The sequence below is a fragment of the Microbulbifer mixtoriginis (SeqCode) genome, from assembly GCF_052467235.1.
This window is the reverse complement of sequence record NZ_CP174305.1, coordinates 4,293,076-4,350,746: the sequence shown is the minus strand read 5'-3', so window position 1 is coordinate 4,350,746 and position 57,671 is coordinate 4,293,076. Positions and strand designations below refer to the sequence as shown.

The window sequence follows — 57,671 nt, the reverse complement described above, 5'->3', positions numbered from 1 at the left end:
AGAGGATGATCTTTAGGCACCAAAATACAACGATTCCAGCGATAAACCGGCATCATCACCAAATCACTGAAAAGCTCTAGTGCCTCGGTAGCAATGGCGAAATCCGCAGTACCATCGGCTGCCATTTCCGAGATTTGCATGGGGGTTCCCTGGTGCATATGCAGCGATACATCAGGGTAACGGGAAATAAACAGCTTGATAACCGGGGGCAGCGCATACCGCGCCTGGGTATGGGTAGTGGCAACCGCCAAGCTGCCCTTCTTGTCATTGCTGAACTCCTGGGCAACCTGCTTGATATTTTCCACTTTGCGCATAATTTCGCCAGCGGTCTTGAGGATCGCCTCCCCCGCTGGCGTCACCCTGGTGAGGTGCTTGCCGCTCCGGGCAAAGATTTCCACCCCCAGCTCATCTTCCAGTAGGCGAATCTGCTTGCTGATGCCCGGCTGGGAAGTATAGAGGCTCTGCGCAGTAGCAGAAACGTTGAGATCGTGATGCGCCACTTCCCAGATATATCGCAACTGCTGCAGCTTCATAAGTCCTCCCTTTAATATCAATCACCCCGCCCCAGGACGAGTGCAACTCTGACATATAAATTGTTAGTTATAAAAAACATCTTGAGTTATGCGAGAAAAGAATAGCAGCCAATCGAAGCCGGGGCCAACGGACAGATGAATATCCGGTGAAGAGCGGCGGGTGTCAATCGACTTTCCAACATTTACAGGCCCGAAAGAGCTCAAATACTCAGGCATCACTATTTGCGATATTGGCAATACCGTGCGGCACATGACCTGTAGCCACATGCTCAGCTGCGGAGGCACAGTGCGCCGGCTGGTCATCAAAGAACACATCAGCACCGAATGCCCGCAGAAACTCCCCCTTTGGAAGCCCCCCCAAAAATACCGATTCATCTACACGGATATCCCAGGCACGCAACGTACGGATTACCCGCTCATGGGCTGGCGCAGACCTTGCCGTCACCAGGGCGGTGCGTATTGGACAACTCTCTAAACCAAATTCCGCTTGTAATGTTTGCAGAGCCTCAAGAAATCCCTTGAAAGGCCCTCCACCCAGCGGCATCTGTGCAGAGGCACGCTCTGCACGGGTAAAGGCATCCAGCCCATCCCGCTTGAAAATCTGCTCAGCCTCGTCAGAAAAGATTACCGCATCACCATCAAAGGCAAAGCGCAAGACATCGTCGCGCTGCTTGCGGTTACCCCCAGCCACCAGAGTTGCCGCAGCAACCCCTTGATCCAAGGCGCGACGAACATCCAAGCCATCAGTCGAGAGAAACAAATTACAGCCAAATGGACCGATATAGCGATAGGGGCTTTCACCATTGCAAAAGGCAGCCCGGGTAATATCCAGACCATAGTGCTCAATTGAGTTAAACACCCGAAGTCCTGTATCAGCACTATTGCGGGAAAGCAGGATGACCTCGACCCTGGGCTCCCCCTCCAGCTGTTCGTTGATTTTTAGAAATTTCTCTACCAGGTGGAAGGCATCTCCTTTCTGCAATACATCGTTCTCTCGCTCTACTTGATAGCGCGAGAAAGCTTGCAGGCCCAGCTCCTCGAAAACCTTATGGCTATCATTCAAGTCGAACAGTGCCCGAGAAGAAATCGCGATTACCAGTTTGTCCGGACGCATGGCCATCAGGGCGCCTCCACATCACTGAGCCCCTCGGGACTATTATCGCTTCCCCTGAGGTTCAACAGAGTGAAAAGCATTTGCTGTAAATCTTCACGGGTACGGTAAGCACGCACCTCTGCTTGGTTAACCATCACCAGCAATAGCGCATGGCAGCTTTCCAGTGTGAGCCGACCCAAGCGATTCATTTCATTGGGCGGGCAGGTAAAGCCCAAGCGATGGAACATATCCACCAGGTGCCCGATCACCAGCTCGTCATGGCTCTTATCCAGCTCGTGCAACTCGGGAATTCCCCACATAGCCTGGGCCAATGGCAGCAGTCCTCGCTGCTCACGGTACACAGCTAGAAGGCACCCAACAAACTCATCAATAAAACTCCCAAGTGTCATATGCTCGAGATCGAGCTCTGCCAGCTCAGCCATGGCCTCACTGATACTAGCGAGCCACTGCTCGCCCATAGCATAGAGAATCGCATGTTTATTGGGGAAATAATGGTAGAGGGAGCCCACTGAAATATCGAGCTTCCGCGCAATTAGGATAGTAGTGAGATCATCGAGCCCGACCTCTTCCAGGAGCCTCCCGGTGACATCGAGTATCTGCCGGGCTCGAGCCCGTGCACGGGCTTGGACCGGCTCGCGGCGAGGGGTTAATTGGCTTTTGCGCTTATGCTGTTCGGTACTGGACAAGATCGGTTTCCTAATGGCAACTCACAGCATCTTAACACCAAAGGAGTCGACAATTTCACCAGCAACAGTCCAGCCACCTCACCTCTTTCAATGCCCAAACCTATCAAGCAAACTGTGGTAAAGCATTCCCAACACCAGGCCCGGCCAACGCAAAAGGGTTCCACCAGGAAAAGTCTCTGTTGGGATCTTCGTCATGATGTCAAAGCGCTCCTCAGTGCCAGCAATTGCTTCAGCGAGGAGTTTTCCCGCAAAGGTTGCAGTAGGCACCCCGTGGCCCGAGTAACCTTGACTGTAATAGATATTGGGCTCCAGGCGCCCCATATGCGGCATGCGATTCATAGTGATCGCCAGAGTGCCACCCCAGCCATAATCAATTCGGGTCTGCTTTAGCTGCGGATACACCTGCAGCATTTTTTTCCGTACAAACTTGCGTATATCTGCAGGAAAGCTGGCCGTATAATTCTCACCGCCACCAAAAATCAGGCGGTTATCTCCCGATAACTTCCAGTAGTTGATAACAAACAGTGTGTCCTGCACTGCATAATCATTGGCGATCAATTTTTGAGCAGCAGGCTCAGACAGAGGTTCAGTGGCCAGAACAAAATTATTGATTGGCATAATTTTGCCAGCCAGCCGCGGCTCCAAGTTTCCGAGATAGCCATTGCAGGCCAATATAACCTTAGCCGCCTTTACCTGCCCTTTGGCTGTTTCGACGGTACAGGAATTCCCTCCCCGATAGCTAGTCACTCTGCTGTGCTCATAGAGCTCGACCCCAGCTCTGACACAAGCCGCCGCTAACCCAAGTCCATAGTTCAATGGGTGAAGGTGCATGGAACCACTGTCAATTTGCGCGCCTAAATAACGCCTTGTTCCCACAAGGCCACCCACCTCCTGCTCATCGGCATAGCGCACACCCGAGTAACCATAACGCTCCTGAAGAAGCTCGGCTTCCTTGCGCAGGTAGTTGTCATGGCTGGGTTTAGCTGCGAGATGCATAATCCCTCGCTTCAGGTCGCAATTAATTTGATGCTTATCAATCAACTGCTCTACCAGCCGCACCGCCTCAAGGCTAAATTGCCAAAACCGCTTGGCAATCTCCACACCGAACATTTCTTCCAAGTCACTTTGGCAGCGCCGTTGCCCAACCCCCACATGTCCACCATTGCGACCAGATGCGCCCCATGCCACACGCTGCGCTTCCAAGACAGACACTTTGTAGCCCCGTTCCGCTAAATGCAACGCTGTGGAGAGCCCGGTATAGCCGGCCCCAATCACACAAACATCCACCTCCCGGACACCATCCAGCTGGGGATAGGAGGTAAGCGGATTGGCACTTGCTGAGTAGTAAGAATCTGTATAACCAGAGGTGGTTTTCATCAATGCAGCCCTTCAAGGCGTTGAGTATGCGGGAGGCTCTGAAATAGTTCGGCCCCGAGAATAGCAAAATGGTAATTCCCTTTTGCCTGCCGTGCCAGGCTTCCCATAACCCCCCACATATATCCGGCAAGTCATTATTTTTGCCTGCACTGGCGGCTACCGCCTATATAAGGGTCAGGCATATACTGGTCAGACATGTAGATGGAAACACACTGGGTCTCTAACAAATGGACAAGATTACAAGCTGGCTCGCCGAACACGATATTGCCGAGGTGGAGTGCCTGGTGCCGGATATGTCGGGTAATGCCAGAGGCAAATTTACGCCTACAGATAAGTTCCTGACCCAGGACAGCCGACTTCCTGAAAGCATCCTTGTGCAAACCGTTACCGGCGACTATGTCGATGAGCACAATGAACTCGTGGACCCAGCAGATACGGATATGTTGCTGGTGCCAGATCCCGATTCCGTTCGACTTAACCCCTGGGCCAATGATCCCACTGCTCAAATTATTCACGATTGTTATACCCGGGATGGTCAACCACATCCGATTAGTACGCGGAACATCCTCAAATTCGTTTTGGAAAAATATAAAGAGAAAGGCTGGAAACCAATCGTTGCTCCGGAAGTAGAGTTTTACCTCATAAAGCGCAATCTTGATCCAGATGAAAAACTCTCAGCACCCGTTGGCAGATCTGGCCGCACGGAAAAAACCAGACAGTCTTATAGCATCGACGCTGCCAACGAATACGAACCCATTATTGAGGATATGTATAATTTCTGTGAGGCGCAGGGGCTCGATGTAGATACCTTGATTCACGAATCAGGAACCGCGCAGATGGAAATCAATTTCCTTCATGGAGACCCACTTCAACTCGCCGACCAAGTTTTCACCTTTAAACGCACCGTCAGAGAAACTGCTCTGCGCCACGGAATTTATGCCACCTTTATGGCCAAACCCATGGAGGACGAACCCGGCAGTGCATTACATCTTCACCAAAGTGTTGTCGACTTAAAAACAGAGAAGAACATATTTGTAGACGACCATGGAAATGAAAACGATAGCTTCATGTATTTTATTGGCGGTATGCAGGAGTACACTCCAGGATTCATTAGTTTTCTAGCCCCAAATGTCAATTCTTATCGACGCTTCACTCCCGAAATGGCCGCCCCGACAAGCCTGCATTGGGGCTATGACAATCGCACTACCGGCCTTAGAGTTCCCGACAGTTCACCTCAAGGAAAAAGATTGGAAAATCGTTTTCCTGGTGCCGACTGCAACCCTTATCTCGCCATTGCGGCTTCTCTCGCTTGCGGTTATCTCGGTATGATCAATAAGGTAGCACCTAGCGCACCGTATCAGGGCGACTGCTCCAAAGAGACCATTACCTTACCCCGCACTCAAGAGCACGCCCTCAATCTTTTAACGGAATGTGAAGCCGCCGCTGAAATGTTTGGCAAAAAATTCGTAAAAGCATGGAGCGCAATAAAGCGCGATGAATACGAGGAATTTAACCGAGTTATCAGTTCTTGGGAGCGGGAATATCTACTTCTCAACGTATAGATAATCCCAAAAAATATTTTTGAGACTTTTCTGAAATTTTATTCTCGGCTGGCGCACCACCCTTTTATCGGGTTTATTTAGGCGCATCAATTTGGATTCCTCGGCAGGATATTATTTGCTGATTTGTGACTAAATAAGCAAAAATATCGAAAACAATTCAAATATATGAGTTTGTCATCACCTTTTTGTTGCCACTAAGCACATGCAAGGTAATCTCAGGTTGCCCGGAATATTTGGGCAACCGGTTTGAGAAAGCGGACGTCATTGCCAATTTTTGGCCCCACCCCAGATGCCCGGCCTTCTTCTGCTGTCTTACCAACCATAAAGACCGTTTGCATCAAGTTACTGAAGCAATCAGTAATTCCTTACTGGATTGTTTTCCAGCTGCTGATGCTCGGTCGCTAATAAAAAAGTTAAATAAGGGAAAGCTAGCAATGAAGCATTTGATAGGACTTACCTGCACTTTAGCTATGGCTATTAGTGCGCAGGCTGCCGACCGTGTTCCAGCCACTCCGGATATGCTCTCGCCACAGACATTAAATACCGTTGCCGGATCTGACATGGCATTGGTAAAAATTCGTGAGCGTACTCTGGGAAATGGCAAAACCGTCGCCCGCTACCAACAAACCCACAAAGGCATACCCGTGTGGGGACAGACCGTAACCAGTTCTGGACAGGGACTCATTACCGAGATGCACGGTAATATCCTTACCGGACTCGAACTTGAAGTACCCACCGTGCGTGCGGCAATTGACGCAGGCAATGCCCTTGATCGCGCCATGAACCATCAGGTTTCACTGCGCGCACAACAGGGAGTGATGTCGGGTGCTTTATCACTGCCAGTGCTTAAACTGGAGGCCAAAAACCAGAAAAAAGAACTCTATGTTTACATCAATGAACAAGATGAGGCTCGCCTGGCCTACCTGGTGAACTGGGTCGAGTATGGAGACGACCCCAAGCGCCCCTTCTACTTTATTGATGCCATGACCGGTGAAGTGATTAAGCATTGGGATGGCCTCACCTTCCAAGATGCACAAGGTCCTGGCGGCAATGTAAAAACGGGCCGCTATGAATATGGTACCGATTTCCCCTCCATGCAGGTTGATGCCAACTGCCGTATGGATACTACCAACGTTGAAACTGTGAACTTGAATCATGGAACTAGTGGCGGTAGCGTCCATCAATTCAACTGCCCCTATAATGATCACAAAGAAATCAATGGTGCTTATTCACCGCTAAATGACGCGCACTATTTTGGTGGCGTGGTCTTCGCAATGTTCAGTGACTGGTACAACACTTCACCGCTGACTCAAAAGCTGCGCCTTCGCGTGCATTACGGTAATAACTACGAAAATGCTTTCTGGGATGGCAGCCAGATGACCTTTGGCGATGGTCAAAACACCTTCCACCCCCTAGTCAGCCTGGATGTTACGGCTCATGAAGTCAGCCACGGCTTTACCGAGCAGAACTCTGGCCTAGTTTACAGTCAACAACCAGGGGGAATTAATGAAGCCTTCTCCGATATCTCTGGTGAAGCCGCTGAATACTTTATGACTGGCAGTAACGACTGGTTGGTTGGAGCCCAGATTTTCAAAGCCAATGGCGCCTTGCGTTATTTTGAAGACCCAACACAGGATGGACGCTCCATTGGCCATGCCGATGATTATTACAGCGGTATGGACGTACACTATAGCTCCGGTGTCTACAATCGAGCTTTCTATCTGATCGCCAATACCAACGGCTGGGATACTCGCAAGGCATTTGATATTTTTGTCCTCGCTAATCAGATGTACTGGGGCTCAAACTCTGACTACGATGAGGCTGCCTGCGGTGTTGAGCAAGCTGCTGTAGACCTAGGGTACAGTAAAGCGGATGTTACAACTGCCTTCAGTACCGTAGGAGTTACCTGTGATAACACTCCACCACCTCCTCCTGGAGAGCTTGAAAATGGAGTTTCCGTTGACAACCTTGGTGGTGGCTCTGGCGATGAACTCCATTACACATTAGATGTTCCTGCTGGCGCTACCGGCCTAAGCTTTAATATGTCTGGTGGCACCGGTGATGCGGACCTCTATGTACGCTTTGGCTCAGCACCAACCACCAGCACATACGACTGCCGTCCCTACACTACCGGCAACAATGAAACCTGTGAGATCTCCAACTTACAAGCAGGCACCTACTATGTGATGGTGCGTGGTTATAGTTCCTTCTCCGGTGTCAGTCTGGTAGGTAGCTTCACCGACGGTGGCGGTGGCAACCCCGGCGGCTGGGAAAAAACCAATCTGTCTGGCTCCGCTAATGCCTGGCAGCACTTTACCCTGGATGTGGACAGCGGTATGTCATCCCTGAAAGCGGTGATGTCTGGTGGCAGTGGGGACGGTGACCTCTATGTTCGCTTTGGCTCAGCACCAACTCGAAACACCTGGGATTGTCGTCCATATAAGTGGGGTAATGATGAAAACTGCAACATCAGCAACCCACAAGCAGGTACTTGGTACATTAGTATTCGCGGTTACCAGACATACTCCGGTGTAGCACTCAGCGCCCAAGCAGAATAAGCTTATCTGCTGAACAATCTGGCCCCGTTGCCATACCAACAGGGCCAGACACTAAAAAAGGCAGCCACTAGGCTGCCTTTTTTATTCTAGGAGTAACCCTTGCAAGCCAAGTTACTTATGGCTGGGGTCCTTCCAATAATCCTTCACCGTTGACTTCATCTCCTTCGCCAATATCGTAATACCAAACAGGTTCGGTAAGGTCATAATGACGATAGCTACCGCAGACAGGTTCCAAATAACGGTGGTGTCCTCAATCGCCGCCCAGAAGAAAGCTATCACATACACAATTCGGTAAGGCATTACCGCCTTGGGACCAAACAGGTAGATCATAGAGCGATCACCATAGTAGGACCAAGCGATAGCGGTCGAGAAAGCAAACATGAGAATACCCAGAGTTACAATCAAGCCACCGTATTCTCCGAAGAAACCGCGCTGGAAAGCTTTACTGGTCAATGCAACGGAATGAACCAGGGATTTACCCCAAATATCCACATCCTCATTAGCAAACTTACCATCAACAACATTAAGCACACCGCTAAACTGATCTTCACCAACACGGAAATCCAGATCTTCTGCAATTGAGCGTGCATGAATCAGGGTGAAATCCTGCAGGTTTAGAGGCTGCCCATCAGTGACAACCACTGATCCGTTATAGGGCTTCACATCACTGGGTTGACCACTTAAGTAATTAAACAGCTGTTTAACCTGCTGGGGGTCACTCTCTTCGTAGCGACCTTCGACAACATATGTGTCAGCCCCCTCAAACAGGTTTTCGTGTTTTTCAGTCCATACACCGGAAGATAAGATTACCAAGCCAGTCAGAGTACAGATAATGATGGTGTCGATAAACGGTTCCAGTAGTGAAACCATGCCTTCGGAAACAGGCTCATCGGCACGTGCGGCGGCGTGAGCAATCGGTGCAGAGCCCTGCCCCGCCTCGTTGGAGAAGAGGCCACGATTCACACCACGGTTAAAGGCATAGGCAAAACTGGCTCCGAGGAAACCACCTACAGCAGCACTTCCAGTGAAGGCATCACGGAAAACGGCCACAAATGAAGGGACGATATTTTCTATATTGTAGAAAATCACACCCAACGCACCAATTACATAGATCAGTGCCATTGCCGGAACGATAGTGGAGGTAACCTTGGCAATTCGGGTAATGCCACCGATGATCACCATCCCCAGCAGGATAGCAAGCACACCACCAGTGAGCGCTTTCTCAATACCGAAAGAATCGTGCATCGCCTGGGCAATATTATTCACCTGGGGCAAGCTTCCGGTACCGAAGGAACAAATTACTGTGGCGATGGCAAATAACACTGCCAGCCACTTCATATTGAGACGGCGCTCCATATAGAACATAGGACCACCTGCGTAGTAGCCATCTGCCGCTTTAATACGATATTTATGTGACAGTGTGACTTCGACAAACTTGGTTGTCATCCCCAGGAAGGCAGTCATCCACATCCAAAACAAAGCGGCCGGACCACCCAGGAAAATAGCCAGGCCAACACCACCGATATTACCGGTACCTACAGTTCCTGAAAGAGCGGTAGCCAGTGCTTGGAAGTGAGAGGTATCTCCTGGGTCACCGGGTTTATCATATTTCCCCTGGACAATCTTAATCGCATGTCCAAAGTAACGAAATTGCGGAAACCCAAGATAGATAGTAAAAAAGAAACCTACCCCGAGCAGCACCCACGGGAACCAAGGTGCCGATCCGAGCATACCGTCCAACGACAGTAGCAGCTGATTAAAGGAATCCAAACTAACCCCCCACTTCTCTGAACCAATTCTGATTGTTTTATATACAGCTACAGCTGTAATTTGTTGCGCAGGTTAGCAGCTTCCGAAGCACTAGAACAGTAAAGGGGCCTAAACCCTATTAAAAGAGAAGTTATGACGATAGGGGAACAAGGCAAACTGCCCCCCTGAATGCAGAAATACCAGGTTACTAGATCCTTTATAATGGCCTTTTCTCAATTCTTGCATCAGCCCATAAAAAGCTTTACCGGTATATATAGGGTCCAACAAGATTCCCTCTAGAGCAGCAATCTCTTCAATCATTTCGTAGATTGGAGGTTCAGCCTTGGCATACCCCGGCCCAATATAGTCGGCGTTCACATGCACTTGCAGAGATTGCAAATCCACAGGGTTTCCCGATAGCCTGCTCCAATGGCGGATATCCTCTCTCACTTTGGTTTGAAAATAAGTGGCATTATCGCAGACAGCATAACCTGTGACCTGAACACCAAGCCCCAGCAGATAGCACCCCATCGTTAAACCCGCCTGGGTACCTCCACTGCCAGTGGCACACACAATATGATCCGGCCGGAATCCTCTCATTCGACAATCTGTAATAAGTTCTTGCGAAGCCGAGAGATACCCCCACAATCCCAGACCATCGCTGGCACCAATAGGAATACGGAAGGGAATGTGCCCGCGCTTCGAATATTGATCGGACCAAAAATTGAACAACCTCTTGAGATCTTTGGCAAACTCTTCAGGCGAATGGATGCTCACTTCTGCCCCCGCCAACTGATCCAGCAGTAGGTTTCCATCTGCTTGGGCTAAGGGCTCACCACGCAATAACAGGTGCACTTTGAGTCCTAAGCGAGCACCGACAAGTGCAGTGGTGCGGCAATGATTGGACTGAATACCCCCAGCGGTGATCAAGGTATCGCTGCCCTGCTTTAAGGCCTCAGCAACAACAAACTCAAGTTTTCGCAATTTATTACCTGACATCCCAGATTCAGTCAGGTCATCCCTTTTTATCCAAATTCTAGGGCCACCAAAAGGAAAGGAATATTGTTTACTAATCCTATCCAGCGGCTGTATTGGCGTGGGAAGATGGGCTAAACGTATCCGCCTAGGTAAAGAAATCGGCAAACTGCCAGGCATAGCAAGCTCCATTGCAAATACCAAAAAGGCTTATCGGTAAAGGCATAAAGCCTTGCCTATGCTAAATCTATCGTGAAGGTATCAACTCTAGGGCTCGTTAAAAACCAATGTAATCTTGGCAGGAACAGCATTTACTACAGTCTGTAAACCCATGCAGGCAGCGCGGCAAACTCCCACCATTCTCTCAATCGCTTCCCTCGACTCTGCAGATTTAACAAAAACAACAGTTTCTACTCCTTCACAGACCCCCTTAGGTGGAGTATCGGTACATTCCTGCATTTTGTACACCTCAGCCTTAAAACGCATCTGTTGCTCAATCTTGACACTTTCAACATCCAGTTTGTTCTGATTAATGTAGATGCTGATATGACTGAGAAAACAAAAAGCAATACCTGCTGATAGGTAATCAAGTGGTGCCGGTGCGCTATCCGCACCTCCAATAATGGTGCCTTCGTCGCAGAGTAATTCAAAAGCACTACATCCCGGTACGTTCGCTTGTACAGTGGCAGTCTTCAGGTATCCCTCTTCCAAAGCTGCTTTAGCCGATAGGTTAACTTGAAAGTGAAAACTTCCCCGCTCTTTAACTGGTGTATCCACTTGAATTTTGGATAACTTAGGAAGTGCCGTAACTTTTCTAACAATGGCTGCTTTCAAAGCATTTTGGCTATCGCTTTGCATATGGGACCTCCTGAAAATTTCTAAATCAATTAACCAGAAGTATCGCCCGAGAAAATCTCACTTGCCGAAAAACGAGAAAGCCCGGCATATGCCGGGCTTTCCAATCTGAATCACTAAAAAATCTAGTAAAAAGCTATCAGATCTTCTTTATCGTGCCCTTGGGCAAAACAGCATGAACTGCTACTTTCTGGAACTTCAAAGACATATTGTCTGCAACTTCCAGCACGATGTAATCTTCGTCCACCTTGTCTACACGACCCAGCATACCGCTGCTCATCACGACTTCGTCACCCTTTTTCAGTGCACCAACCAACTCTTGATGCTCCTTCTGGCGCTTGCGCTGAGGACGGATGATAAAAAACCACATGAAAGCGAACAGGCCCGCAAACATCAACAGGGTGATCATGGGGTTACCCTGTGGCGCCGGTGCCGCTTGCTGTGCCATGGCGGAGGGGATAAAAAAGCTCATGCAAAACCTCAAAGAGTCAGCCTATAAAATTGCCGCCAACTCTAACGGGTTTCCCCTGTTGAGGCAACGGATTGGGCCGATCAACAGGAGACCGGCCTAACCAATTCGCACTCACTTAAAAGCGTTGACGCACCTGACGGCGATAACCAGTTGGCGACATACCGGTCCAGCGCTTGAAGGCACTGGTAAAGCTGGTCCGATCAGAAAAATCTAAAATCCTTGAAATTCCGTCAACACTCAGGGCGGTATCTTTGAGGAAGTGCACCGCGTGGCGGAAGCGCACGTGGTCACGCAGTGAGGCAAAGCTCAAGTTATGCTCCTGCAAACGACGCTGCAAAGTCCGGGTGGACATGCTTAAGTCGGAAGCAACGGGACGAATAGCGAGAGAAGCCTTACCAATGCGCTGTTCGAGCACATCGATGACTCTGGCAGCAATGCCAAAGCTGGTAGCTTCCGGTGGGGCCAGCAGCTGGTCGAGAATATTCGGGTCGCCGGATATTCTGGCCTGCTGCAGGGATTTATCTTCAGAGAGCGAAGTCTGGTCGGGCTGAGTATGGTTCATCGAGCTGCTCCTTTTGAGTTCCGTGAGCCGCAGTTATTTTTCTATGTCCGCATCCAGCGAATCCCGGTTGCTCCTGCCCACACCAACACACCTACAACTTCGGCGGACTACTACTCGATGCGGGATGCACCAAAAACAGACATCGAATCCTTCACAGAGATGTACAATTTTTAAACTAACCGCTCCGGCAATACCCAAAGAGAAACACTCTCTCGCCGGCGCACCTTTCCTTTACATCTGCCAGTATAGACCAAGAATTGAGAATGCAAGGGACGACAGTGGTTTTTTTCATCTTATTGTGCCGCAGAAGACAAAATTGAATGGTCCCGGTACGCAATTTCAATGAAAACTCAAGGAAATTCGGGGGCCAGAGGCTACCCTACCCCCTTAGAAAGAGTTTGCAGAAGCTGTGTAACAGATAATCAATCCAGATTTTCAGCCACCCAGCCAAGCACATCATCACTGTGGGTCTTGGTTTTCACTTTGTCGATAACATGGCGTAAGCGTCCACTTTTGTCGATGATAAAAGTTGTCCGGATTAGCCCCATATACTCTTTGCCCATAAACTTCTTCAGCCCCCAGCAACCGTACTTGTCCGCAATCTTGTGATCCTCATCGGACAGGAGGTCGAAGTTCAGCTCATGTTTATCAATAAATCGCTGCAACTTAGCTTCTGGGTCTGGGCTCACACCGAGAACAACAGTGTCTAGCTCCTTGAACGCATCGGCACTATCCCGGATACCACAAGCCTGTGTTGTACAACCTGGGGTCAGTGCCTTTGGGTAGAAATAAAGCACAACATTGCTTTTTTCGCGGAAATCTTTCAGTGAAACCTTCTCTCCGCTTTGGTTTGTCAGTGTGAATGCCGGTGCCAAATTGCCAATTTTGGGAAAAGACATAAGAAATCCCCTGAAGTGTTGGTTTAAGTTTTGAGGGGATTATATCGAAAAGTACTAACTGAAATGCCAAGAACTCCATCATTCAAAACTGGTGCAGGCGAAACTCCTTCTCCCTGCGCGCAAAAATGCCTATTTTCCTCAGCTTTTGCACTAACTCTGCCTTCTCTGCATCGGTCAAAAACTCACCTACCTCCAGGCATCCTTCTGGACCGCTAAAGGTCACCGAGGCAGGCTCAGCCGGACTGTTACCCATCCTCACCAGCAAGGCAAGATTTCCCCGTGAGAACTCCCGATGATAGACAGATTGCTGGCGGAACCCTTTACAACAATCGAACACAACCCGCTCATCGCTAATGCGGATTACTTCGCGACGGGTCCCTTCTAGGTAGACATAGGTGAATAAAACTGCAAGTAGTAAAATTTCCAACCCTGCAAATGGCAGGATCATCCAAGCCCCAGCAAAGGCAAAAGCCAAACTAATACCAAGGGAAACACCAACCAGGGAAAAGAACACCCAAAGATTTCCCGTTGCCGACAGGGATTGATTAGGCTGAAGAAGAATACAGGCGCATCGAGGGGCTTGGCGGCCGACTTCTGTGACCATGGCAAATACTTCCAGACAATACTTACCTAATCAGTGTAGTGCCGCCGCCATCAGCCCACACTCGTATAACGACCCGCCAGTATTCAGGCTACCCCATTCTATTTTAAATACCATTAGCAAAAGTCACTTTATTAAGCTGCGGCTAAAGGAACCCTAATCTAGCCTTTCTGAATAAGCACTGTTGGCGGGATTGAAAAAATAAGAGGAAATGCCCTCACTTGGTATCGCTTACTTCTTACTTGAAATACGCAAACTTTTTTATCTGGACTAGCTGGCGATTTTATAGCTACAGCGAAGTCAATAAATCAGCGCCGAAGAGCCAAATAAAAAAGCCCGCACACTGGTGCGGGCTTTTTAGACGAACCAGCCATCAAGGCCGATCAATCGACAGGGTTAGGGCAGCAGGTGAGCGACTGCATCACGCTCTTCCGCCAACTCCTGCTCGGTTGCAGTCATCTTCTCGCGGGAGAAGTCGTTGATGTCAACGCCTTGAACAATTTCCCAGTCGCCGTTTTTGCAAGTGCAAGGGAAAGAGTAAATCAGGCCTTCCTGAATACCGTAAGAACCATCGCTGAATACAGCCATGCTGGTCCAGTCACCTTCAGCGGTGCCCAGAGCCCAATCGCGCATATGGTCGATGGCAGCGTTGGCAGCGGAAGCCGCAGAGGAAGCGCCGCGCGCCTTGATAATAGCTGCACCACGCTGTTGAACCGTCGGGATGAAGTCGTTTTCGTACCACTCCTGCTCCACTTTATCCATCGCCGCAGCACCGGCAACCTTCACTTGGTGCAGGTCTGGGTACTGAGTGGAAGAGTGGTTGCCCCAAATAGTCATATGGGTGATGTCGTTAACGCTGGAATCAGTTTTATTCGCCAGCTGGGACAGAGCGCGATTGTGATCCAGACGGGTCATCGCGGTGAAGTTACGCGGGTCCAGGTCTGGCGCATTGCGCTGAGCAATCAGGGCATTGGTGTTAGCCGGGTTGCCAACAACCAGTACTTTTACGTTACGAGAAGCAACGTCGTTCAGGGCTTTACCCTGTGCAGAGAAGATAGCAGCGTTAGCTTCCAGCAGGTCTTTGCGCTCCATACCCGGTCCACGGGGACGCGCGCCGACCAGCAAAGCGTAATCTGCGTCTTTGAACGCAATAGTAGCGTCATCGGACTGAACGATACCCGCGAGCAGCGGGAAGGCGCAGTCTTCAAGCTCCATAGCAACGCCTTTCAGCGCTTCTAGTGCCGGGGTAATTTCCAGCAGCTGCAAAATAACTGGTTGATCTTTACCCAGCATCTCGCCGGAAGCGATGCGGAACAGCAGCGAATAGCTGATCTGACCGGCAGCGCCGGTAACAGCAACACGAACAGGTGCTTTCACGATAGTTCTCCTCGTTTGTAAGCGGCCGCATTATAGGGCCTCTTGAGCAAATTTCACCTCAAGCGGAGCAATTCTCAACTCAATTTGCCTAACAAAACTTTAATTTTTTATAAGAGACGCCAAAAAAAGGCTCAAGCCGAGGCAGCTTCCCGGTAACGTTGCTGCAAAATACGATAAACCTGCTCGCTGTAATCTACTGCCGAAGCATCAAGCTCAGCGGCGATTTCCGCTAAGTGCTCATTGTCTTCACGTCCGCCCCAGTTCTTCACATAAGTTCCTTCTTTGTACCCGTTATCCTGGCGGAATCGATTGAGTACGTTCTTTCCTACATAACGTTGATACAGTTCAGTAAAAGGCATCTCTGTGTCGGCAAGAAGCTGCGCAAACCCTGGCAGATCGAATTGTTTACTTGCCAAGGTGCTCAAAGTAAAGGCCTCCAGATCTTCACGAAATTCACCGGGCCCTCGCTGGCCAGCCGCTAATTCCTTAAGCATCTTTTCAGCAACTTGGGCCGGAGAGCCCTGTTGCAGCTCAAGACTCAGGCCAAAATGCCAGATATCCACCAGCTCCAACTTTACCTGATCGATATCCGGTTGCTGCTTTTTCCACCACTTCCAGCCGTAATGATCCAAGAGTTCCGCGCTTTCTACCCAGATCGCGCGATACCAGGCAAAATTTTGTGCACGCCAGTTTTTGTTAACAACGGTATTAATTTCGTCCTGCAGGGTCAGCATGACCTGCAATTGTTGCTTCATCATATAGGGAACTTCTAACTAGCCGGGCTTAGGCAGCCCGAGGAAATAATCGGAGAAAGTTTTCTGTAGTGATTTCAGCCAGCTGCTCGTATGAAATTCCGCGCAACTCAGCAATAAATTCGGCTACTTCTCGCACATAAGCCGGGATATTGGGCTTGCCACGATAAGGAATCGGTGCAAGGTAGGGAGAATCTGTTTCCACCAACAGGCGATCGAGCGGCAGTTTGCGCGCAACATCGCGCAGATCCTCAGCATTTTTAAATGTCACAATACCGGAGAGGGAAATGTAATAGTTGAGATCTAATGCGGCCTTGGCCATCTCCCAGCTCTCAGTGAAGCAATGCAATACACCGGCTGTTTGTGGGTTTCCGTACTCTTGAATCAACTGAATTGTATCTTCACGAGCATCGCGTGTGTGCACAATAACCGGCAATCCCACCTGACCTGCGGCCTGCAAGTGAGCAATAAAGCTCTGCTGTTGGGTCTCTTTGGTGTCCGTACTGTAATAATAATCAAGACCAGTCTCCCCAAGTGCCACTACCTTGGGACGCTCAGCCATCGCGATCAGTTCGTCCACCCCAGCGAGACCGGATTCAACATCCAGCGGATGTATTCCAACAGAGCAAACAACATCCTCATATTTTGAGGCGATTTCTACGACGGCATCTGCATTTTCCAGACTGATACCAACACATAGGAATTTCCCAACTCCTCGGCTGCGTGCGAACTCCAAGACTGCATCCAGATCGCCATCAAATTTATCGAGTTTCAGTCTATCCAGGTGACAATGAGAATCTACGAGCATGTGAAAATTACAACGTGTGAGTAGGTCGACTGGATTCAAGGGTGCCAGCCAGGTAAGTTTCTATCTTGTTTTGTGCAATGTTGTCCTTGTCACCAAACTGAACGCCAATACCCGGCGTACGGTTTCCCTGGGCTCCATTAGGGGTTATCCAGATAACCTTGCCTGCCACCGGAATTTTTTCCGGCTCATCCATCAAGCTTAACAACAGGAATACTTCATCGCCGAGGCTGTAGGATTTATCCGTGCTGATAAACAAGCCACCATTTTTTACAAAGGGCATATAAGCGGCATAGAGAACCGACTTATCCTGGATTTTCAGCGATAGGATGCCGTTTCGGGCACCGCCTCCCATGGCTTTCATGCTCAACCTCAATGTTTTAAATGTTGCGCTAACTTATCTGAGCGTACTGTTTCTGTCCAGAACACTACACGTTCCCGGTAGAAAGAAGCTTAATGCCCCCGCGTGTGGTTACGGCTTTACATTTCTCATTAAGCAAAAAGCCTAGACCACCGTATCATCAACTCCTCCAGCAACAAGCGACGATTGGGATTCGCTCCACTCGCAAGCCCCTTACGCGCCTGAACGAGGTGATCGTAAAAACCAAACAGTGGGCGCAAACTGCCTTGCCCTATTCCTGGGAACCTCTGAAGAAGGGTCATAACCTGAGTATCGCCAGTGGAATCACAACTGCGCACCCTAGCCATTTGGGCAACCCACTGCTGCCAAAATTGAATAAGCTGGGCCAGATCTGCAGGCTCGGGCGGAGTCTCCCAGCGACCTGCAGCTGCCACAGCCCTTGCACTACCCTGAGCGAGGGCAATTAGCTCCCCCAGAAAGCGCTCCCGAATTTCCTCGCATTTTGGCTCGGCCAATTGCGCAGCCAATAATGGCGCCCCACCGGCCAACGCCAGGGCCTTGGTTGCCGCACCTTCCTTCAAACCATATCCATGCAGCCACTGCAATGCCATTTCTGCAGAAGGGGATGGAAAAGCAACAGCTTGGCAACGACTGCGAATTGTTGGCAGTAAACCTGCGGGAGAGTCACTGACCAGAAGGAAAATCACTGATGCCGCAGGCTCCTCCAGGTTTTTTAATAGCGCATTGGCCGCATTGATGTTCATAGCTTCCGCTGGCGCCAGCCATACCAAGCGCGCCCCCCCGCGCCCACTGGTGCGGGAGACAAAATCCCCCAGCTGGCGAATCTGTTCAACCTTAAGCAGACCGCCTACCTTTTCAGGCTCTACCCGAAGAAAATCCGGGTGCGACCCCGCCTGCCAAAGGTGGCAATCCTTGCAACTTCCACAGGCCTGCCCTTCTCTGGGCTGCTCGCACAATACCAGCGCAGAAAAAGCCTCAGCAAAAGCGCGTTTGCCAAGACCAGGCTGGCCACTCAGTAATAGGGCATGAGGGCATCGGCCAGCGCGCCACTGGGTACCAAGCCGTTGCCACTGTTCCGTTTGCCAGGGTAGTAAAGAAGGAATAGGGGTATGTTCAGGTACTTCAGACACTGCCAATTGCCAAATTTGTAACTGGAAACTTCACCACACTAGTGGTGACCATATTTTAAAGCGTACATCAAAGAAGCCGCTGTAACTCCTGCCCCAGCTGTTGCTGGACCTGCACTAAAGGTTGACTAGCATCGACAACGGCATAGCGCGAAGGGGCTGCCTTAGCACGTTCACGATAAGCTTCACGCACCCGGTGGAAGAAAGCCAGCTGCTCACTTTCAAACCGGTCGGCAGCTCCAGTACTGGCAGCGCGCTGTAAACCTATTTGCGGGTCCAAATCTAAAAGAAGCACCTTATCAGGCCGCAAATCTCCCTGCACATCATTTTCTAAGCGCTCGATTAGAGCCCTGTCAAGCGCTCGCCCCCCACCTTGGTAGGCATAAGTGGCATCAGTAAAGCGGTCACAAATCACCCAGTCACCCCGCCCCAAGGCCGGGATAATCACTTTCGCCAGATGTTGTGCTCGAGCGGCAAAAACCATAAGCAGCTCCGCCGTGGGATCAACAGCCTCGTCACGCTTAGCTAGTAGCAACTCCCGCAGCTGCTCAGCCAGGGGAGTGCCACCCGGCTCGCGGGTTTGAATAAATGGAATATTACGATCAGCTAACCACTGGGTAATAAACTGCAGGTTGGTAGACTTGCCAACCCCCTCCCCGCCTTCCAGGGTTATAAATTTTCCGCGCGACACTATTTCTAATTTCCTTTTGCCGGACTGGAGCGGTAATCCGCTCGCCTTTTCAACTGATACTCCCGCACCGCACGGTTGTGCTCTGTCAGAGTGGCTGAGAAATGATGGGAACCATCCCCCTTACCTACAAAATACAGGCTTTTGCCGGGCTTTGGGTTCAGTGCGGCGCGGATAGCCGCGCGTCCCGGCAGTGCAATTGGTGTAGGGGGGAGCCCATTGATTACATAAGTATTATACGGGGTTGGCTGGCGAAGGTGTGCTCGGGTGAGGTTACCATCATAGTCTTCCCCCAGCCCATAAATTACGGTGGGATCGGTTTGCAAGCGCATGCCCATATTTAGGCGCCGCACAAAAACTCCGGCAATTTGACTTCGCTCGGAAGGCTGACCAGTTTCCTTTTCAATCAACGAAGCCATAATCAAGGCCTCATAGGGTGTTGCGTAAGGGAGGCCATCCTCTTTTGCCTGCCACTCTTCATCCAGCACGCGCTGCATACGTTCATACGCTTCGCGTAAAAGCTCAATATCTGTAGTCCCAGAGCGATATACATAGGTATCTGGGAAAATCCAACCTTCCTCAGCACCCTCTTTCAGGCCAAGAGCCCTGGCCGCGGCACTGACACTACTGCCAGCCTCAGATCTAACAATCCTCTGTCCCGAGCGAATCTTTTGCAGCGCCTGCCGGAAAGTCCATCCCTCAACTAAAGTGAGTCGATAAATGGTGACGTCACCCCGGTTTAACCGGGTAATTAAATCCACTGCCGTACTTCCGCTGGGTATCAGATACTCACCAGAGTGGATATCGGTTTTGCCCTCCCAATAGGCATAGGCAAGAATCAATCGCGGCCAGCTAATCACCCCGTCACTTTTCAGTTTCCGCAAGGTTCCAGATAAGCTGCTGCCTTTTTGCACTTGGAACTGCAGGCCCTTTTCTCCCACAGCCAGTGGAGACGCTAGGGCCATCTGTAACATCCACAGAGAGGCTCCGCCCAATAAGGCAACGAGGAGAAAACCACTAAACAGGATTTTCCAAAACTTGAAAGGAGAGCTTGTCCGCTTTTTCTTTACCACAATGTTTCCATGATCAAATGCTGCAACCCTCGAACACCAGCCCCGATCGACCAACGTTGATGACCGATAATCTCGACAACCGGCAATACCCCGCGCACGCTGTTACACAATGCTACTTCATCAGCCCCGCTCAGATCCCGAATTTCTAAATCTCGCTCCTGCCACTGAATCTCACTGGATAACCAGTCCCGCATGACGCCCCGGACACCACAGCGATGCAAATCAGGCGTTATCCAGGTATTACCAAAGCGAGCCAGTAAATTACAACGCAAGCTCTCGATAACCCTGCCCTCACTATCTAACATCAGGCCATCGATACGCTCCCCTTCAGGAAGCTCAGATTTCGCCTTATTATATCGATTGCGACATAGAAGTTTGCTGCCTAAGTTCCTACTTTTTGAAAGCGATAGATAGGTCTTACAGGGGTAAAGTCGAACTCCAAGTTCAGTCTCGGCAGTCAACTTTAGGGGCAACAAGGACAGATCCCAGCACCACTCACCACCAACCGAACCCAGCCGCAATCGGGCGATCGCCATTTTCTGGTTAAGCTGCTCAACCAACCGGGGTATGCACTGATCAATCTCTTTAAGGAGCATCTCATCCAAACCAGCATTCCGGGCCAGGCGCTCTCGGTGTAGCGGCCACAGCGGCAACCTTCCGTTGTGACAGCGCATGGTTTCGAGGATTCCATCTTCGTAACTCTCATCAGCAGGCAAGCTCTGTACAGGTCGGCTTCTGAGAAAAAATTGTGGCAATTTGCACATATCAGGATGGGAGTTGCCCGCCCAGAGGCGGGCAGACAGATCAGGTTCGCTTGAAGATTAATGAACCATTGGTGCCACCAAACCCAAAAGAGTTAGATAGTACCGAATTAATTACTCTAGGCTGGGCCTCCTGAGGCACTAGGTTGATATTTTCACAAGCCTCGTCTGGGTCATACAAATTGATTGTTGGCGGCGCCATTTGATCGCGCAGAGCGAGGACAGAGAAAACTGCTTCAAGAGCTCCTGCAGCACCGAGAAGGTGGCCAGTCATAGACTTTGTAGAACTTACCGCCAGCTCTTCTAAAGAATCTGCAAAAACCTCACGAACAGCCTGAATTTCAGCCGTATCTCCCAATGGCGTAGAGGTGCCATGTGCATTGATATACTGGATATCAGCAGCATTCATACCGGCGTCATTAAGCGCATTCTGCATGGAGAGCGCAGCTCCAGCACCATCTTCTGGAGGCGAAGTCATGTGATGGGCATCGCCACTCATACCAAAGCCTGCAAGCTCTGCGTAAATCTTTGCGCCGCGGGCTTTCGCGTGTTCGTACTCCTCCAGGACAAGTACCGCAGCTCCCTCTCCCAGCACAAAACCATCTCGACTTTTATCCCACGGGCGACTGGCCGTCTTGGGGTCATCATTGCGCGTAGAGAGCGCCCTGGCCGCACAGAAACCACCGAGCCCAACAGGCGTAGTGACCATTTCGGCCCCGCCACATACCATAACATCCGCATCGCCATACTGAATGGTCCGCATGCCCAATCCCAGAGCATGGGTGCCAGTAGTACAGGCTGTTGTGACGGCGAGATTTGGGCCCCGAAGACCAAATTTTATCGACAAATTGCCAGCGACCATATTGATAATGGCACCCGGCACAAAAAATGGTGACACTCGTCGGGGGCCCTTATCGGCAATTAACAGGGCATTATCTTCAATAGCCAAAATGCCTCCCATACCGGAACCGATACAGGTCCCCATACGTGACGCATTCTCTTCATTAATTTCCAGACCGCTATCTTCCATCGCCTGGTTACCCGCAACCAGGCCATATTGCAAGAAAGTGTCCATCTTGCGCGCATCTTTTGCGGCTACATAAGGAGTCGGATCAAAATCTTTCACCATAGCGGCGAAGCGGGTTGAGAACGCCGAAACATCGAATGACTCTATTGGAGCAGCTCCACTGACGCCCTTTAGGATGCCAGACCAAGTCTCCTCTACGGTGTTACCCAGCGGGCTCACTGCGCCCATTCCGGTTACAACAACTCTTCTGTGCGACACTGCGGTCCCCCCGAAACTCTTACTGCCACTGCTCTCCCTTCAATCTACATACGAAGGAATCAACACTAGAACAGCAGTCACAATTCCATAGTGCAAATATAAAGAGAGCCGCGCTATGTAACATAGAACGGCTCTCAGAAACGCTTGGCTACGCACAGTAATAAAACTGTTCGCGCCTAAACCACCCAGCAGGAATTAACCAAGGTTGTCCTTGATGTAATCAATTGCCAGCTGAACAGTTGTGATTTTCTCAGCTTCTTCGTCGGGGATTTCGGTTTCGAATTCCTCTTCCAAAGCCATTACCAACTCAACTGTGTCGAGTGAGTCCGCGCCCAGATCTTCAACAAAAGAGGCTTCAGGCTTAACGTCTTCTTCCTTCACGCCCAGTTGTTCAGCAACGATCTTTTTAACGCGCTCTTCAATGCTGCTCATGATTCAATTTAACTCCTAGTGGGTAAAAATCTGTTTTAGTCGCTATTGTTATTTCGCCAATCCAATTAACAGCGATAACGACCGGCTCACACAGCTTTTGGATAATTCAGAGGCCATTGTACCCCAAGTTTTTAGGGTTGTAATGCACGGCTCTGCGGCACCATCAGCAAATACAAAAAACTTTTAAAAATCAATAGGTTATTGAAATATTTTCAACGTACCTCAGGCCATATACATGCCGCCATTGACATGTATCGTCTCCCCCGTGACATAAGCTCCGGCATCACTCGCCAGGAAGGCCACAACAGAGGCAATCTCTTCAGGCTGCCCCAAACGACCCAGAGGGATCTTACCAAGAAGCGCCTCGCGCTGCGCCTCAGGCAGCACTTTGGTCATATCGGTATCAATAAAACCCGGGGCGACCGTATTCACAGTAATGCCGCGAGAGCCGATCTCTGCAGCCAGGGACCGAGCAAAACCCGCTACTCCAGCCTTGGTGGCCGCGTAATTGCTCTGACCCGCGTTGCCCATGCTACCCACCACGGAGCTGATATTGATGATACGCCCCCAGCGCGCCCGAGTCATATCTCTGAGGCAAGCTTTTGTCATACGGTAGACAGCGGATAAGTTTGTCTCGATCACCGAGTCCCACTCATCATCTTTCATGCGCATGAGCAAATTGTCTTTTGTGATTCCCGCGTTATTAACCAAAATGGTCGGCGCCGCAAAATCATTTTTTACTACTTCTAGCAGCCCAGCGATACTATCCGCACTGGTGACATCAAGTACCATACCTGCGCCATTGAAGCCCTGCTCGGCGAAACGCGCACTAATTTTTTCGGCACCACCAGTACTAGTGGCAGTACCGATGACCACTGCGCCTTGGCTGCCCAACATATCCGCAATTGCTGCACCTATGCCGCGACTGGCACCAGTGACCAGGGCAACTTTGCCCTCAAGGGAGGTCTTCAGACTCATACTTGCTTTATCCTTATTTGACCATTGCCATCGTGCCTGAGCAACTCAGGCGGCTGTAGATCTCAGCGCTTCATTAAAGCTGCTGGGAGTGTCTATACCGTGACAAACGGCACTGCGATCAATACGCTTGATGAGACCAGCCAGCACCTTACCCGGACCACACTCGACCAGCTGGGAAGCACCATCGTTTATCAGCTTTTGCGCACAGGCAGTCCAGCGAACCGGACTATATATCTGCTCAATCATCAAAGCCTTGATCTTCGCAGGATCAGATTCAGTTTCGGCATGCACGTTGTGTACAACAGGGATTTGCGGGGCACTGAATTCCGCCGCCTCGATCTGAGGGGCGAGCTTCTCCGCTGCCGGACGCATTAACTCAGTATGAAATGGCGCACTCACTGGCAAAGGCATGGCACGCTTTGCACCGGCCGCCTTACAGGCATCTATCGCCCTTTCCACAGCAGCACTATTGCCTGCAATTACGATCTGGCCCGGAGAGTTGTAGTTCACCGCAGCCACCACTTCACCTTGAGCGGCTTTAACACAGAGCTCTCCCACCACATCATCATCAAGCCCAATCACTGCGGCCATAGCCCCTGTACCCACGGGCACAGCTTCCTGCATCAGGCGGCCACGTTCACGAACCAGGTGGACAGCATCTTTAAAAGCCAGGACACCGGAACACACCAATGCCGACCACTCCCCAAGACTATGCCCTGCCATGCGAGCAGGCACCGCACCACCACGAGCGCGCCAATGGCGATAGAGAGCAACACTGGAGGCTAAAAGAAGAGGTTGTGTACGCTGGGTAAGATTGATTGCTTCCTGCTCACCATTTTGACAGAGATCCCAGAGGTCATATCCCAGAACTTCTGAGGCTTCAGCAAAGGTGGATTGGATTTCAGGGGCCTCCTGAGCAATTTCGGAGAGCATGCCGATCTTTTGAGATCCCTGCCCCGGAAAGACGAATGCAAGCGCGGCATTGGTCATAAGATATCCTTAAACCTGTTTGGCAAATTTCAGTAGGAGGGAGGTGTAGCATCTACCCCATTTCCTTTGAGTTTCGCTCGCCAGCTTGTACCAAGGCGGCGCCAACTCTGGCAGCCAAATCGGCATCGGCACATTCTTTTGCCGTCACCATAGCCCGGTAAAAAGCTTCGCTGCTGGCACCCCCGTGACTTTTGATCACGTTGCCCTTCACCCCTACAAAGCTGGCGCCATTATAGCGAGCGGGTTCCACCTGTGTGCGCCATTTTCGCAACAGCTTTATGGCTAATTGGCCAAAAAAACGTTTGAAACACCCCTTTTTCTCAATGGTGAACGCTTTTTGACCCATCAGTCTAATCACGCCTTCGGCGGATTTCATGGCAACATTTCCCATCAAACCGTCGCACACAACTACATCGACAGCCCCGGTAAAGATGTCGTGCCCCTCCACAAAACCCACATAGTTAACCTGCGGATCCCCCTCGAGGAGCTCGGCCGCCCTGCGTATTTCAGCAGTACCTTTGTGCGCCTCGGCACCAATATTCAGCAGTGCAACCTCAATGTCCTCACGCGGAACGCCAGTGTGGAGATGCTGAGCCTCAATACCCATACGCGCAAACTGCAGTAGATCTTCCGCGCTGCACCCCACATTTGCGCCGAGATCCAAAAGGTAGCAGGAACCGTGCCCTGAGGGTACAGACTTGCCCAGTGCCGGCTTGCGAACGCCCTCAATATTACCCAGAACACTGCGACTTAAGGCCAAAAGGGCGCCGGTATTTCCAGAGGTAACCATTGCCTGGGCACTACCTTCCGCCACAGCTTTTAGAGCTTGGGCCATGGTGGAGTTGCGCTTATGGCGAACCGCCTGCAAAGGGTTGCACTCTTGGGTAACAACCTGCTCACAAGGGATGATTTCAAGGCGATCGGGAATTTGGGCGTGGCGCTGCTCGAGGAGCAGAGCTTCTAATTGTGCGCGCGGGCCGAAAAGTTTCAACTGCGCATCAGGGAAATTTTGAAGAAATCTAATACAGGCCGGAACGACAGAGCGGGGACCTAAGTCCCCGCCCATTGCATCCACGGCCAATCGCAATTGGCTGGACAAAGCTTACTCTTCTTCGGAGCCGCCGCCGATGTCGATCACCTTGCGACCACGGTAGAAACCATCTTTGGTCACGTGGTGGCGACGGTGCTTTTCACCAGTAGTCGGGTCTACGGAGAGAGTTGCACCGGCGCCTAGCGCGTCGTGTGAACGGCGCATACCGCGACGGGAACGAGTCTTCTTGTTTTGTTGAACAGCCATTGCTAGCTCCTAAAATAAACAAATTTCGCTGGAACCGGGGCGCCTACCGGCGAGCCCAAACTCTAAGAGAAAATCTAGGATTTTCCCGAAGAACCCTTCAACTGCTCCAGCACTTTAAAGGGGTTTTCCCGTTGCTCACCCGCTTCAGATGCCTTCTCACCAATATGGAAAGTCTCCTTGGAGACACACTCCTCATCGTGATAAGCCACCATCGGCAGATTGAGCAAAATTTCATCTTCGAGGATCTGGTGCAAGTCCAGCTCATCACCATCCTGAATCACCGGATCCAAGTCTTTGGGAAGAGCCTTGCCCTGCTCTTCAGACCAAACGATGCCCCAGCAAAACTGCGCCTCGAGCTGCTCGCCCACAGGATGCAGGCAACGCTGGCATAACAAATCCACCGTGCAGTGCACCTTACCGCTAACAGTGAGGTGATTTTGCAGGTCGCGGCCAAATTGGATTTCAGCCTCGACCTCCCCTTTCACAGACTCAACGGCTTCACGTAGTCGCTGCAGTGACTCCAGAGGCAAAATACCTTCCAGATACTGCTCGCGCTGCACCAATTTCCGAGCATCAACGCTCTTAGGCAATACTGATTTAGAGGGGGCTATCGACATAAGCGCGCAATTCTATGGACTCACCCTACCCTTGTCAAAACAATTCAGTCACTGCAGTATCGCTCGGTCACAAACTTTGACCTAACAATCATGGAACCGCCCAAATAATGGCCTCCACACTGATACTAGCTTCCAGCTCCCCCTACCGCAGGGCGCTACTGAAGCAACTCCACCTCCCCTTTCAGACCGCATCTCCCCACATAAATGAAGATGCCAAGCCAGGGGAGGCCGCTGGCGCCCTTGCCTTAAGGCTCGCACAGGAAAAAACTCGCGCTTTAATGCGAGACAACCCCCAATCCCTGATCATCGGCTCCGACCAGGTTGCAGAATGCCGGGGACAAATTCTGGGCAAGCCCGGTAATCGCGACAAAGCCATTGCTCAACTACAGAACTGCTCCGGCAACAAAGTTACCTTCCATACAGGGCTGTCTTTGCTGGAAAGCGCAAGCAACCGCCAAGTGAGCACCGTGGAAACCTTTACAGTGTATTTCCGGCCACTCAGCCTTCCGCAAATTGAAAAATATATTGAGCTGGAAGAGCCCTACGATTGTGCAGGCTCATTTAAGGTGGAGGGCCTCGGTATAGCATTATTTGAAAAGCTCGACGGCACCGACATCAACACTCTTATAGGTTTACCCCTAATTCGCCTGGTAGATCTGCTCGGCGAATTTGGTATAGATCCACTGAAATCAACCGCTAAGAGCTAAGCGGCGGCCAACCCAGCAACCCGGAAAACTCATCGATAATCGCCTGGGGATTACACTCCCGCAGGCGACTTGGGCAATGAGCGCCATAGCTAACCCCCACGGCGGGCATACCAATCGCTGCCGCCATTGCCAAGTCATAAGTGGTGTCACCAACCATCACCGCATCATCAACACCGCAATCAACTTCAGCTAGCAGCTCACTCAGCATCAATGGGTCTGGCTTGGAAGCAGTTTCATCTGCACAGCGGCTCGCTATAAATAAGTACTCCATGCCATGCTCTTCAAACTCCCGACTGAGGCCTCGACGACTCTTCCCCGTGGCGACCGCCAACTGATGCCCCTGGCAAAGCAACGCATCCAAAGTATCTAAAACCCCATCAAATAAAGGTAGGGGTTCCACTCGCGCCGCCATCCACTCCTCTGAATAGAATTGCTTCAAGGCTTGCCGATCTTTATCAACAGCCTCAGGAAAAAGAGTGGCCACCGCCTCCGGCAAACCCAACCCAATAATATTGCTCACCGCTCCAGGAGAAAGTGCCGGCAAACCAACTCGCGCCGCCGCGCGCAACATGCAGTCAACAATCCGCGTCTCGGAATTACAAACAGTGCCATCCCAATCGAGAATAACCAGCATCGCCGCGCCCCTTTACTCGTCTCGCAACTTCTTTAATAGCGCTTGCATTTCAGTGGGTAGCGGCGCTTCAACATGCACATCGGTGCCGTCTGGAAGCGTGCAGCGCACAGAAGCCGAGTGGAGGAAAAGACGCTTAAGGCCTCGCTCACGAAACGCACGGTTATCCTCATCACCGGTGTACTTACTATCACCCGCCAGGGGACAACCAACAAACTGGGCGTGCACGCGAATCTGGTGGGTGCGCCCGGTTACCGGCTCTGCGCCCAACAGTGTTGCCGCTTTAAAACGCTCCAACACCTGGAAGCGCGTCTCGGAAGCCTTTCCATCCTGATGCACCGAGACCATCCGCTCACCACTCTTGAGGGTATTTTTACGCAACGGGGCTTCAACAACCCTCCTACCTCGAGGCCATTTACCTACCGACAGCGCCAGATAAGACTTCCCAATCCGTCCGCCCCTCAGTTCCGCCTGCACATGCTGTAAAACATTACGCTTGCGCGCCACCATGATCGCACCGCTAGTATCCCGGTCGAGGCGATGCACAAGCTCAATAAATGGGCTCTGCGGATACATCTGCCGGAGCACTTCAATCAAGCCAAGCCGGACGCCACTACCGCCATGAACGGCAAGGCCGGCAGGCTTATTGATCACAAGCAGGCCCTTGTCATCATAAAGTATGGAGTCGTGCACCAACTGGCGCAGCTGCTCTCCAGCATGGGGGGCAGGAGCCTGCCCTGCCGCACGAATTGGCGGCACACGCACCACATCGCCCGCCGCGAGCTTGTATTCTGCCTTTACCCGTCCTTTATTTACCCTTACCTCACCCTTGCGCAGGATTCGGTAAACGCGTGAACGGGGCACACCTTTTAGGCGTGCCTGAAGGAAATTGTCAATCCTCTGCCCAGCCAGCTCTTCAGGCACAGTCAAAAACTGCACGCCGCCAGAGGGGTTCCAGGTATCAGAGGGAGTGTCGGCCGCAGCCGTTTTCAGGGGAGGTGTACTTCGCATGACGCGCATCATAGCGCCGCTGCAAGGACAATTGAAGCACCTCCCTGCCCGTGCTATATTCGGCCGGCCTGAATTCGGCTGGTTTTCGGTCATCGGCGGCTTCCCACATGAAGAAATAGCCATGGCTTCGGAGAAAATACTGCTGTTCGGCCAGTGCGCGGGCATACCCGTGTTATTGATAAAAACTTAGCTGATGAGCACTCCCCAAAACGAGAATCTCAAGGGGGCCTCACCAGCACAACAGCCCACAGTTAAGTGGGTAACAATCGCGAAGGTAAGACGGGCCGCGACCCGCAGCGCTTGAAAGGACGACTCAAAACTTGCGTCCCGCTCTGTAGATAATGCCAGCGACCGAACTGGCAACCAGGAGACAACTGCTTACTTTAACCTGGTCAACAAAATATAGAAGAAGAGTAGCGGCCAAAAGCCGAGCTACAGAGCTAGAAACGATGACGCAAACCTTGCCACCCAGCTTGAAACTGACCCAAGGGTGGCGCCCAACCCGGCCATGGAAACCCACGGCCCCGGTACAGGGCAGTACTAAACGTAAGGTACTAAAGGAAGAAAGGTACTGGTAAGTGCCAACGGATAGCAGCACAGCATCGCATATCCGGAGTTTTTGCAGTGGAATGTTGGGCGAACGCTCGTCTCGAAAGGCCGCGTAGACTGAATTTGCGGAACAGACAGCCTCTCTAACTTCCCTGCCCCGCCACCAGGTCATCTCCTCTTGGCGGCCCATAAGCAAGCCTGCAATGAGCGGTGTCTCACCTTTGCGCAACGCAAGGAAATCGACACGCATGAAGAGAATGTTGATCAACGCAACCCAGCCTGAGGAGTTGCGTGTAGCACTGGTGGACGGCCAGTGGCTCTATGACCTGGATATTGAAAATCGCACCCGTCAACAGAAAAAAGCCAACATCTACAAAGGTAAAATCACCCGTGTAGAACCCTCGCTTGAAGCCGCATTCGTCGACTACGGTGAAGAGCGCCACGGCTTCCTTCCCTTGAAAGAAATTTCCCGAGAATACTTCCTCAAGCAACCCAAGGACATCGAAGGCCGCATCAAGATTAAAGATGTCGTCAAAGAGGGGATGGAGGTTGTTGTACAGGTAGATAAGGAAGAGCGCGGCAACAAAGGCGCCGCCCTCACCACATTTATCAGTCTCGCCGGGCGCTATCTGGTACTAATGCCGAACAACCCCCGTGCCGGCGGCATCTCCCGTCGCATTGAGGGCGATGAACGCTCTGAGCTACGTGACGCCCTAGCCAGCGTGGATGTCCCCTCTGGCATGGGCATGATTGTACGCACCGCCGGTGTGGGCCGCAGTGGCGAAGAGCTGCAATGGGATCTCAACTACCTCCTGCAACTGTGGAGCTTAATCAAAGAATCAGCGGACAAAAATAACGCGCCCGAATTCCTCTTCCAGGAAAGCAATGTAATCATCCGGGCGATTCGCGATTACATGCGCGATGATATTGGTGAAGTTATTGTTGATGATGCGGATGCCTTTAAACTAGTAAAGGGCTTTGCTGAACAAGTAATGCCCCACTACGCCCACAAGGTAAAGTTCTACGAAGATAGCATTCCGCTCTTCAACCGATACCAAATCGAAAGCCAGATTGAGACCGCCTTTGAACGCGAAGTAAAACTTCCCTCCGGTGGCTCAATCGTTATTGATGTGACTGAAGCACTGGTCTCCATTGATATCAACTCCTCCCGCGCCACCAAAGGCGGAGACATTGAGGAGACCGCGCGCAACATCAACCTGGAAGCCGCCGATGAGATTGCCCGCCAGCTGCGCCTGCGCGATATGGGCGGTCTGGTCGTGATCGACTTTATCGACATGCAAAGCAAATCCAATCAGCGCGAAGTTGAAAAGCGCATGGAGAAAGCTCTCAGCATGGACCGCGCCCGTGTACAAGTTGGCCGCATCTCCCGCTTCGGCTTGCTGGAAATGTCACGCCAGCGCCTGCGCCCATCTCTTGGTGAAACCACCTTCCGCGTTTGCCCCCGCTGTAGCGGCCAAGGCACTATTCGCGGCACCAAATCTCTGGCCCTCTCTATCTTGCGCCTAGTAGAAGAAGAGGCCAAGAAGGAGCGCAGCGCAGAGATTCGCGCAATTACCCCGGTAAACGTTGCCACCTACCTCCTCAACGAGAAGCGCAAGGCGATCTCCCAAATTGAGTCACGCAATAAAACCCGCGTAGTGGTCGTACCTAATGCGGAAATTGAAACGCCGCACTTTGAGGTTCAGCGCCTACGCGATGACGACACATCTACCCTCGAAACCTCCTATAAAATATCTGGAAGCGTAGAGGAAACTGTCACCAAGAAAGAAGAGCAGCCAAAGCGCCCGCAAGCACAACCTGTTGTACAGCCGCTCGCGCACACCGCACCGGCCCCGACTCCGGAGAAAAAACCGGAGCCAGGTCTGTTTAGCCGCCTGATAAGCGCTATTGCTGAGCTTTTCACCAGTAAAGAAGAAGAGCCCAAGAAACATCAGAAGTCCCAAAACCGCGGTAAAGATTACCAGCGCAACCGTAATCGCAATCGCAATCAGCGCGGTGGTAACCGGGGTAATCGCAATGAGCGCCAGGCTCGCCGCAAAGACGATCGCCGCGAAGATAGCAAGAGCGATGACCTGCGCGAAGCCAGGCAGACCGCAAAGTCGTTCGATGAGCGTGATAGCGGAGCCGACCGCGGTGAAGGACAGCGCCGTCGCCGCCGCCGCCGCAGTGGAGACAATCGCCGTAAAGATGAAAATCGCGACAACGTCTCCGAGGGTAACACTAACGAAAACATCGCACAGGTAGATGAAAGCGCCGATCAGGATCGCCCGGCACGTCGCCCCAGCAATGTTCGCGGCCGTCCACAAGCTCGTCGTCGTGGCCGCCGTACAGAAAACACTGCCGCCACAGCCGTAGCTCAGAGCCAGGAAGAGCTAAATCGCGAAGTCAATGAAGCGATTGACGAAGCGGAAAGTGAAGCCAGGAAATCCAGGGATACCGCAACCAAAAACTTAAGCGAAGCTCCTGTGAGTGAGGCGGCGAAGCCCAAGCACAAAGAGCAAAAAGCTCCCGAGCCCACCCAGGTAACCGAGCCCAAGCCTGTAGTGAAGGCTCCTGAGCAAAAGCCTTTTGCGCCTAAGGTTTCTGAAAGCCAAGCGGAAGTAAAGCCAGTTGCAGAGGCCTCTCCAAAGGCACAGCCAGCAATCCCAAACGAGGCACCCGCTCAGCAATCAGTAACACCTGAAAAGGCTACTGCAACCAGAGAAGAGCAACCCTCTCCTACCCTGGTAACCCCCAAAGCCTCTCAAGAAGTACAAGCCACAAAAGTGTCGGCACCTGCTACTAACCTGGAGGCTACCGCAGCAACTGAAGATGCTGAAGAAACTGCCCTAAAAGAAGCCAGTGAAGCCGCAAAAGCATCGGTAAAGCAAGGCGACGCTATCGCCAGAGAGGAAATGATGGCTGCAGAAGCTAAAGCTTCTGAGGAAATCGCTACGCCGGCAACTCAGGGACGCGCCGGCAACGACCCGCGCATCAACCCCAAGCCATTGCTGGAGTTGGCAATCGTGACAGAGCATCGTGACATAGGCTCCCAGCAGCCGCTAGACACCGCTCAACCAGCGGCCATCCAGCACAGTCCTCGTGCACTTGCACGCCCAGCCAATGACCCGCGTGTGGCACGTCAAGTAACACAGGCTAATACTGACCACAATTCTGCAGAAGCAGGCTAAGCAACCATCAAAGCCGCCAGCAGTTGTACTGCTGGCGGCTTTTTACATCTGAAGAATTGCCCTTGACTGGTTAATAAATCACCTAACCCATTGAACTAATTGAAAAAATTTAAAACGGCACTTGTATGTAGCACGAAGCTATGTATAATGCACAGCACAATTTGGTGGGGTGGCTGAGTGGTCGAAAGCGGCGGTCTTGAAAACCGTTGACTGTAACAGGTCCCAGGGTTCGAATCCCTGCCCCACCGCCATTATTCATGCAGAAAGCCCTGATTTTTCAGGGCTTTTTTGTTTGTGCCCTTTGTGTTCCCCCACTTAACTTTTGTAAGATCTTCACAGCAAAAGTCGCTCCGCCCCTGCCGAATCGAATTGGCACCGTGGCAGTCCTTCCGCAATCAGTTCATACCTATCCCGGATAGGAACTGGCGGATATTTTCATTGACTGCCAGTAATTACTCTCGCCCCCCCATCAATAACTTTAACAAGTCAGCTGACCGTCCAGCGCCATAACTACCAATACAAAAAAGAAGGGGAGCTTCATAAGGGCAGCGCATACTGCTCATGAGCGCAGCATGTAAAAATAAAGACCTACCGAGCAGGATATGCCCTTGAGCAAGCGGCTTCCATTGCTCATACCATCCTGTGGTGACGATAAGCTACCGGCTCACGATGCCCAGCCAAGAAATTTTGCCAACCCTCAGCTGATTTAGATTCAGCATTTAACCAAGTCAACATATGATCCGCCCCTAGAAAAACTGGACTACGGTCATGGCCAACCGCCTCAACTTCTGGAGCTGGATCATCGGTAATCAAGGTGCATGAGAAGTTACCAACCTCTCCTCCCAATGATTCCCAGTAGTCCCAAAGGATTGGTGCCCACATCAAATCTTTACCCTTTGGGGTAAACTGGACCTGAGCTTTCTTACCCTTGTGTTCAACCCACTCAAAGAAGCTCGTGAATGGTAATATCCCATGCTGGTGGCCAATCAGGGGTCGCCAGGTTTTTGCTTCAAGTAATCTATCTAGCCGAGCGTTGTATAGACTGTATTTTGTCGCTAGATCCCAAGCCGAGTTAGATGGGCGTATCGAGTAACGTAGCGGGCGCAACCAATTCTTACCTCCATCACATACTATACCCGGAGCAAAATAGCGGGGGTATACTCTTTCGCCTGGCCCTGCAAGGCGGAATTGACTGACACGAGGTAACCCCTTCAAACCGAGAGTGTGGCGAACCTCTGCTTTAGTAGAGCAGCTCTCCCACTTCTGGTTGAAGCGGAATTGGTTCCAGGCATTCACATCCGCTCTAAACCCTACAGGTAGTGATGACAGCGTCTTGTCACTAGGGACCGTAAAGGAGTAGCACATGGAAATTCACCGTAAAGTGTGGCCTGAACCACACTAATAAGATGGTTAAAAGAAGAAGGAAAATTTAAGAGGGGTGTATCAGCTGCCTTCACCCTTCAGATAATCCACTATTTTATCAATCTCCTCTTCATTTTCGTCAATAAGCCTATCTGAAAGAATCTTAAGCTTGTCAATTGATTTGTAATCAAAAGGACCCACAAAGGGGTCAATAAGCTCAACATTAAGATAATCATAATTCACCCGCGAGGGCGCCAAAGACTCGGCAATTTCCAGAGAAAATATCTGCTGATAATCCATTGATCGTGTCATGCTAAATATTGCATCATGAAACCAGCGTAATTTCCCCCAACTCTTTAGACTTCTATAATCAAAACCCATAGTATGAACTGGGTGTATTCCGGAACCAAGAATCAGCAAGTAGTAGTTTTTGCCTGGAAAATTTTTTATTACATCATGCAAGATGACGTTAGCCGGATCATTAGCCGTGATTGCAGCATCTGCAAAGTAACGATGGGTAATCTTCTTGTCTGGCCCCACAAAATCAACAGGGGTAAAAAAAGCCTCCGCACTAGATGCAGCAGCAACAAGCTGATAAAGCGTATTAGTAGGCAGATCTAAAGCTTTTATCCCTCTATTCTTAAATAGATGCAACCTTCCATTATGTACATCCAGCGACGGGATAATCACATAGTTATTTAAGCTGGTGAAATTCATCGCCGGAGAATAATTTCTCTCCAAGACTTCTGAAAGATGGGCACCCATAAATTGCGGCGAGAGGTATCCATTTAATGTCAAGGCATTATGATACCAGGGCACTGAAAACAAAAACTCACTTTCTTTTTCATATACCTTTATTAACCTTTCACTTCTTGAGGAAATGTTGTCATGATCAAAATCAAGCCGACCCAATTGAGAAAGGGGAATATTCAAGCTGGTGGCAATAATCGCACCTGTTGAAACTCCACTAAAGACGTCGAACACTTCCTCTACAGGCTTCCCCAATTGTTTCTCAATATGCTGTATCACATAGAGAGGAATAAGCCCCCTGACACCACCCCCTTCAATGATCAGAATATTAATTGTTTCCTTTTTCTCTAACGCCTCATTGCTTTTTATTAACTCCTCTGTAATTGGCTGGGAATCAAACTTGATACCGCGAACAAAAACATAATTGTAAGAAAAAACCAGCAAACCTAGAGCCACTACTAACAAAAAGAAAATGACTACAGAATGCTTGATTTTCATTTCAGCACCTCTACCCTACATACAAAGTATAAGCACAAACCTTAAGTTTGACTCTACCATCATAAGCTAGCTGCAAATTCTATTTAGAGAGACTTGTGTCTTATCAAAAATAACATACCACAAACAAATTCCCCCAAGTAAAGTATTAAACCTATATAAAATTTCACCCCCCAAGACACTTATCCGAACAGACACAAAAAGAGCAAGATAATCCTTCTTTTCGAAAAAAATGAGAACGGATTGCTAGTGGCTTTCCTTTCCTTTAGGCAAATACAGATATTGACTGCTCATGTCCTACTGCCATTATCCTATTCATAGCCTTACAAATACCCTTAACGAACGTTACGCCTAACCTCTCTAAGCTTGCTCATACTATATGTTCTAACAGGCTTAACTGATTCATTAGCATCCTGGTCTTTCAAATCTTATGCAAAACTTTATCGCTGGCATTTGTCAAAAAAAATGCATCAATCCCTACAATTAGCGTCAAATATGAGATACTCCCCCCATAAAAGAACCCGAATAAACTGGGAAAAGATCTATGACTAAGTTCACCACCTACCTGTCAGCTGTCTTACTAGCTGGATGTAGCGCCACCACAAGCATCACACAAAAAAGTGCTAGTGAAGTTCGTCAGGCGGTAACGATACATAATAGTTCCGAAAATAACGCAACTGAATATAGCGGCCCTCCAATGCAGGCAACCACCGATGGCTCGGATCACAACCTGTATTACTATATGCTACGTGCTCTTGCCCCCAAGAATGGCGGAAGCCCCCAATACCAACTGCGTATTGATATCACATACCGGGAAAACTGGCGCAACTATGACACAGCCACATTTAGTGGTGGAAACGAAGTTGAGCTATCCCAACTCGATCGAAAAGTCCTCAACTGTGCATCAGCATTTAAATGCATGCTTGAAGAAACTCTGGAAGTCACATTGAGTGAAAATCAGATCACCAATGCTCTCAAGAAGCGAGAAAGCCTTAGAGTGAAGCTTTATGCAAAGTCAGGTCATCGCTCGGTTATCGAAGTGCCCAGCTCTTATCTGATGGGTTTTTACTCCAGTATTGTCAATAGACGGGGCTAAAAACTGGAAGGCCATCACAATTACTTATTGTGTGACCTTTAAATTGTGGGATCTCTGAGTAGCTCCGGAATACCTATACAGACTTCAGCGCCTGGCTTGCTTAACGAGGCAAAGTCTTCATAACAGGTTTGTGAATAGTCTGAACACTCCCAAAAAAATAGAGCCGAAAGCCTGGCGGGATCATTCAGATACTCCCAGGCTTCTATAATCTATAAACTAAGATTTCTGCAGGCTTTCAGCAGTCTTAGCAAGCCCCTCTTCTACCGATACCGGTGGCTGCCAATCAAGCAGGTTCATAGTTTTTCCAATATCCACTTGCAAAGAACCACATAGACGATCGGCAACAGCCCTTTTCCCCAGTAGGGAGAGAGTAAAGATCAGAACAGATGCTGGCACAGGTATCAATAGAGCCCGGCATCTTAGGCTCCTTGAAAGCCGCCGCAATAAATCCGTGATAGACATATCAAGACCATCAGATACAAGGAAGACTTGATTTCTTGCGTTCGGGTGTTCAATACAAACTGTGATCAAGTCGATCAAGTTATAGACAGAAACCAGGCTGCGCCGATTGTTAATTGAACCTAACGGCAGTGGAATACCTTTCTGCAGCCAACGCATCATGGATTGAAAGTTAGCTTTTACTCCAGGTCCATAGACTAGTGGTGGACGAATAACAACCACTTCCAGGCCAGTTTCCTCTGCCAGAGCGATCAAGGCATCCTCAGCTTCTTTTTTTGAAATCCCATAGGGGTCTACAGGATTTGAGGGCTCCTCTGCGGTAAATGGGCCTCTGCCAGTAGTGGATTCCCCATTCACCTTAATAGAGCTTAAGAAAATAAACCTTTTTACTCCTGAAGATGCAGCTTGGCGGGCCAGTTGTAAGGTACCTTCCAAGTTCACTTTGCGAAACTCTGCCAAGGGGTCGACAGCACTTTCTTGCATCACATGAACTCTCGCGGCAGTATGGATCACCACATCAATGTTGTTCAGTGTGGTACCCCAGTCAGTTTCCGCATCTATGCGAGGTACATAAAGCCCCCCTTCTACCTCATGGCGATACACGGGCAGTACCTTAACCCTTTTAGATCGCAGGGCTGATAAAAGAGCACTTCCAATAAAGCCACTGGCACCGGTCAACAATACTCGCTCTTCCACAAGCCCCGCCCATATCAATTAATTTCATCAGGAAGTAGTTTACAGATGGGGAAGCATTGAGTCACTGGTGGAAGGGTTGACGATAAAGAGCTCTTAGCGGGCAGCCTGAAAATAAAAGTATCTTGACTAAGAAATGATTAGACAACTCAAAAGTAATCAGCAGAGGGGTTCGAATACTCTCTTATCTATTATTCGAGCTTTAGTTTTGATCTCTAAGGCTGCAAAACCGAAGCTGAGCTTTACCAGCATTTTTCACTCTGGCTCTGACATTCTCTAGAGCCCGCGCATGGGGTTCTGTAGTTTCTGCGGTTCCCCATTTAATCTCCCACTTTTCTCGGGCTGCCAAGCAAGCCTTGGCTTGCCGATAATGCCAGCGAGCCTCAGCACAGGGGTTAAGATCTCTGGGAACCTTACGGTCACAGATGCGATGGTATCTTTTGCGGGCCAAATTTGCTTTAAAGTCTTTATCTATTACCGCATCAAAGTGGCGAATAGGCAAAGCTATAATCCTTTGCGATGTCGCGCCCCCTCTAGCAATGGCCCTAGAAGGGATAGCCCAGCGTAACGTGGTTAACGCGGGCTGATCTGAGAAAAAACCAATGGGTGAAACGGCTAACAGTTTCCTCTTAGACAAACATATTACTGGAACCGGGCTAGTGCCACCCAAAGGAAGCTTCTTTAGATAGTAACTAGTCGTTAACCTATTAGGCGTTGGCCATGTCGTTAACCTATGAGACGTTGACCATTTAGAGGCACTAAAACCATTTAAAGGGGCGGTATCAAACGCCATAGTGCCGGCTGAGAATGTGGAAATGACAACTATCAATAGACCGCTTAAACCAATTAGTGACTCTCCAATCCGTTTATTACCATTTGTAGGCATAAGCAGATCCTAATAAATTTAGATGCCCGGACAGTCCGAAGCGAGAGACTTAAACTGTAAACAAACTAAAACGCTAGTCTAGTGTCGCGAAGCTTAAGCCCCAACTACGCTCTTTCGGAGAAATCAAACTTGCCTACGTCAAGACTTAAAGGTGTTTTTGTAGTTCTTTTTGATTTAGCACTGGGGTAATCCAAATTTCCGCACCCAGAGCTGAAAAAAACTTTTCGTTATAAGCCATCAGATGATCCTGCCGCTTCTCCTCAAGAATAAAAATAGCCGCGCGCTTACCATCCTCTAAAAAGAAATAGGAGGATTCAGGCTCAGCCGAAGCGATAAAATCATTGAAGGCTCTCGGCATGGACTTGTCTGCGATAGCATTATTGCCACTCTTAACGGGGATCAGGATTTTCATTAACAGGCGCATCGGGCTTCCTCTGTTGGGGAATTAAGGTTTAGGCTCCAACCATAGTCAATACCAGACCAATTAAGCGATATGAGGTGACTAATCCCGCTGAAGGACACTGGTGGCTAAGTAGAGTTCTTATGCTTCTACCATGTTTCTACTGCCGTCTTCCGCGCCTGAACCCCTCTCGTGCCAGTGAATCCACTTTAAATCCACCACCATCACGGTATAAAGCACCGGCACCAGTAGCAAAGTACCGCAGGTTGCCAATATCAAGCCTCCTATCTGGGCAAAACATAAAGGCTGCCAAAGAGGACCACCATGGAAAGCGAGAGGCACCAGGGCGCAGGTAGTAGCCGCTATTGTGATCAGGATTGGTCTTAGTCGTAGGATCCCCGCGTCCAACAATGCCTCTCTGAAAGGATCGCCTGCGGCATGACGCACTTCTATAAAATCAAACAAGACAATAATATGGCTGACAATTACCCCTACCAAGCTTACTATCCCCAGAAAAGCCATAAACCCGAATGGCTGGCCAGTAACATAAAGCGCGGCAAGGGCACCCACCATACCCAGTGGTACGGTGGCAAATACCACCAAGGGCTTCAATAAGTTACTAAACTGGAAAACCAGAGCCAAAAAAATGGCCCCCGAGGAAACACCAAGTATCATGAGTAGCTGTGCAAACCCATGTGTTGAGTTAGCCGCATCTCCAGAAGCTTGTATTTGATAACCACTGGGCAGCGTCTTTTGCAAGGCATCTAATTCATCTTTTACATCTCCCATAATATCGGAGGCAATAAATCCTGCATAAGGGTACGCAAAAACAGAAATCGTGCGAAATTTTTCCAAACGACGAATTCGCTCAGTTCTAAAGTCAATTCTTGTTGTAGCCACCTGCTCTAGGGGAACTCTTACTTCCGTATCTGATGAAAACACATAAAGGTTGTTAATATCCTGCAATTGCCCACGCTGATCCAGTCGGAGGCGAATAACGATTGGTATTTCTTTGTCCCCCTCCCGTAATGTGGATACCTCACTACCATTAATTGCCGTTGATGAAGCCTGGGCAATATCCGCATTAGTGACTCTAGACATCGCTGCCCGGTCTTCAAGAACATTCATATAAACCGCAAGACTCCTCTCTCCCCAGTTCTGGCGAACCGTGCGAGCATATGCCGATTTCTGTACAATATTTTTCACTCTCTCGGCAACATCTCGCAAGATAATAATATCCTTACGCTCTTCCTCAGAACCGGTTGTCACACGCCCCGACACCCTTATTTCAAAGGGATAATCTACCGGGGTAGTTTGCAGTTGGCGCACATCCAGATCGGCTCCGGGGATATTCTTACTGAGTGCTTCCTGAATAAACGGCACCAACTTTGGAGTCAGATTTTTATCATTGATACGGATAATAATTTGACCATAATTAGCTTGCTGTGGCCGAGGGTTCACTGTATACCAAAAACGCGGTGCCCCTCCACCAACGGTAGTACTCAGTGCCTGTAGAATTGGTTCATCAGAATTCCCACCATTTTCTTTTTGATACTTTTCTATTGTTTGTCTAATCACCTGCTCCGCTTGTTTGGCAACATTATCTGTTGCATCAATGCTTGCATCATTCTGCAACCAGACATCCACATAGGACAAATATTGAATGTCATCTGGAAAAAAGGCATTTTTCAACTGCGTTTTCAATACCACTCCCGCAATCAGAAAAAGTAGAAATCCCAGTAGTACAAGTTTCCTGTGATCTATAGCCCAGCTGGCGGTTCGATAGTACACACCTGTAAGCCCATGTTTCCGTCTCTCCTCCAGTGTTGGCTCTGTACGCTTCGGTGGACGCAAGAGAAGATTTCCTATGAAAGGCAGAAAAGTCATAGAAACTATCCGGGAGGCGATCAATGCGCAGGCCATAACAATTGGCAAACTGTGCAAAAAATCACCTTGATTTCCGGTTAGTAGTAAGAAAGGTAAATACGCAACCACATTGGTGAGCGTCGCAAAGAAAATGGCTTTCGCGAGTAGGGTTGGACCAAGCCAGGCAGCAATAAACGATGGTTTACCCGCGGCCATCTGTCGCTTGATGGCATCCCCGGCAACAACAGGATCATCCACTAAAAGCCCAAGGGCAATAATCAATGCTGCAATAGAGACTTGCTGAATATCCACCCCCATAAACTGGATAAAGCCGAAGGTCATTGCCAAGGTAATCGGGATTGAGATCATCAGTAGGACGGCGGAACGCCAATCAGAAAACCCGATAAAAGCGACAATAACCACAAGGATAATGGCTTCAACCAGCGCCTCAATAAAAAGCCCCACACTTTCCTTTACTTGTCTGGGCTGATCAGATACTTTTTCAATAATTAAATCTGGCGGCAAGTCGGCTCTAACCTGTTCCAGTAACTTTGTGAGTACCTTGCCTAGCTCGCCGATTTGCTCACCATCACGCATCTGTACCGATAAGTTGACGCTGCGATGCCGTTGCCATGTTCCATCGTGTTTAGATTTGCTGACATAGTAATTTAATAGCTCTGGTGGCGACTCATACCCCATTGAAACATCCAGTACACCCCGTAGGTACACCGGAGTACCATCATCACTCAAAGCGATAGGTACATCCCCAATTTCTTCATAATTGCTAAAGTCCCCACTGGGAAATATTGCGACATCCATATCCTCAACAGTCAGATTGCCGCCAGGAATGGTTGTATTGCGGGCATTGAGTATTGGGCCAATCATATCCGGGCGCAGGCCGTAAGAAGCAAGCCGCTCCTGGGAATAAACCAAATCGACTTGCTGTTGCAGCACCCCGGAACGCAGTACCCGCTTTACCTGCGGGAGAGTGCGAATATTCGCAGCGATGAGATCGGAGAAATCATCCAGCTGCCGATAGCTGTATTTTGCCCCAGCCACTTCGGCAAGACGCTCACGAGTTTTAGCAATATCTCGCACAAGAAAAGGCTGCCAGGAGTCGGGAAAAAATTTCTGTGCACTAAGTCGCTCATTTAAAAAACGATATCCCGCGCGCATCAACTCTTCATCGCTTTTATCAGAGGTAAAATCTACGCCGATATAACCGGGGCCCGACAGAATTTTAAATGCAGTGCCATAACCCTGTTTCTCCATCCAGCGGGAAAAGACCTTGAAGGCAGCCAAGCTATTCACCCCGTGCACTGAAAGCGGCAGGGCCACCATAATACTGACCCTCTGTTCTACTCCCTGGTTTTTATACTTGGCGCGAACCTCAGATAATGCTTCTCGAATGTTTTCTGCCCGGAGGCTAATTTCAGTAGCTCCGGCCCTTGGGCTGGCTACGGCCAAAAGCACGGCAGCCGTATCCCCAAATTCATCATTGAATTGAGTAGCCTGTGTCCCTGAAGGCAGTTGACTCTGCGCGTCAATAAGTTTCAGGTTTATATCATTAAATGCCTTGGTGACATCGGTGTGGGGGGCAAGCTGAGTTTGCACTACGGACACACCGTTAAGGGTCAGGGATTTTATTGCAAAGGAGCGCGCATCTGGCTGGTAGAGATATTCACTCTGGGCGATGGCATCTTCTATTCGTCGTGTTACCAGCTCCTCAACTTTGATGGCACTTTGCCCTGGCCATTTGGTTGTTGCTGTAGCTATACGGACGGGAATATCTGGATCCTTACTTTTGGGCATCGCGATATAAGAGATAAGCCCCCAAAACATAACCCCAACCAATAGCGCCCATGAAATGGAGGAGTTATCGACAAAAAAGCGAGCGGTATTAAAGCGGTGCTCACTTTCAGCTTCCAGAATTTCTTCTCTGGTTTTTTCGTCTTTAACCACCATTGATATTCCCTTGAGGCACTAGGGCACTATCCTTACCGTCTGACCATCCTGTAACTGTGACGCGCCATTAGACACAACCCGCTCCCCCTCCTTGAGGCCGTGTAAAATAACAATGTTGTTACCCACTACCGGCCCTGGAACCACTCTGCGCAGCTTTGCCTGTAAAACATTGTTGTCAATTTCCAATACAAAAACGGCAAAGCCTTCCGACTCATTTGACTGCGGGACCAAACATGAAAGGGGCACCACAACCCGGTTTGGCTGAGGCCGCATTTTGTCCAGTAAAAGACTCATAATCATGCCCGGTTTTAATATTGCATTGGGGTTAGGCACGGTTACGGTAATGGCAAAAACTCTGGTGCGTTCCTCTGCTTTCGGGGAAACTTCTGTGACCTGGCCAGTAAAAGTCTTGCCTGGTTGGGACTCTGTCATCATAGAGATAACACTACCCAGTTTGGCAAAGCTCAACACCACATCGGGCACATTAAAAACCACTTTGACACGAGAGATATCGGCAACCACAAAACCAACCGTATCCCTTTGCACCAGAGTGCCGACCTCTATATTGCGTTGAAGAATAATTCCGGTAAGGGGTGAACGTAATACCGTGTCATTGAGATTCTCTTTAGCGTTATCCAGGCGTGCCTTAGAACCTACAACAGAGGCCTGTGATATCTCATACTCCTCCCGGGCGGCGTCGTAATCCGGCGCCGTGATACTTGCGGTGGCAAAAAGAGCCGAAGCTCTTTTGTAGTCCAGATCTGCTTTCCTCCGGGCAGCCTCTGCTTTACTGACATTCGCTGCCGCCTCAACCACCTTGTCTCTGTATTGCTCGTCGTTGACGATAGCCAGGGGCTCTCCCTGAATCACTCGGTCCCCGCCCTGCAATATTCTTATTTTTCCAAGAACCCGGCGAGTTGGAATTTCATCGATATACCCCTCTGTTCGAAATGCTACATCTACCTGCGTATAGGGGTGGACCACAGCAGAGTATGGATAACCTTCAATACCACTTTCTGTACGAGCCACTGTAGCTTGCACAGGCACCGGACTTTTCCCCGGCGGCTCACTTTGGCAGGCCGATAGTAAGAGCAGAAACATCAGTAAAAGGGGTAAACGCAACATCGTTACACCTCCCCCACCGCTCTTTCGTATTCGGCTAACGCCCTCCAGACAGAAAGTACCGCTTTGTTGTAATCGCTGTTGGCGCGATCGAGCTGGGTTTCCGTTTCCAGTACGTTGGTTAATAGCGTCGTTTGCTCACGATAGCGGTTGATCATTACCCGTAACTTTTCCCGATATGCCGCTTGTAATTCTCGGGCTACAGCTACCGATTCCTGCGCAGTCCGTAACTTGCGCAAGCTGTCGCGCACTTCTACTTCAATTTGACCGCGCAACTCCCCCACTCTAACTTCGGCCCCAGCAATTTTACTCGCGCGGCTGGCCAGCTCATCCCGCTTGCGTCCCCAGTCAAAAATCTCCCAGCGTAAATCTAAAGCAACGATTGCCTCGGCATCGGGCACTAGGCTTACGTTAAAGAGCTTGAGATAGCTGAAGTGAAAGTCTATATCGGGAATATATTCAGATTTCTTAACATCGTAGCTGTATTCAGCCTTCTCAATGGCCAACAGTGATTCAATAAAATCAGGGCGTTGATCAAAGGCCAACACCAGGGATGCATCGGTGTCATACACGACTTGATGAGGTACAGGGAGGTGCTCGACGCTAAATGGCGTTTCTACATCGCGCCCCAATAGCGCATTGAGTCGCTCCTTGGCCGTAATCATCTCATCAATCCTGCGCTGACGCTCCAGTTGGCGCTGGGCCAAGCGGGCACGTACATCCAGCAACTCGTATTCCAGAGCCACCTGTTGGTCGACATAATTGCGCACAAGGTCACTCAGGGAACTCAAGAACAAAATAGATTCATCAATTGCCTGGAGGTCACCGATAATCCTACCCACCTCGAAATACTGCAGCTTTACCAAAAAAGCGACATCCTGCTGCGTCCAGCGCACTTTTTGCACCGCCATCGCAGTGGTGACATAGCCCTCACAGATTTCCAAGGCAATAGTGTAGAGACGGGTAAGAGGCTGGCGCGCACTGAAGGAGACGATCTCAGTAGTTCCCTGCTCGGTGGTGATCTCCACATTGTTTGGTGGGATTGGTCCTATTTCAGAATCGGGAACAAGGCTACCCTCAGGGAAGGTATAGCTCTGGGTGGTGAGGTTGTGATTGATGGCGGCATTCAGTTCCAATCGCGGGTAACGGCGTGTCTTTAGCGCCTCAACCATGTCACCCGCCTCATCAACTTCTAGAGCCGCGCCCTGCACCCGCAGGTTGGTACGAATGGCCGTTTGTACTGCATCATTGAGCGGAAGCACAGGCTCAGGGGCAGAGCTCCAGGCAGCGCCGATAAAGATCCATATTGCGAACCCGCCCTTGAACAACGATCACCCCTTCCTGGCAGCAGCACACACCCGCACAATATGCAATTATTCCAGTAAGTATATGTGCTTCATGCTCACCGCTTAGTCAGCACGCCTATCCCCACGCCAACCAGTGTATTTCCCCGATATATTTCTTTTTTTTATATCTGCCTGAGCCATTTCCCCGCCAATGAATCCTTCTCTAGGTGCTAGCGCCCGATAAAATCCGGATGCGCCACAATGAAGTTTCACCTGCCCTTTTCCATTGGCTAGGCTAATAACTGGCGGCGATCAAAACCGCTTGTTGTTGGCTCCCGAGCAGTTCTATGGCGGTGAAATTCCTACCGGTAATTGTGATTCTGATTTGCCTGATCGCCGTGGCCGGTGCACTCAGCCTGATGATGTATTTCAACCTGGATGAGCGACTGATCGAACTGTTCCAGTGGCTCAATGAGCAGGGCTGGCAAACCAGCCTGCTGTTCGTGTTAATCGTTGCCCTAGCGATCGTATTGTTGTTGCCTGGTGTTATTTTCACCATGGGCGCAGGATTTGTATTTGGAGTAATCAAAGGCACTTTGTTGGTACTGGTGGGAACCGTCCTAGGCGCAACCCTGGCCTTTCTGATTGCCCGCTACTTGCTCGGAGAGAGGCCATCACGCTGGATTATGTCCCACATAAAGCCCGCCACGGTGGGCGAAGTGATTCGTCGTGAGGGCTGGCAGATGATCATGTTAACCCGCCTGGTACCACTGTTCCCTTTCAAGCTCTCCAACTATTTCTTTGGGCTGACACCGGTTCGCTTGCGGGATTTCATACTGGGCAACGCGTTGGGGGTAATTCCCCTTACCCTGAACAATGTGTATGTAGGCTCCATCGCCGCGGATCTAACGTCCCTGGGTGAGGTGGAGGAGCGCACTACGGTGCAATGGGCGCTTTACATCATGGGCTTTGTACTGGCTGTACTGGCCTTGATCGGCCTCACACGCATGGCGCGACGCGCCCTGAAGAAGATCGTGAAAGAAGAGGATCTCTGATGCCCTGGATGAAATGGCTACCGTGGCGCTTCTTCGTACGCCGATTTGCCACCGCCCACGGTTTTCTTGATCCGCTGACATTGATGGCTCGCTTGCAGCGCTTCGCCGAACCCTCAGAAGTCAGCGAGCCCATTGAGCTACTGCGTGCGGGTGCGGTATTTCACGCCCGTGCACTGATCAATAGCAAGGTAATCCAGCACAACCTGGACTGGGTCTGGCCCTATTGGATACAACGCCAGTTTGACCCACGAGATAATTCGTTTATCCCCCGGGCTTTTTCTATTACCCACTGTAACCTCAGCCACCGCAATTGGACCGCTGTGGGGTTGCCAGACTGTGAGGCTTTGCCGGTGGTCGATCCCCGTGGCCTGGTCACACCTTATTACGATGGGTGGTCTATTGATGCCTGGGTAATCGGCGACGGTGGCGAGGAATTAACTCCCGCCTCACTCACCTACTGTGAGCAACACCAAGAACTGGATGATCACCTCTCTGTGGTCACGGAATCCGCTCGCCACGGACTCAAACTGCGCAACACTGTAGCCGTAGAAGCCATTGATGGAGCCCCCCACTGCAACATCAAACTTACCGCCAGTTGCCGGAACAGCGGCTGGCTACTGGTAGTCCTGCGCCCATGTAATCCAGAGGGGGTCAGTTTTGTACACAAGGTGCGCCTCAATGACCAAGGCCGAGGGTGGCTCATTGAAGACAAGCAAGCGGTTTTATTCAGTCAACCCATCGACAAGCACTTGGCCTCAGATTATCGCGGTGGGGATATTTACCTGCACTTGAAAGACGAAACTGGGCGTATGCAGGGTGAATGTGATGTGGGCATGGCCTCCGCTGCAGCCATGTTTCGATTAGAGCGTCACAAACCCCTGAAGCTGGAAGTTTCAATTCCCCTCGACAGCGAAACCCCTAAAGACACAGAGACGAAAAGCTGGGCGGAAAGCTTGGCAGGCCACTGCGCGCTCAAGATTCCAGACCGGGACTTCCAGTTCCTCTACGACTCAGCCATTCGCACCCTGATTCTGCACTCCCCCAAAGATGTGTACCCAGGCCCCTACACCTACAAGCGATTCTGGTTCCGGGATGCCGCCTTTATGATCCAGTCACTGCTTTACGCAGGCTTGATAGATCGCGCAGAACGGGCTTTGGATCAGTTTCCCCACCGACAAAAACGCGATGGTTTTTTTCACTCCCAGGATGGTGAGTGGGATTCCAACGGCGAAGCTCTTTGGATATTCAACTTATTTTGCCAGCTGGCAAATAAGCCGCTTAAGCAATTCTGGTGCGAGCCCATCCTCAAGGGAGCCAGATGGATTATCAACAAGCGCCTGCCCCAGGATGGCAGCCTCTGTGCGGGCCTGTTACCAGCGGGCTTCAGTGCAGAGCACCTGGGTCCCAACGACTGTTACTACTGGGATGACTTTTGGGGAGTAGCCGGATTACACGCCGCTGCCGCCATCTGCACCAGAGAAGGCATCGACGACAATGCACACCGATTCAGCACCGCCGCCAATGATTTTCAGCGCACCATTGACGAAAGCCTCAGCAGTGCTCAAGAACGGCTAGGAAGATCCGCCATGCCGGCCTCTCCCAACCGGCGCCTGGATGCCGGAGCTATCGGGTCCGTGGTGGCAGGCTATCCACTACAGCTCTACCCCCCGGATGATCCCCGCTTGATCGACCTGGCTGACTTTTTGATCGACAAATGCTTTGTCAGCGGCGGTTTCTTTCAAGATATGATCCACTCGGGTATCAATGCCTACCTCACACTACATATTGCCCAGGTCTTACTGCGCGCCGGGGATCGGCGATGCCTGGAGTTAATGCGCAGTGTCGCCAAACTGGCCTCCCCCACCGGCCAGTGGCCTGAAGCCATCCACCCCCATTCCCTGGGCGGTTGCATGGGCGACGGGCAGCATGCCTGGGCCGCTGCAGAGTGGGTCGCCATGCAGCGCAATTGCTTTGTGCGAGAGGAACAGGACGCCCTGATACTGGTCTCAGGATTACCGCCGGAATGGCTCAAGGATACGTCTGCCAAGGTCCCCATTCGCTTCGGCCCAGCGCCGACGCGCTTTGGAGTGATTTCCCTAGAGATCACTCCCGGAGTCCGCCCAAAGGTCTCCTGGACCGCAGACTGGTACGGAAAACCACCGGCCATTGCTGTTAACCCCATTGGCTTTCCACCCACACTGGTTGGCGAGGGGCTGCAATCTGTGGAGTTAAAATCCCAGTGAATATCGTCATGCTGACCAACACCTACTTACCCCATGTCGGTGGAGTGGCGCACTCGGTCGCTGCTTTCAGCGAAGAATATCGCAAGCGAGGGCACAGGGTTTTGATCGTGGCCCCGGAATTTCCAGAGAAAATCTCCGGGGAAAAGCACGTTGTACGCATCCACGCCATCCAAAATTTCAATGGCAGCGACTTCTCAGTAGCACTGCCTTTTTCACCAGATTTGAGTGATCGACTGGATCAATTCAAGCCCGATATCGTTCACGCCCACCACCCTTTTCTTCTAGGTATGACTGCCCTTCGGGTAGCCCGGCAGCGGGAGCTACCGCTGGTTTTCACCCACCACACGCTCTATGAGCACTATACCCACTATGTACCCGCTGACTCTCAAGTGCTGAAACGCTTCGTGATTGAGCTAGCCACACGCTATGCCAACCTGTCCAGCCTGGTACTGGCACCCAGCCACAGCATTGTTAAATTATTGCGCGAGCGCGGCGTTCAAACCCCCATCGCCGAGGTGCCCACGGGCGTTCAACTGGAGGACTATAACAACGGCGACGGCAGCAAAGTGCGTCGGCGCCTGGGTATTCCCAAGTCCGCATTTGTGGTGGGCCATCTGGGCCGCTTTGGTCAGGAAAAAAATCTGCGTTTCCTCTGCAATGCAGTGACGAGATTTATGCGGGATGAAGGCAACACTCACTTCCTGTTTGCCGGCAGCGGACCTCTTGAGGATGAGCTGCAGGCAATTTTTGCCAGCCGGGGGCTTTCCCAGCGTCTGCATATGCCCGGTGCAGTGCTCGGCGAGGCGCGCCGGGACATGTACAACGCCATGGACACTTTTGTTTTCGCCTCTACTAGTGAAACTCAGGGGCTAGTGCTCTCTGAGGCCATGGCTGGAGGGGTACCGGTTATTGCCCTGGATGCCAACGGCTCCCGGGAAATGGTACGCAATGGTAAAAATGGGCGACTGGTGACGGAAATAAACCTGGAAAGCTTTATTGAGGCAATCCGCTGGCTTTACCAGCTACCCCCGGAACAACGCCAGGCTCTCAACCGAGAAGCCTTAAACACCGCACGGGATTTCTCTATGCACAGCTGTGCACAGAGAGCGCTGGATCTCTATCAACCTCTGCTCAAATACGGATGGGCTCTGGATGACTCCCTCTTCGCCCAGTGGATGCGCATGCGCAATCTTATTGGTGCCCAGTGGGAGATTATCGAAGGTCTGACCGGAGCCGCCGGTGCGGCATTTGGCCAGGCACCGGAGCCATAGCCGCCCATTATGTTAAGCAGAGTTGGACTTTCCATTAGGCGCTGGCGCCGCCGCTTCAGCCGCAGCGAGTGGATCGCCAAACTGTTAGGACTCTCCACCAGCGGCCGTCAACCCCACGCACCGGGTTTGATCCTGATCCAGATTGATGGTTTGGCACATCCGGAACTCTTAAAGGCCCTTTCCGGGGGCCGAATGCCTTTCTTGAAGGGCCTGATCCGCAAAGAACACTACCGCCTGGAACACATGTTTTCCGGGATTCCCTCCACCACCCCCGCTGTACAGGCAGAGCTGTTCTACGGAGTGCGCCAGGCTGTACCGGCCTTTGGCTTTCTTATCCATGAAACCCAAAAACTCGGCCGTATGTACGATCCGGAAGTGGCCGCGCTGGTGGAAAGCAGGGATATGTTCAAACAGCGTGACCCCCTTCTGCGCGATGGCAGTTGCTACCTGAGCCTGTTTCGCGCCGGTACCAAGACCGGCGAGGCACACTTTTGCCCAGCCGATCAGGGCTGGGGCCCAGCCCTGCGCAGTGCCAGCCCCTGGACCATTGCCGTTCTCATCCTGACCAACTTATGGAGTCTGATACGCACTGCCGCACTGATTGTGGTGGAGTTGCTGCTATCCCTTGTAGACTGCATACGCGGCGTGATGCAGGGGCAAAACTTGCTCAAGGAATTGATGTTTGTCCCCACCCGGGTCGGTATCACCATTCTCTCAAGAGAATTTTGCACCATGGGGGTCAAGGTGGACATCAGCCGCGGCCTACCCATTATTTATGTCAATTTGCTCGGTTATGACGAGCAGTCCCACCGACGCGGCCCGCGCTCGGCGTTCGCCCACTGGGTATTGAAGGGTATCGACGATGCCATAGCCCGCATTTGGCGTGCCGCCCATGCCTCCGATCGACGCCACTACGATGTGTGGATTTTTTCCGATCACGGCCAGGAACAAACCAAGCCCTACGAAGAGGTCTTTGGCCGCAGCCTTGGCGATGCCCTGTCAGAAACATTGTCAGATCTTGCAAAACCGCCAGAAATTGAGCCAGGCCAAAGCAGGCACGGCGTGCAGCTGGAGCGGGCGCGCTTGTTTGGCAGCGAGTGGATGGATAAAAAAGACATAGAAAAGCAGGAGGAGTCTATTGATTGCAGCGCCAGTAAAACCCCTTTGGCACTCACTGCCCTTGGCCCTCTGGCCATGCTCTACAACCTGGAATTGGATAATATCAGCCGCGAAGAGGTCGCTCGCAAAATAGTTGAACAGGCCCATGTGCCTCTAGTGCTCTATCGGGTGGACCCCACTTCGGCAAAGTCCCCGGTGCACGGATGGTGGAAACACGGCCCGGTGAGGTTGCCCGAAGACGGCCGCAAGTTGATGGGGGACGAACACCCCTACCCCGAGCAATCCATTGCCGACATGATCAGCTTGTGCAGCCACCCCGACTCCGGCGACTTTATGATGTACGGCTGGTGCTCCAGCGAGGAACAGCCTCTGACTTTCGCCATGGAAAACGGCAGCCACGGTGCCGCCGGTCCCAGGGAAACCCACGCCTTTGCCCTAATGCCTAAAGATATACAGCCGCCAGATCCGCGGCTGGGCTACTGGCGCCCCCAGGATCTACGCACTGCTGCGAGGGCCTACCTGCGCGGCGCCCACCCGATGAAATTGGATGAGCACCAGCTGCCACAAAAAACTCTGCGAGTCATGACTTACAATGTGCATAGCTGTAAAGGAACCGACGGTACTCTGTCACCGCAGCGTATTGCCAGGGTAATCGCCCGCTACCGCCCCGATATTGTCGCCTTGCAGGAACTGGATGTGAAACGCAAACGCACCGGGGGGCTTGATCAGGCTGAGCGGCTGGCACGGTTGCTCTCAATGGATGTGCATTTTCAGCCAGCCATTAACCTCAATGAAGAGCGCTACGGCGACGCCATTCTCACTCACCTGCCGGCAAAGCTGATCAAAAAAGGAATTTTACCGGGGCCACCCAAGGGTAAGGGGCGCTTGTTCAATCCCGCTGCAGATGAACCTCGCGGCGCCATTTGGGTAGAGGTTGAGCATAATGGCAGCAAAATTCAGGTGATCAATACGCATCTCGGACTCTCGCGCGCAGAGCGGTTACTGCAGGTGGATGCCCTGCTGGGACCAGAATGGCTGAGCAACCCTCGCTGTAAAGGCGAGCGGATTTTACTCGGTGACTTCAATGCACTGCCCACTTCCGCCGAGTGTAAACGCCTCTGCGGCTACCTGCGCGATGCCCAGGAGCAAGCACCCAGGCATAGCCCTAAAGGCACTTTTCTCAAGGTGCGAATCGATCATATTTTCTTGAGCGCCGGCATTGTGATAAAAAAAGTGCGAGTGCCACGTACCGTGCTGACCCGGCAAGCTTCGGATCACCTGCCTTTGATTGTCGATATCGAGGTGCCTTTTAGGCCCGAAGCAAGCAAAACCCCTTGAAAAATCTCCAGCGGTCCCTATTAATAGCAGGAGAAGATTCGACTAAAACCCTGAAAAAACTGCGGTTTTTCGAACTCAACTCAATTTATAGCCAGCGCCTAAAAGGGATTTCCCGACTTGATGGTCCCCACCGCGAGCTATATGATTCCGGTATCGATTAAATAGCAGGAGTCGCTAAATGCAACCGCAAGCTTATACAAATACCCGTGCACTGGACCGCTCGGAATCGGCGAAGGTGTTGCGCAATACCTATGCCCTCTTGGCCATGACTGTACTTTTTAGTGCTGTCACAGCCGGTATCTCTATGGCCGTCGGCATGGGCCGCGGCATGAGCCTGATCTGCTCTCTGGGAGCCCTGGCCCTGATTTGGTTCGTTCTGCCACGCACTGCCAATTCCAGCGCCGGCATCGGTGTTGTTTTCGCATTCACCGGCCTATTGGGCGCATCTATCGGCCCATTGCTTAACCATTACCTGGGCCTCGCTGGCGGTGGCCAGATCGTAATGCAAGCTTTAGGTACCACAGCCCTGATTTTCTTTGCCCTGTCTGCTTACGTACTGACTACCCGCAAAGACTTCAGCTTTATGGGTGGTTTCCTGGCTGTTGGCCTGATCGCTGTACTGGTCTGCTTCCTGGCAGTCATCATCGCAGGCTTCTTCGGCATTCACATGCCTCTGGTCAGCGTTGCCCTGAGTGGTGTTGTTGCCCTTCTGATGTCAGGTTTCATCCTGTATGACACCAGCCGTATCATCAACGGCGGTGAGACCAACTACCTGATGGCAACGGCTTCCCTGTACCTGAATATCTTCAACCTGTTCACCAGCCTGCTGCACATTCTTGGGTTCGCTTCCTCTGACGACTAAGCATAAGTGCTGCTGAGCTAGACCCAATGCCCCGCTCTGCGGGGCATTTTACTATTTGGCCCCCTATGAAGTTTTCCCTGGCAATTTACTCCGCTCCACACGCCTCGCAATCGGCAGCCAGCGCATTGCGCTTTGCCAAAGCACTACTGGCCGAGGGTCATGAAATCTACCGGATTTTTTTCTACTGTGATGGCATACAAAACGGCAACAATATTGCCGCGCCTCCCCAGGACGAAGCCAACCTGATCAATGAGTGGCAATCACTGCAACAGAAACACAACCTGGATTTGGTCGTCTGTATCGCCGCAGCGCAGAGACGCGGTGTCTTAAGCCAGCGGGAAGCAAACCGCCTGGAAAAGCCCGCAGCCAATCTTGCAGAAGGCTTCGAACTGGCCGGCCTCGGCCAGCTCACCGATGCCGTTGCCAACTCTGAGCGCCTGATCACTTTTGGAGGTTAACAATGGGTAACCAGACCCTGGCCCTATGCAGGGCTGCACCCTATGGGAGCGCCCTGGCCCGAGAGGGGATTGAAGCTGTGCTCGCCTCAGCGGCTATGGAACAGGACGTTGATTTGTTATTCCTTGGCGATGGCGTATTCCAACTACTGGACAACCAAGCTCCAGAAGCCATAGAACAAAAAAACCTGTACCGGAACCTTATGGCACTCCCTATGTTTGGGGTCGAACAGCTCTATGTGTGCCAGCACAGCCTGGAGCAAAGAGGTATTCACCCTGACCAAATACAGATTCCCGGAGCGGAAATCTCCCTGGTTACTAAGCCAGGGAAGCTAATCGCTGCTTACCAGTGCGTGTTGAGTTTTTAAGATGACCTTACATATTGTCAGTAAATCGCCTTTTAGCAGCCAGGCCCTATACGATTGCCTACAGAGTCTCACCGAAGGCGATGCCCTACTCTTACTTGAAGACGGGGTCTACGCCCTGAAGCACCAAGCCTTGCACGACCTACAAGAAACAAAGGTCTACTGCCTGATAGCCGATAGCGAAGCCCGCGGCATACAGGCCAGCTCGACACTCGCCTCAGTAGAGATGATCAACGATGCTCGCTGGGTGCAATTATGTACCGAGCATAACCCCATCGTCAGTTGGTTCCGGTGATCAATTCAATGAGCAACCTAACTGTAAATGGCCGGGAAATCCCTCTGGATAAAGAGGGTTACCTACGAGACCTCAATGATTGGAGCCGCGATGTGGCCGAAGAACTAGCTCACGCCGAGAATATCGAGCTGACCAACGCCCATTGGGAGGTCATTGGGCTGCTGCAGGAATTTTATCGCCAGTTTGAACTGTCTCCCGCTATGCGTCCGCTAGTAAAGTTTATTGGCCAGCACCTGGGCTCGGAAAAAGGTCGCAGCATCTACCTCATGCAGCTGTTCCCCCCAAGCCCAGCCAAGATTGCCAGCAAAATTGCCGGGCTCCCCAAGCCCACCAACTGCCTCTAGGCCGAACATTTAGATATGGAGAATGACTCTGCGCTCACCGTGGTGGTGTCGGTGCTCCCACAAATAAATACCCTGCCATGTACCTAACATTAGCCGCCCATTTTGCACAGGGATCGAGATGCTAGTGGCAGTCAGGGCCGCTTTGATATGGGCCGGCATATCGTCTGGCCCCTCAAGAGTATGGGTATAGAGGCGGTCATCCTCTGGCACCAGCCGATTGAGCCACTGCTCAAGATCCCTGCGCGCGCTAGGGTCGGCATTCTCTTGAATCAGCAGGCTCGCCGAAGTATGTTGTATAAATAGCGTACAAAGTCCCTCCCCCACATTGAGCCTCGACACCCAATCGGCCACTTGGCTGGTAAACTCCTGAAGCCCCTGCCCAGACACTCTTATTGCAATCTCACCTATTGCCATACGGATTCCTATATAATTCGCGCCCGCTCTACCATTGAGACTACCGTATTTTAATATGGCACTGCACCGCGTTAACACCGACGACTATCAAGACCAGCTCCATGCAAAGGCCAAGCGCCTGGCCGAGGCCTATCGTGAATTTACCGATCTGGAGCCTGAGCTATTTCCATCTCCGCCCATTCACTACCGGCTTCGCGCCGAGTTCAAGGTTTGGCATGAAGGCGGCGTAGCTCATTACGCCATGTATCGCCAGGGTGAGTATAAAAAGCCTTTTATCATCGATACATTTACCGTGGGCTCGGAACTAATGAATCAGCTAATGCCCAAGGTCTTGGAGGCCGTTAACAGCAGCGAGATACTGCGCAAGCGCCTGTTCTCCGCCGAATTCCTTACCACTTTGAGTGGTGATGCGCTCATCACACTCATCTATCACAAAAAGCTGGAAGAGAGCTGGGAGCGGGAAGCAAGAGCCTTACAAGAAAAACTGGGCTTCCCTATCCTTGGGCGCTCGCGCAAGCAGAAAATGGTGTTAGAGCGAGATTTCGTCACCGAAAAATTGGATATCGATGGCAAGAGCTATCAGTACAAACAAGTAGAAGGCAGCTTTACCCAACCCAATGGGCACATTTGCCGTTCCATGATCCAGTGGGCCAAGAATGCCTGCGGCCAGAACTCCAGCGACCTGCTTGAGCTCTATTGCGGCAATGGCAACTTTACCATTCCACTCAGTGAAAATTTTGAGAAAGTACTAGCCACTGAAATCTCCAAGGTTTCGGTCAACTCTGCCCAGGAGAATATTCAGGTAAACGGCATCAATAATCTGGATATCGTGCGCTTATCCAGTGAGGAGTTTACCCAGGCTATCGACAAGGTTCGCCCATTTCGTCGCCTCGCTCATATAGATCTTGATAGTTACAGTTTTGACACTGTGCTGGTAGATCCCCCCCGCGCCGGTCTGGATGAAGATACCTGTGCAATGGTTGCGCGCTTCCCTCGCATTCTGTATATCTCCTGTAATCCGGGGACCCAGCTGGAAAACCTCAAACTATTGAGCAGGACCCACCGCATCGAGCGCTTTGCCTTATTTGATCAATTCCCCTACACAGACCACACCGAAACCGGCTTGTTACTGGTGCGGAAATAACGACCAATGAAGGTATTACTCGGGGGCAACTTCTTACTGCCCCCGAAACAGCCTTACATCGCTCTAATCATCACTGTAAATCAATTGAAGACCTGACAGTCCCAAATCAAGAGGAAACCTTGAAAGGGAACTTTTGAGGAGAGGGGCATTACTTCCTACCAGTTATTGCAGCAAAGCGAAACCAACACCCGAAGGAACAATTGTAGTACTTACATTTGAACAAAATGAGCACTTCTCGAAGAGATCCTCTCAATTCGGATCAAAACTGATATAAATAAGGAGCAGCACAAAAAGTAATACTCCTTATCACTTTCGTTCTGTGCCTAGCTATCCATCAAGCAATTCTCGACCAAAATGTCATATCAACAGATTCCGAGTCAAGAAGCTGCAAATACTTTCTTGTAAATTCATTATCCAGCCACAACTGACATATCTGTTCAGCCCTTTCCTGGGTTGAGGCTAAAGCGACATCAGCGTAGATGCCATTTTTACCTCGCAGAAGGAAATGAGATAACAAGCCTTCTTGCTTAGATAAAAACGCATCATCCACCTCTTTTGAGAATGCTATCAAGTCTTTCTCCGAAACACCTTCCCGGAGACGAAATGTAGCAAATTCAAAACCTATAAAATCAGCCGTTCGATTGTGATATAACATGATTCACTCCTTCTGTGGAGGTCACATTATCGGGTTAGACTCCTGACAGCATTGTGTCAGTAGTGTTTTGCAAAGATGAGCTTTTCTGCACTTCAATATAATCTGACAAGCTAACATTAGTGGGAAGTTCAAGCTGGGGCACTTCCAGGTCAAGGCTTTCAATACGATCAATTCTAAAGTCACGATAATCTTGCTTTAAACCACACCATCCACCAAGGGTCCATTTGCCACCCCAATAGAAGAGACCCAAGGGATAAACGATTCTCTTTGACCTACTGCCTACCAGGGAAGTATATGAAAGATAAATCCATTGCTTTAGACTAATCGCTTTATGAAGCTGGTCCCACAAACTGAAGTCCACTGATCTTAAATGCTTACCTGGTACCCTAACTGTTTTATGGAGGTCATACTTCCCAAGATCAGGTAAACCAGCTTCAATTTTACTTAACAGTGAAAGTGAAGATTGCTTTAACTCAGCCCCAGTCCATGAAGACAGTAAATTTAAACTAATAATAAGCGCTTCAAATTCTTCTTGTGTTAATTGCAATGGGGGAAGCTCAAACCCATTTGAAAGGCGATACCCTACACCTGCTTCACCATAAACAGGAATCCCCGATACAGAGAGATCATCCATATACCTATATATTGTCCGTTCAGAAACAGATAATTTTTCGGCAAGTTCTTTTGCAGTTATAGGCTGGTGAGCTCTTAAAATGTTCACAAGCTGAAAAAGCCTATCTGATTTCCTCATTTTGGTTACTTCTCTCTATCCATAACTAAGGAAACATTAATCAAAATAACAAACACTTTAACAGCTCAGGAAAATCTAGTCACCTCACCCAAGTTCCGCTACGCCGCTATGACAAAGCGGAAAGATTGCGCATAAGGAGCAAGACGCAGAGTGTAATCATTAATCATACCATTGAATCAGCAAATACACTCTCCGCCCCGATAAATCCTTATTATTCGCCTGCCACTTTTGAAAGATAAAATTGATAGGCACGGCTCGCAATTTCACGGCCTATCTTTTGGCCCGCTGGTACTGAAGGTTCAAAATGCACACCAGCCCAAACACGGCTGTTTCCGCAGTCTTCCTCAAACGATGTCCAAGTCGGGAAATGCAAATACATATCAG

At 50.7% G+C, this 57,671-nt stretch carries 56 protein-coding genes and 1 tRNA gene (2 of these 57 only partly in view); 17 read left to right on the top strand and 40 right to left on the bottom strand.

The window, feature by feature from the left end:
* From cysB to ACJJIO_RS19105, 4 genes are all read right to left on the bottom strand, one after another.
* On the bottom strand, positions 1–533 hold the 5' portion of the coding sequence (gene cysB / locus ACJJIO_RS19120) for an HTH-type transcriptional regulator CysB (RefSeq protein WP_444909476.1). The gene continues 439 nt to the left of window position 1, outside the view; only the first 533 of its 972 coding nucleotides appear in the window; the start codon lies at positions 531–533; its stop codon lies beyond the left edge, outside the window.
* Positions 534–741: 208 nt separating this feature from the next.
* Complete coding sequence (locus ACJJIO_RS19115) at positions 742–1,653, bottom strand: 5'-nucleotidase (RefSeq protein WP_444909475.1); 912 nt, start codon at positions 1,651–1,653, stop codon at positions 742–744.
* Entirely contained in the window at positions 1,653–2,333 is a 681-nt protein-coding gene (locus ACJJIO_RS19110; RefSeq protein WP_444909474.1) for a TetR/AcrR family transcriptional regulator, read from the bottom strand. The genes ACJJIO_RS19115 and ACJJIO_RS19110 overlap by 1 nt, the downstream gene beginning before the upstream one ends.
* A gap of 87 nt (positions 2,334–2,420) precedes the next feature.
* Positions 2,421–3,710: an NAD(P)/FAD-dependent oxidoreductase gene (locus tag ACJJIO_RS19105; protein WP_444909473.1), complete on the bottom strand. Its 1,290-nt coding sequence runs from the start codon at positions 3,708–3,710 to the stop codon at positions 2,421–2,423.
* Positions 3,711–3,937: 227 nt separating this feature from the next.
* Here ACJJIO_RS19105 and ACJJIO_RS19100 point away from each other — a divergent pair, with 227 nt between their 5' ends.
* On the top strand, positions 3,938–5,272 hold the full coding sequence (locus tag ACJJIO_RS19100; protein ID WP_444886354.1) for a glutamine synthetase family protein: 1,335 nt from the start codon (positions 3,938–3,940) through the stop codon (positions 5,270–5,272).
* A 434-nt stretch (positions 5,273–5,706) separates the two neighbouring features.
* Positions 5,707–7,830 (top strand): M4 family metallopeptidase, encoded by a 2,124-nt coding sequence (locus tag ACJJIO_RS19095; protein ID WP_444909472.1) that lies wholly within the window; start codon positions 5,707–5,709, stop codon positions 7,828–7,830.
* A gap of 111 nt (positions 7,831–7,941) precedes the next feature.
* Here the strand turns inward: ACJJIO_RS19095 and ACJJIO_RS19090 are convergent, their stop codons facing one another.
* The 22 genes from ACJJIO_RS19090 to ACJJIO_RS18985 form a co-directional block, all read right to left on the bottom strand.
* Positions 7,942–9,600: an alanine/glycine:cation symporter family protein gene (locus tag ACJJIO_RS19090; protein ID WP_444909471.1), complete on the bottom strand. Its 1,659-nt coding sequence runs from the start codon at positions 9,598–9,600 to the stop codon at positions 7,942–7,944.
* A gap of 108 nt (positions 9,601–9,708) precedes the next feature.
* Positions 9,709–10,734 carry a D-cysteine desulfhydrase family protein gene (locus tag ACJJIO_RS19085; protein ID WP_444884697.1) on the bottom strand — a complete coding sequence of 342 codons (1,026 nt, stop codon included), beginning with the start codon at positions 10,732–10,734 and terminating at the stop codon, positions 9,709–9,711.
* Positions 10,735–10,821: 87 nt separating this feature from the next.
* The gene (locus ACJJIO_RS19080) at positions 10,822–11,412 is read right to left on the bottom strand and encodes an OsmC-related (seleno)protein (RefSeq protein WP_444884696.1); all 591 of its coding nucleotides are present in this window, start codon (positions 11,410–11,412) and stop codon (positions 10,822–10,824) included.
* A 136-nt stretch (positions 11,413–11,548) separates the two neighbouring features.
* Positions 11,549–11,881, bottom strand: a complete 333-nt coding sequence (gene yajC / locus ACJJIO_RS19075) for a preprotein translocase subunit YajC (RefSeq protein ID WP_020415218.1) — start codon at positions 11,879–11,881, stop codon at positions 11,549–11,551.
* 115 nt (positions 11,882–11,996) lie between these two features.
* Positions 11,997–12,443 (bottom strand): helix-turn-helix domain-containing protein, encoded by a 447-nt coding sequence (locus ACJJIO_RS19070; protein ID WP_020415217.1) that lies wholly within the window; start codon positions 12,441–12,443, stop codon positions 11,997–11,999.
* 422 nt (positions 12,444–12,865) lie between these two features.
* On the bottom strand, positions 12,866–13,342 hold the full coding sequence (gene bcp, locus ACJJIO_RS19065) for a thioredoxin-dependent thiol peroxidase (protein WP_252081827.1): 477 nt from the start codon (positions 13,340–13,342) through the stop codon (positions 12,866–12,868).
* An 82-nt stretch (positions 13,343–13,424) separates the two neighbouring features.
* A complete protein-coding gene (locus ACJJIO_RS19060) occupies positions 13,425–13,946 on the bottom strand; it encodes a DUF2244 domain-containing protein (RefSeq protein WP_444886357.1) in 522 nt (173 codons plus the stop codon).
* Between the two features lie 393 nt (positions 13,947–14,339).
* Entirely contained in the window at positions 14,340–15,320 is a 981-nt protein-coding gene (locus tag ACJJIO_RS19055) for a malate dehydrogenase (RefSeq protein WP_252081829.1), read from the bottom strand.
* Between the two features lie 131 nt (positions 15,321–15,451).
* Positions 15,452–16,075, bottom strand: coding sequence for a dUTP diphosphatase (locus ACJJIO_RS19050; protein WP_444911019.1), 624 nt, complete (start codon positions 16,073–16,075; stop codon positions 15,452–15,454).
* Between the two features lie 28 nt (positions 16,076–16,103).
* Complete coding sequence (locus ACJJIO_RS19045) at positions 16,104–16,880, bottom strand: TatD family hydrolase (protein ID WP_444884694.1); 777 nt, start codon at positions 16,878–16,880, stop codon at positions 16,104–16,106.
* A gap of 7 nt (positions 16,881–16,887) precedes the next feature.
* The gene (locus ACJJIO_RS19040) at positions 16,888–17,241 is read right to left on the bottom strand and encodes a PilZ domain-containing protein (protein WP_020415211.1); all 354 of its coding nucleotides are present in this window, start codon (positions 17,239–17,241) and stop codon (positions 16,888–16,890) included.
* Between the two features lie 128 nt (positions 17,242–17,369).
* Positions 17,370–18,389 carry a DNA polymerase III subunit delta' gene (locus ACJJIO_RS19035; RefSeq protein ID WP_444909470.1) on the bottom strand — a complete coding sequence of 340 codons (1,020 nt, stop codon included), beginning with the start codon at positions 18,387–18,389 and terminating at the stop codon, positions 17,370–17,372.
* A gap of 67 nt (positions 18,390–18,456) precedes the next feature.
* Positions 18,457–19,077 (bottom strand): dTMP kinase, encoded by a 621-nt coding sequence (tmk, locus tag ACJJIO_RS19030; RefSeq protein WP_444909469.1) that lies wholly within the window; start codon positions 19,075–19,077, stop codon positions 18,457–18,459.
* Positions 19,078–19,082: 5 nt separating this feature from the next.
* Positions 19,083–20,147, bottom strand: coding sequence for an endolytic transglycosylase MltG (gene mltG / locus ACJJIO_RS19025; RefSeq protein ID WP_444909468.1), 1,065 nt, complete (start codon positions 20,145–20,147; stop codon positions 19,083–19,085).
* Positions 20,141–20,863, bottom strand: coding sequence for an aminotransferase class IV (locus ACJJIO_RS19020; protein ID WP_444909467.1), 723 nt, complete (start codon positions 20,861–20,863; stop codon positions 20,141–20,143). Before ACJJIO_RS19020 ends, mltG begins: the two co-directional genes overlap by 7 nt.
* Positions 20,864–20,951: 88 nt before the next feature.
* A complete protein-coding gene (fabF, locus tag ACJJIO_RS19015) occupies positions 20,952–22,193 on the bottom strand; it encodes a beta-ketoacyl-ACP synthase II (protein ID WP_252081834.1) in 1,242 nt (413 codons plus the stop codon).
* Between the two features lie 195 nt (positions 22,194–22,388).
* On the bottom strand, positions 22,389–22,625 hold the full coding sequence (gene acpP, locus ACJJIO_RS19010; protein ID WP_152453358.1) for an acyl carrier protein: 237 nt from the start codon (positions 22,623–22,625) through the stop codon (positions 22,389–22,391).
* A 222-nt stretch (positions 22,626–22,847) separates the two neighbouring features.
* Positions 22,848–23,603, bottom strand: a complete 756-nt coding sequence (gene fabG / locus ACJJIO_RS19005) for a 3-oxoacyl-ACP reductase FabG (protein WP_444909466.1) — start codon at positions 23,601–23,603, stop codon at positions 22,848–22,850.
* Positions 23,604–23,648: 45 nt separating this feature from the next.
* On the bottom strand, positions 23,649–24,593 hold the full coding sequence (fabD, locus tag ACJJIO_RS19000; protein WP_444909465.1) for an ACP S-malonyltransferase: 945 nt from the start codon (positions 24,591–24,593) through the stop codon (positions 23,649–23,651).
* A gap of 52 nt (positions 24,594–24,645) precedes the next feature.
* Positions 24,646–25,692 (bottom strand): phosphate acyltransferase PlsX, encoded by a 1,047-nt coding sequence (gene plsX / locus ACJJIO_RS18995; protein ID WP_444909464.1) that lies wholly within the window; start codon positions 25,690–25,692, stop codon positions 24,646–24,648.
* Positions 25,693–25,695: 3 nt separating this feature from the next.
* On the bottom strand, positions 25,696–25,890 hold the full coding sequence (gene rpmF / locus ACJJIO_RS18990; protein ID WP_252081838.1) for a 50S ribosomal protein L32: 195 nt from the start codon (positions 25,888–25,890) through the stop codon (positions 25,696–25,698).
* 74 nt (positions 25,891–25,964) lie between these two features.
* On the bottom strand, positions 25,965–26,507 hold the full coding sequence (locus tag ACJJIO_RS18985; RefSeq protein ID WP_252081839.1) for a YceD family protein: 543 nt from the start codon (positions 26,505–26,507) through the stop codon (positions 25,965–25,967).
* Between the two features lie 107 nt (positions 26,508–26,614).
* On the opposite strand from ACJJIO_RS18985, the gene ACJJIO_RS18980 reads away from it, so the two are divergent.
* Positions 26,615–27,214 carry a Maf family protein gene (locus tag ACJJIO_RS18980; RefSeq protein ID WP_444909463.1) on the top strand — a complete coding sequence of 200 codons (600 nt, stop codon included), beginning with the start codon at positions 26,615–26,617 and terminating at the stop codon, positions 27,212–27,214.
* On the opposite strand, the gene ACJJIO_RS18975 is transcribed toward ACJJIO_RS18980, so the two are convergent.
* Positions 27,204–27,848, bottom strand: coding sequence for an HAD-IA family hydrolase (locus ACJJIO_RS18975; RefSeq protein ID WP_444909462.1), 645 nt, complete (start codon positions 27,846–27,848; stop codon positions 27,204–27,206). The genes ACJJIO_RS18980 and ACJJIO_RS18975 overlap by 11 nt on opposite strands.
* 12 nt (positions 27,849–27,860) lie before the next feature.
* The gene (gene rluC / locus ACJJIO_RS18970) at positions 27,861–28,856 is read right to left on the bottom strand and encodes a 23S rRNA pseudouridine(955/2504/2580) synthase RluC (RefSeq protein ID WP_444909461.1); all 996 of its coding nucleotides are present in this window, start codon (positions 28,854–28,856) and stop codon (positions 27,861–27,863) included.
* On the opposite strand from rluC, the gene ACJJIO_RS18965 reads away from it, so the two are divergent.
* Positions 28,855–29,046, top strand: coding sequence for a hypothetical protein (locus tag ACJJIO_RS18965; protein ID WP_444886370.1), 192 nt, complete (start codon positions 28,855–28,857; stop codon positions 29,044–29,046). The two genes, rluC and ACJJIO_RS18965, sit on opposite strands and share 2 nt — an antisense overlap.
* A gap of 123 nt (positions 29,047–29,169) precedes the next feature.
* Here the strand turns inward: ACJJIO_RS18965 and ACJJIO_RS18960 are convergent, their stop codons facing one another.
* Positions 29,170–29,655: a hypothetical protein gene (locus ACJJIO_RS18960; RefSeq protein WP_252081844.1), complete on the bottom strand. Its 486-nt coding sequence runs from the start codon at positions 29,653–29,655 to the stop codon at positions 29,170–29,172.
* Between ACJJIO_RS18960 and rne the strand changes: the two genes are divergently transcribed.
* Positions 29,654–32,596, top strand: a complete 2,943-nt coding sequence (gene rne / locus ACJJIO_RS18955; RefSeq protein WP_444909460.1) for a ribonuclease E — start codon at positions 29,654–29,656, stop codon at positions 32,594–32,596. The two genes, ACJJIO_RS18960 and rne, sit on opposite strands and share 2 nt — an antisense overlap.
* Before the next feature lie 163 nt (positions 32,597–32,759).
* Positions 32,760–32,847 (top strand) — tRNA-Ser (locus ACJJIO_RS18950).
* 379 nt (positions 32,848–33,226) lie between these two features.
* Here ACJJIO_RS18950 and ACJJIO_RS18945 read toward each other — a convergent pair.
* The gene (locus ACJJIO_RS18945) at positions 33,227–33,961 is read right to left on the bottom strand and encodes an SOS response-associated peptidase family protein (RefSeq protein ID WP_444909459.1); all 735 of its coding nucleotides are present in this window, start codon (positions 33,959–33,961) and stop codon (positions 33,227–33,229) included.
* A gap of 78 nt (positions 33,962–34,039) precedes the next feature.
* Positions 34,040–35,206, bottom strand: coding sequence for a patatin-like phospholipase family protein (locus ACJJIO_RS18940; protein WP_444909458.1), 1,167 nt, complete (start codon positions 35,204–35,206; stop codon positions 34,040–34,042).
* A 541-nt stretch (positions 35,207–35,747) separates the two neighbouring features.
* On the opposite strand from ACJJIO_RS18940, the gene ACJJIO_RS18935 reads away from it, so the two are divergent.
* Entirely contained in the window at positions 35,748–36,299 is a 552-nt protein-coding gene (locus tag ACJJIO_RS18935) for a hypothetical protein (RefSeq protein ID WP_444886374.1), read from the top strand.
* Positions 36,300–36,515: 216 nt separating this feature from the next.
* Here the strand turns inward: ACJJIO_RS18935 and ACJJIO_RS18930 are convergent, their stop codons facing one another.
* The 5 genes from ACJJIO_RS18930 to ACJJIO_RS18910 all read right to left on the bottom strand — a co-directional run bounded on the left by ACJJIO_RS18930 (position 36,516) and on the right by ACJJIO_RS18910 (position 45,018).
* Positions 36,516–37,454 (bottom strand): UDP-glucose 4-epimerase family protein, encoded by a 939-nt coding sequence (locus ACJJIO_RS18930; RefSeq protein ID WP_444909457.1) that lies wholly within the window; start codon positions 37,452–37,454, stop codon positions 36,516–36,518.
* A gap of 1,028 nt (positions 37,455–38,482) precedes the next feature.
* A complete protein-coding gene (locus ACJJIO_RS18925; RefSeq protein ID WP_252081914.1) occupies positions 38,483–38,761 on the bottom strand; it encodes a hypothetical protein in 279 nt (92 codons plus the stop codon).
* A gap of 117 nt (positions 38,762–38,878) precedes the next feature.
* A complete protein-coding gene (locus ACJJIO_RS18920; RefSeq protein ID WP_252081915.1) occupies positions 38,879–42,568 on the bottom strand; it encodes an efflux RND transporter permease subunit in 3,690 nt (1,229 codons plus the stop codon).
* An 18-nt stretch (positions 42,569–42,586) separates the two neighbouring features.
* Positions 42,587–43,693, bottom strand: a complete 1,107-nt coding sequence (locus ACJJIO_RS18915; RefSeq protein WP_444909456.1) for an efflux RND transporter periplasmic adaptor subunit — start codon at positions 43,691–43,693, stop codon at positions 42,587–42,589.
* Positions 43,694–43,695: 2 nt separating this feature from the next.
* Entirely contained in the window at positions 43,696–45,018 is a 1,323-nt protein-coding gene (locus tag ACJJIO_RS18910; RefSeq protein ID WP_444884661.1) for a TolC family protein, read from the bottom strand.
* A 305-nt stretch (positions 45,019–45,323) separates the two neighbouring features.
* On the opposite strand from ACJJIO_RS18910, the gene ACJJIO_RS18905 reads away from it, so the two are divergent.
* From ACJJIO_RS18905 to ACJJIO_RS18865, 9 genes are all read left to right on the top strand, one after another.
* Entirely contained in the window at positions 45,324–46,031 is a 708-nt protein-coding gene (locus ACJJIO_RS18905; RefSeq protein WP_444886380.1) for a TVP38/TMEM64 family protein, read from the top strand.
* Positions 46,031–48,274: a hypothetical protein gene (locus tag ACJJIO_RS18900; protein WP_444909455.1), complete on the top strand. Its 2,244-nt coding sequence runs from the start codon at positions 46,031–46,033 to the stop codon at positions 48,272–48,274. The genes ACJJIO_RS18905 and ACJJIO_RS18900 overlap by 1 nt, the downstream gene beginning before the upstream one ends.
* Positions 48,271–49,545 carry a glycosyltransferase gene (locus ACJJIO_RS18895; protein WP_444909454.1) on the top strand — a complete coding sequence of 425 codons (1,275 nt, stop codon included), beginning with the start codon at positions 48,271–48,273 and terminating at the stop codon, positions 49,543–49,545. Before ACJJIO_RS18900 ends, ACJJIO_RS18895 begins: the two co-directional genes overlap by 4 nt.
* Before the next feature lie 9 nt (positions 49,546–49,554).
* Complete coding sequence (locus ACJJIO_RS18890) at positions 49,555–52,002, top strand: endonuclease/exonuclease/phosphatase family protein (RefSeq protein WP_444909453.1); 2,448 nt, start codon at positions 49,555–49,557, stop codon at positions 52,000–52,002.
* A gap of 178 nt (positions 52,003–52,180) precedes the next feature.
* On the top strand, positions 52,181–52,864 hold the full coding sequence (locus tag ACJJIO_RS18885; RefSeq protein WP_444909452.1) for a Bax inhibitor-1/YccA family protein: 684 nt from the start codon (positions 52,181–52,183) through the stop codon (positions 52,862–52,864).
* A gap of 65 nt (positions 52,865–52,929) precedes the next feature.
* The gene (gene tusD / locus ACJJIO_RS18880; RefSeq protein ID WP_444909451.1) at positions 52,930–53,322 is read left to right on the top strand and encodes a sulfurtransferase complex subunit TusD; all 393 of its coding nucleotides are present in this window, start codon (positions 52,930–52,932) and stop codon (positions 53,320–53,322) included.
* 2 nt (positions 53,323–53,324) lie between these two features.
* Entirely contained in the window at positions 53,325–53,687 is a 363-nt protein-coding gene (gene tusC / locus ACJJIO_RS18875; RefSeq protein WP_444886385.1) for a sulfurtransferase complex subunit TusC, read from the top strand.
* 1 nt (position 53,688) lies between these two features.
* Complete coding sequence (tusB, locus tag ACJJIO_RS18870; protein WP_444909450.1) at positions 53,689–53,979, top strand: sulfurtransferase complex subunit TusB; 291 nt, start codon at positions 53,689–53,691, stop codon at positions 53,977–53,979.
* Positions 53,980–53,987: 8 nt separating this feature from the next.
* Positions 53,988–54,323: a TusE/DsrC/DsvC family sulfur relay protein gene (locus tag ACJJIO_RS18865; protein WP_444909449.1), complete on the top strand. Its 336-nt coding sequence runs from the start codon at positions 53,988–53,990 to the stop codon at positions 54,321–54,323.
* A 9-nt stretch (positions 54,324–54,332) separates the two neighbouring features.
* Here ACJJIO_RS18865 and ACJJIO_RS18860 read toward each other — a convergent pair whose 3' ends face one another.
* Complete coding sequence (locus tag ACJJIO_RS18860) at positions 54,333–54,737, bottom strand: secondary thiamine-phosphate synthase enzyme YjbQ (protein ID WP_444909448.1); 405 nt, start codon at positions 54,735–54,737, stop codon at positions 54,333–54,335.
* Positions 54,738–54,792: 55 nt separating this feature from the next.
* On the opposite strand from ACJJIO_RS18860, the gene trmA reads away from it, so the two are divergent.
* Entirely contained in the window at positions 54,793–55,881 is a 1,089-nt protein-coding gene (trmA, locus tag ACJJIO_RS18855) for a tRNA (uridine(54)-C5)-methyltransferase TrmA (RefSeq protein WP_444909447.1), read from the top strand.
* A 334-nt stretch (positions 55,882–56,215) separates the two neighbouring features.
* On the opposite strand, the gene ACJJIO_RS18850 is transcribed toward trmA, so the two are convergent.
* The 3 genes from ACJJIO_RS18850 to ACJJIO_RS18840 all read right to left on the bottom strand — a co-directional run.
* Positions 56,216–56,536: a hypothetical protein gene (locus ACJJIO_RS18850; RefSeq protein ID WP_444909446.1), complete on the bottom strand. Its 321-nt coding sequence runs from the start codon at positions 56,534–56,536 to the stop codon at positions 56,216–56,218.
* Between the two features lie 34 nt (positions 56,537–56,570).
* Positions 56,571–57,287, bottom strand: coding sequence for a helix-turn-helix transcriptional regulator (locus ACJJIO_RS18845; protein ID WP_444909445.1), 717 nt, complete (start codon positions 57,285–57,287; stop codon positions 56,571–56,573).
* Between the two features lie 211 nt (positions 57,288–57,498).
* Positions 57,499–57,671 carry the 3' portion of a vanadium-dependent haloperoxidase gene (locus ACJJIO_RS18840; protein ID WP_444886392.1) on the bottom strand. It continues 1,327 nt past the right edge of the window, so the window shows 173 of its 1,500 coding nt (coding positions 1,328–1,500); its start codon lies beyond the right edge, outside the window — the gene reads right to left on this strand; it ends in the stop codon at positions 57,499–57,501.

Bases quoted from the DNA above. Each gene is read 5' to 3' on its own strand.
- yajC (WP_020415218.1), bottom strand. From the start codon at position 11,881: ATGAGCTTTTTTATCCCCTCCGCCATGGCACAGCAAGCGGCACCGGCG.
- ACJJIO_RS19100 (WP_444886354.1), top strand. From the start codon at position 3,938: ATGGACAAGATTACAAGCTGGCTCGCCGAACACGATATTGCCGAGGTG.
- ACJJIO_RS18920 (WP_252081915.1), bottom strand. From the start codon at position 42,568: ATGGTGGTTAAAGACGAAAAAACCAGAGAAGAAATTCTGGAAGCTGAA.
- ACJJIO_RS19105 (WP_444909473.1), bottom strand. From the start codon at position 3,710: ATGAAAACCACCTCTGGTTATACAGATTCTTACTACTCAGCAAGTGCC.
- acpP (WP_152453358.1), bottom strand. From the start codon at position 22,625: ATGAGCAGCATTGAAGAGCGCGTTAAAAAGATCGTTGCTGAACAACTG.
- ACJJIO_RS18975 (WP_444909462.1), bottom strand. From the start codon at position 27,848: ATGCTGGTTATTCTCGATTGGGATGGCACTGTTTGTAATTCCGAGACG.
- ACJJIO_RS19070 (WP_020415217.1), bottom strand. From the start codon at position 12,443: ATGAACCATACTCAGCCCGACCAGACTTCGCTCTCTGAAGATAAATCC.
- tusD (WP_444909451.1), top strand. From the start codon at position 52,930: ATGAAGTTTTCCCTGGCAATTTACTCCGCTCCACACGCCTCGCAATCG.
- trmA (WP_444909447.1), top strand. From the start codon at position 54,793: ATGGCACTGCACCGCGTTAACACCGACGACTATCAAGACCAGCTCCAT.
- ACJJIO_RS18865 (WP_444909449.1), top strand. From the start codon at position 53,988: ATGAGCAACCTAACTGTAAATGGCCGGGAAATCCCTCTGGATAAAGAG.
- ACJJIO_RS18900 (WP_444909455.1), top strand. From the start codon at position 46,031: ATGCCCTGGATGAAATGGCTACCGTGGCGCTTCTTCGTACGCCGATTT.
- rne (WP_444909460.1), top strand. From the start codon at position 29,654: ATGAAGAGAATGTTGATCAACGCAACCCAGCCTGAGGAGTTGCGTGTA.
- ACJJIO_RS18860 (WP_444909448.1), bottom strand. From the start codon at position 54,737: ATGGCAATAGGTGAGATTGCAATAAGAGTGTCTGGGCAGGGGCTTCAG.
- ACJJIO_RS19085 (WP_444884697.1), bottom strand. From the start codon at position 10,734: ATGCCTGGCAGTTTGCCGATTTCTTTACCTAGGCGGATACGTTTAGCC.
- ACJJIO_RS19040 (WP_020415211.1), bottom strand. From the start codon at position 17,241: ATGAAAGCCATGGGAGGCGGTGCCCGAAACGGCATCCTATCGCTGAAA.
- ACJJIO_RS18905 (WP_444886380.1), top strand. From the start codon at position 45,324: ATGGCGGTGAAATTCCTACCGGTAATTGTGATTCTGATTTGCCTGATC.
- rluC (WP_444909461.1), bottom strand. From the start codon at position 28,856: ATGCGAAGTACACCTCCCCTGAAAACGGCTGCGGCCGACACTCCCTCT.
- ACJJIO_RS18945 (WP_444909459.1), bottom strand. From the start codon at position 33,961: ATGTGCTACTCCTTTACGGTCCCTAGTGACAAGACGCTGTCATCACTA.
- ACJJIO_RS18935 (WP_444886374.1), top strand. From the start codon at position 35,748: ATGACTAAGTTCACCACCTACCTGTCAGCTGTCTTACTAGCTGGATGT.
- bcp (WP_252081827.1), bottom strand. From the start codon at position 13,342: ATGTCTTTTCCCAAAATTGGCAATTTGGCACCGGCATTCACACTGACA.
- fabG (WP_444909466.1), bottom strand. From the start codon at position 23,603: ATGAGTCTGAAGACCTCCCTTGAGGGCAAAGTTGCCCTGGTCACTGGT.
- ACJJIO_RS18915 (WP_444909456.1), bottom strand. From the start codon at position 43,693: ATGTTGCGTTTACCCCTTTTACTGATGTTTCTGCTCTTACTATCGGCC.
- ACJJIO_RS19045 (WP_444884694.1), bottom strand. From the start codon at position 16,880: ATGCTCGTAGATTCTCATTGTCACCTGGATAGACTGAAACTCGATAAA.
- ACJJIO_RS18850 (WP_444909446.1), bottom strand. From the start codon at position 56,536: ATGTTATATCACAATCGAACGGCTGATTTTATAGGTTTTGAATTTGCT.
- ACJJIO_RS18960 (WP_252081844.1), bottom strand. From the start codon at position 29,655: ATGCGTGTCGATTTCCTTGCGTTGCGCAAAGGTGAGACACCGCTCATT.
- ACJJIO_RS19095 (WP_444909472.1), top strand. From the start codon at position 5,707: ATGAAGCATTTGATAGGACTTACCTGCACTTTAGCTATGGCTATTAGT.
- ACJJIO_RS19115 (WP_444909475.1), bottom strand. From the start codon at position 1,653: ATGGCCATGCGTCCGGACAAACTGGTAATCGCGATTTCTTCTCGGGCA.
- rpmF (WP_252081838.1), bottom strand. From the start codon at position 25,890: ATGGCTGTTCAACAAAACAAGAAGACTCGTTCCCGTCGCGGTATGCGC.
- ACJJIO_RS18940 (WP_444909458.1), bottom strand. From the start codon at position 35,206: ATGAAAATCAAGCATTCTGTAGTCATTTTCTTTTTGTTAGTAGTGGCT.
- fabD (WP_444909465.1), bottom strand. From the start codon at position 24,593: ATGACCAATGCCGCGCTTGCATTCGTCTTTCCGGGGCAGGGATCTCAA.
- ACJJIO_RS19080 (WP_444884696.1), bottom strand. From the start codon at position 11,412: ATGCAAAGCGATAGCCAAAATGCTTTGAAAGCAGCCATTGTTAGAAAA.
- ACJJIO_RS18985 (WP_252081839.1), bottom strand. From the start codon at position 26,507: ATGTCGATAGCCCCCTCTAAATCAGTATTGCCTAAGAGCGTTGATGCT.
- ACJJIO_RS19050 (WP_444911019.1), bottom strand. From the start codon at position 16,075: ATGAAGCAACAATTGCAGGTCATGCTGACCCTGCAGGACGAAATTAAT.
- ACJJIO_RS18885 (WP_444909452.1), top strand. From the start codon at position 52,181: ATGCAACCGCAAGCTTATACAAATACCCGTGCACTGGACCGCTCGGAA.
- ACJJIO_RS18845 (WP_444909445.1), bottom strand. From the start codon at position 57,287: ATGAGGAAATCAGATAGGCTTTTTCAGCTTGTGAACATTTTAAGAGCT.
- ACJJIO_RS18965 (WP_444886370.1), top strand. From the start codon at position 28,855: ATGACGCGCATCATAGCGCCGCTGCAAGGACAATTGAAGCACCTCCCT.
- ACJJIO_RS18980 (WP_444909463.1), top strand. From the start codon at position 26,615: ATGGCCTCCACACTGATACTAGCTTCCAGCTCCCCCTACCGCAGGGCG.
- ACJJIO_RS19060 (WP_444886357.1), bottom strand. From the start codon at position 13,946: ATGGTCACAGAAGTCGGCCGCCAAGCCCCTCGATGCGCCTGTATTCTT.
- ACJJIO_RS18890 (WP_444909453.1), top strand. From the start codon at position 49,555: ATGTTAAGCAGAGTTGGACTTTCCATTAGGCGCTGGCGCCGCCGCTTC.
- tusB (WP_444909450.1), top strand. From the start codon at position 53,689: ATGACCTTACATATTGTCAGTAAATCGCCTTTTAGCAGCCAGGCCCTA.
- ACJJIO_RS18925 (WP_252081914.1), bottom strand. From the start codon at position 38,761: ATGCGCCTGTTAATGAAAATCCTGATCCCCGTTAAGAGTGGCAATAAT.
- tusC (WP_444886385.1), top strand. From the start codon at position 53,325: ATGGGTAACCAGACCCTGGCCCTATGCAGGGCTGCACCCTATGGGAGC.